This window comes from Rheinheimera aquimaris, assembly GCF_020531985.1.
Lineage (GTDB): Bacteria > Pseudomonadota > Gammaproteobacteria > Enterobacterales > Alteromonadaceae > Alishewanella > Alishewanella aquimaris.
Genome location: NZ_JAJAVQ010000001.1, coordinates 921,632 through 979,302 on the forward strand (window position 1 = coordinate 921,632; position 57,671 = coordinate 979,302).

General features: G+C 48.3%; 51 protein-coding genes, 1 tRNA gene and 1 riboswitch (2 of these 53 running past the window's edge). Of the genes, 38 read left to right on the forward strand and 14 right to left on the reverse strand.

From position 1 onward, the window contains the following. On the reverse strand, positions 1-740 hold the 5' portion of the coding sequence (locus LHL18_RS04230; RefSeq protein ID WP_134053689.1) for a CheR family methyltransferase. 94 nt of this gene lie to the left of the window's left edge; 740 of the gene's 834 nt are visible here — the first part of the coding sequence; the start codon lies at positions 738-740; its stop codon lies beyond the left edge, outside the window. Between the two features lie 16 nt (positions 741-756). Further along, the gene (locus LHL18_RS04235) at positions 757-1,686 is read right to left on the reverse strand and encodes a chemotaxis protein CheV (protein WP_226765890.1); all 930 of its coding nucleotides are present in this window, start codon (positions 1,684-1,686) and stop codon (positions 757-759) included. Positions 1,687-1,816: 130 nt separating this feature from the next. Here LHL18_RS04235 and flgA point away from each other — a divergent pair, with 130 nt between their 5' ends. From flgA to flgN, 3 genes are all read left to right on the forward strand, one after another. Next, entirely contained in the window at positions 1,817-2,521 is a 705-nt protein-coding gene (gene flgA, locus LHL18_RS04240) for a flagellar basal body P-ring formation chaperone FlgA (RefSeq protein ID WP_226765891.1), read from the forward strand. Positions 2,522-2,598: 77 nt separating this feature from the next. Further along, positions 2,599-2,919 (forward strand): flagellar biosynthesis anti-sigma factor FlgM, encoded by a 321-nt coding sequence (flgM, locus tag LHL18_RS04245; RefSeq protein WP_134053683.1) that lies wholly within the window; start codon positions 2,599-2,601, stop codon positions 2,917-2,919. Beyond that, positions 2,916-3,350 (forward strand): flagellar export chaperone FlgN, encoded by a 435-nt coding sequence (gene flgN, locus LHL18_RS04250; protein ID WP_226765892.1) that lies wholly within the window; start codon positions 2,916-2,918, stop codon positions 3,348-3,350. The genes flgM and flgN overlap by 4 nt, the downstream gene beginning before the upstream one ends. A gap of 16 nt (positions 3,351-3,366) precedes the next feature. Here the strand turns inward: flgN and LHL18_RS04255 are convergent, their stop codons facing one another. Further along, positions 3,367-3,825, reverse strand: coding sequence for an LPP20 family lipoprotein (locus LHL18_RS04255; protein WP_134053679.1), 459 nt, complete (start codon positions 3,823-3,825; stop codon positions 3,367-3,369). 129 nt (positions 3,826-3,954) lie between these two features. On the opposite strand from LHL18_RS04255, the gene LHL18_RS04260 reads away from it, so the two are divergent. The 3 genes from LHL18_RS04260 (at position 3,955) to LHL18_RS19850 (ending at position 5,695) form a co-directional block, all read left to right on the forward strand. Then, the gene (locus LHL18_RS04260; RefSeq protein WP_226765893.1) at positions 3,955-5,094 is read left to right on the forward strand and encodes a flagellar assembly protein T N-terminal domain-containing protein; all 1,140 of its coding nucleotides are present in this window, start codon (positions 3,955-3,957) and stop codon (positions 5,092-5,094) included. 47 nt (positions 5,095-5,141) lie between these two features. After that, positions 5,142-5,216, forward strand: a tRNA-Arg gene (locus LHL18_RS04265). Positions 5,217-5,398: 182 nt separating this feature from the next. Beyond that, positions 5,399-5,695 (forward strand): integrase arm-type DNA-binding domain-containing protein, encoded by a 297-nt coding sequence (locus tag LHL18_RS19850; protein ID WP_226765894.1) that lies wholly within the window; start codon positions 5,399-5,401, stop codon positions 5,693-5,695. 47 nt (positions 5,696-5,742) lie between these two features. Here the strand turns inward: LHL18_RS19850 and cobA are convergent, their stop codons facing one another. Together cobA and LHL18_RS04280 are read right to left on the reverse strand one after the other, a co-directional pair. Further along, positions 5,743-6,561, reverse strand: coding sequence for a uroporphyrinogen-III C-methyltransferase (gene cobA / locus LHL18_RS04275; RefSeq protein ID WP_226765895.1), 819 nt, complete (start codon positions 6,559-6,561; stop codon positions 5,743-5,745). Between the two features lie 2 nt (positions 6,562-6,563). Beyond that, positions 6,564-9,248 (reverse strand): nitrate reductase, encoded by a 2,685-nt coding sequence (locus tag LHL18_RS04280; RefSeq protein WP_226765896.1) that lies wholly within the window; start codon positions 9,246-9,248, stop codon positions 6,564-6,566. A gap of 336 nt (positions 9,249-9,584) precedes the next feature. Between LHL18_RS04280 and LHL18_RS04285 the strand changes: the two genes are divergently transcribed. From LHL18_RS04285 to modC, 17 genes are all read left to right on the forward strand, one after another. After that, positions 9,585-10,217: an ANTAR domain-containing response regulator gene (locus tag LHL18_RS04285; RefSeq protein ID WP_226765897.1), complete on the forward strand. Its 633-nt coding sequence runs from the start codon at positions 9,585-9,587 to the stop codon at positions 10,215-10,217. Continuing rightward, positions 10,214-11,356 (forward strand): CmpA/NrtA family ABC transporter substrate-binding protein, encoded by a 1,143-nt coding sequence (locus LHL18_RS04290; protein ID WP_226765898.1) that lies wholly within the window; start codon positions 10,214-10,216, stop codon positions 11,354-11,356. Before LHL18_RS04285 ends, LHL18_RS04290 begins: the two co-directional genes overlap by 4 nt. A gap of 295 nt (positions 11,357-11,651) precedes the next feature. Further along, positions 11,652-13,001: a CmpA/NrtA family ABC transporter substrate-binding protein gene (locus LHL18_RS04295; RefSeq protein ID WP_226765899.1), complete on the forward strand. Its 1,350-nt coding sequence runs from the start codon at positions 11,652-11,654 to the stop codon at positions 12,999-13,001. Positions 13,002-13,013: 12 nt separating this feature from the next. Continuing rightward, on the forward strand, positions 13,014-14,000 hold the full coding sequence (locus LHL18_RS04300; protein ID WP_226765900.1) for an ABC transporter permease: 987 nt from the start codon (positions 13,014-13,016) through the stop codon (positions 13,998-14,000). A gap of 38 nt (positions 14,001-14,038) precedes the next feature. Beyond that, positions 14,039-14,893 (forward strand): ABC transporter ATP-binding protein, encoded by an 855-nt coding sequence (locus tag LHL18_RS04305; RefSeq protein ID WP_226765901.1) that lies wholly within the window; start codon positions 14,039-14,041, stop codon positions 14,891-14,893. Further along, positions 14,890-16,170 (forward strand): NAD(P)/FAD-dependent oxidoreductase, encoded by a 1,281-nt coding sequence (locus LHL18_RS04310; protein ID WP_226765902.1) that lies wholly within the window; start codon positions 14,890-14,892, stop codon positions 16,168-16,170. The genes LHL18_RS04305 and LHL18_RS04310 overlap by 4 nt, the downstream gene beginning before the upstream one ends. Before the next feature lie 10 nt (positions 16,171-16,180). Then, positions 16,181-18,715, forward strand: coding sequence for a nitrite reductase large subunit NirB (gene nirB, locus LHL18_RS04315; protein ID WP_226765903.1), 2,535 nt, complete (start codon positions 16,181-16,183; stop codon positions 18,713-18,715). Next, on the forward strand, positions 18,712-19,092 hold the full coding sequence (gene nirD, locus LHL18_RS04320; RefSeq protein ID WP_226765904.1) for a nitrite reductase small subunit NirD: 381 nt from the start codon (positions 18,712-18,714) through the stop codon (positions 19,090-19,092). The genes nirB and nirD overlap by 4 nt, the downstream gene beginning before the upstream one ends. A gap of 49 nt (positions 19,093-19,141) precedes the next feature. Further along, a riboswitch (molybdenum cofactor riboswitch) is annotated at positions 19,142-19,276 on the forward strand. Next, positions 19,265-20,236: a GTP 3',8-cyclase MoaA gene (gene moaA / locus LHL18_RS04325; protein ID WP_226766005.1), complete on the forward strand. Its 972-nt coding sequence runs from the start codon at positions 19,265-19,267 to the stop codon at positions 20,234-20,236. (Overlaps the previous riboswitch by 12 nt.) 14 nt (positions 20,237-20,250) lie before the next feature. Then, the gene (mobA, locus tag LHL18_RS04330; protein WP_226765905.1) at positions 20,251-20,817 is read left to right on the forward strand and encodes a molybdenum cofactor guanylyltransferase; all 567 of its coding nucleotides are present in this window, start codon (positions 20,251-20,253) and stop codon (positions 20,815-20,817) included. Continuing rightward, the gene (locus tag LHL18_RS04335) at positions 20,804-21,343 is read left to right on the forward strand and encodes a molybdenum cofactor synthesis domain-containing protein (protein WP_226765906.1); all 540 of its coding nucleotides are present in this window, start codon (positions 20,804-20,806) and stop codon (positions 21,341-21,343) included. Before mobA ends, LHL18_RS04335 begins: the two co-directional genes overlap by 14 nt. Position 21,344: 1 nt before the next feature. Further along, complete coding sequence (moaC, locus tag LHL18_RS04340) at positions 21,345-21,851, forward strand: cyclic pyranopterin monophosphate synthase MoaC (RefSeq protein ID WP_226765907.1); 507 nt, start codon at positions 21,345-21,347, stop codon at positions 21,849-21,851. After that, complete coding sequence (locus tag LHL18_RS04345) at positions 21,848-22,099, forward strand: MoaD/ThiS family protein (RefSeq protein ID WP_226765908.1); 252 nt, start codon at positions 21,848-21,850, stop codon at positions 22,097-22,099. The genes moaC and LHL18_RS04345 overlap by 4 nt, the downstream gene beginning before the upstream one ends. Before the next feature lie 29 nt (positions 22,100-22,128). Next, the gene (gene moaE / locus LHL18_RS04350) at positions 22,129-22,578 is read left to right on the forward strand and encodes a molybdopterin synthase catalytic subunit MoaE (RefSeq protein WP_226765909.1); all 450 of its coding nucleotides are present in this window, start codon (positions 22,129-22,131) and stop codon (positions 22,576-22,578) included. A gap of 3 nt (positions 22,579-22,581) precedes the next feature. Further along, positions 22,582-23,376 carry a molybdate ABC transporter substrate-binding protein gene (gene modA / locus LHL18_RS04355; RefSeq protein ID WP_226765910.1) on the forward strand — a complete coding sequence of 265 codons (795 nt, stop codon included), beginning with the start codon at positions 22,582-22,584 and terminating at the stop codon, positions 23,374-23,376. Further along, positions 23,376-24,077: a molybdate ABC transporter permease subunit gene (gene modB, locus LHL18_RS04360; RefSeq protein WP_226765911.1), complete on the forward strand. Its 702-nt coding sequence runs from the start codon at positions 23,376-23,378 to the stop codon at positions 24,075-24,077. Before modA ends, modB begins: the two co-directional genes overlap by 1 nt. Then, entirely contained in the window at positions 24,077-25,228 is a 1,152-nt protein-coding gene (gene modC, locus LHL18_RS04365; protein WP_226765912.1) for a molybdenum ABC transporter ATP-binding protein, read from the forward strand. The genes modB and modC overlap by 1 nt, the downstream gene beginning before the upstream one ends. Positions 25,229-25,451: 223 nt before the next feature. Here the strand turns inward: modC and LHL18_RS04370 are convergent, their stop codons facing one another. The 6 genes from LHL18_RS04370 to narL form a co-directional block, all read right to left on the reverse strand. Beyond that, positions 25,452-26,249 carry a DUF2971 domain-containing protein gene (locus LHL18_RS04370; protein WP_226765913.1) on the reverse strand — a complete coding sequence of 266 codons (798 nt, stop codon included), beginning with the start codon at positions 26,247-26,249 and terminating at the stop codon, positions 25,452-25,454. A 126-nt stretch (positions 26,250-26,375) separates the two neighbouring features. Further along, a complete protein-coding gene (locus tag LHL18_RS04375; protein ID WP_226765914.1) occupies positions 26,376-29,105 on the reverse strand; it encodes a restriction endonuclease in 2,730 nt (909 codons plus the stop codon). Between the two features lie 386 nt (positions 29,106-29,491). Further along, the gene (locus LHL18_RS04380) at positions 29,492-29,896 is read right to left on the reverse strand and encodes a VOC family protein (RefSeq protein WP_226765915.1); all 405 of its coding nucleotides are present in this window, start codon (positions 29,894-29,896) and stop codon (positions 29,492-29,494) included. Between the two features lie 42 nt (positions 29,897-29,938). Then, on the reverse strand, positions 29,939-31,561 hold the full coding sequence (locus tag LHL18_RS04385; RefSeq protein WP_226765916.1) for a thiamine pyrophosphate-binding protein: 1,623 nt from the start codon (positions 31,559-31,561) through the stop codon (positions 29,939-29,941). Positions 31,562-31,674: 113 nt separating this feature from the next. Then, complete coding sequence (moeA, locus tag LHL18_RS04390; protein WP_226765917.1) at positions 31,675-32,907, reverse strand: molybdopterin molybdotransferase MoeA; 1,233 nt, start codon at positions 32,905-32,907, stop codon at positions 31,675-31,677. Next, a complete protein-coding gene (gene narL / locus LHL18_RS04395; protein ID WP_226765918.1) occupies positions 32,907-33,560 on the reverse strand; it encodes a two-component system response regulator NarL in 654 nt (217 codons plus the stop codon). The genes moeA and narL overlap by 1 nt, the downstream gene beginning before the upstream one ends. Positions 33,561-33,884: 324 nt before the next feature. Here narL and LHL18_RS04400 point away from each other — a divergent pair, with 324 nt between their 5' ends. After that, positions 33,885-35,501 carry an MFS transporter gene (locus tag LHL18_RS04400; protein ID WP_226765919.1) on the forward strand — a complete coding sequence of 539 codons (1,617 nt, stop codon included), beginning with the start codon at positions 33,885-33,887 and terminating at the stop codon, positions 35,499-35,501. Positions 35,502-35,592: 91 nt separating this feature from the next. Here the strand turns inward: LHL18_RS04400 and LHL18_RS04405 are convergent, their stop codons facing one another. Further along, complete coding sequence (locus LHL18_RS04405; protein ID WP_226765920.1) at positions 35,593-35,895, reverse strand: DUF3135 domain-containing protein; 303 nt, start codon at positions 35,893-35,895, stop codon at positions 35,593-35,595. Between the two features lie 80 nt (positions 35,896-35,975). Then, positions 35,976-37,757 (reverse strand): ATP-binding protein, encoded by a 1,782-nt coding sequence (locus tag LHL18_RS04410; protein ID WP_226765921.1) that lies wholly within the window; start codon positions 37,755-37,757, stop codon positions 35,976-35,978. A 328-nt stretch (positions 37,758-38,085) separates the two neighbouring features. Between LHL18_RS04410 and LHL18_RS04415 the strand changes: the two genes are divergently transcribed. The 10 genes from LHL18_RS04415 to LHL18_RS04460 all read left to right on the forward strand — a co-directional run bounded on the left by LHL18_RS04415 (position 38,086) and on the right by LHL18_RS04460 (position 51,825). Further along, positions 38,086-41,802 (forward strand): nitrate reductase subunit alpha, encoded by a 3,717-nt coding sequence (locus tag LHL18_RS04415; protein ID WP_226765922.1) that lies wholly within the window; start codon positions 38,086-38,088, stop codon positions 41,800-41,802. A gap of 16 nt (positions 41,803-41,818) precedes the next feature. Further along, a complete protein-coding gene (gene narH, locus LHL18_RS04420) occupies positions 41,819-43,354 on the forward strand; it encodes a nitrate reductase subunit beta (protein WP_226765923.1) in 1,536 nt (511 codons plus the stop codon). A 6-nt stretch (positions 43,355-43,360) separates the two neighbouring features. Then, entirely contained in the window at positions 43,361-44,116 is a 756-nt protein-coding gene (gene narJ / locus LHL18_RS04425; protein WP_226765924.1) for a nitrate reductase molybdenum cofactor assembly chaperone, read from the forward strand. 12 nt (positions 44,117-44,128) lie between these two features. After that, positions 44,129-44,818, forward strand: a complete 690-nt coding sequence (narI, locus tag LHL18_RS04430; RefSeq protein ID WP_226765925.1) for a respiratory nitrate reductase subunit gamma — start codon at positions 44,129-44,131, stop codon at positions 44,816-44,818. A gap of 290 nt (positions 44,819-45,108) precedes the next feature. After that, the gene (locus LHL18_RS04435; protein WP_226765926.1) at positions 45,109-45,876 is read left to right on the forward strand and encodes a peptidylprolyl isomerase; all 768 of its coding nucleotides are present in this window, start codon (positions 45,109-45,111) and stop codon (positions 45,874-45,876) included. Between the two features lie 130 nt (positions 45,877-46,006). Further along, the gene (locus LHL18_RS04440; protein ID WP_226765927.1) at positions 46,007-47,221 is read left to right on the forward strand and encodes an alginate export family protein; all 1,215 of its coding nucleotides are present in this window, start codon (positions 46,007-46,009) and stop codon (positions 47,219-47,221) included. 270 nt (positions 47,222-47,491) lie between these two features. Next, positions 47,492-47,944 carry an anaerobic ribonucleoside-triphosphate reductase activating protein gene (gene nrdG, locus LHL18_RS04445; protein ID WP_226765928.1) on the forward strand — a complete coding sequence of 151 codons (453 nt, stop codon included), beginning with the start codon at positions 47,492-47,494 and terminating at the stop codon, positions 47,942-47,944. Between the two features lie 14 nt (positions 47,945-47,958). Then, complete coding sequence (nrdD, locus tag LHL18_RS04450) at positions 47,959-49,776, forward strand: anaerobic ribonucleoside-triphosphate reductase (RefSeq protein WP_226765929.1); 1,818 nt, start codon at positions 47,959-47,961, stop codon at positions 49,774-49,776. A 138-nt stretch (positions 49,777-49,914) separates the two neighbouring features. Then, positions 49,915-51,516 (forward strand): methyl-accepting chemotaxis protein, encoded by a 1,602-nt coding sequence (locus LHL18_RS04455; RefSeq protein ID WP_226765930.1) that lies wholly within the window; start codon positions 49,915-49,917, stop codon positions 51,514-51,516. Between the two features lie 9 nt (positions 51,517-51,525). Next, complete coding sequence (locus LHL18_RS04460) at positions 51,526-51,825, forward strand: hypothetical protein (protein ID WP_226765931.1); 300 nt, start codon at positions 51,526-51,528, stop codon at positions 51,823-51,825. A 3-nt stretch (positions 51,826-51,828) separates the two neighbouring features. Here the strand turns inward: LHL18_RS04460 and LHL18_RS04465 are convergent, their stop codons facing one another. Further along, positions 51,829-52,209 (reverse strand): SirB2 family protein, encoded by a 381-nt coding sequence (locus LHL18_RS04465; protein WP_226765932.1) that lies wholly within the window; start codon positions 52,207-52,209, stop codon positions 51,829-51,831. A gap of 325 nt (positions 52,210-52,534) precedes the next feature. Here LHL18_RS04465 and LHL18_RS04470 point away from each other — a divergent pair, with 325 nt between their 5' ends. The 4 genes from LHL18_RS04470 to LHL18_RS04490 form a co-directional block, all read left to right on the forward strand. Then, positions 52,535-54,802, forward strand: coding sequence for a nitric-oxide reductase large subunit (locus tag LHL18_RS04470; RefSeq protein ID WP_226765933.1), 2,268 nt, complete (start codon positions 52,535-52,537; stop codon positions 54,800-54,802). Positions 54,803-54,884: 82 nt separating this feature from the next. Further along, positions 54,885-56,015, forward strand: coding sequence for a methyl-accepting chemotaxis protein (locus LHL18_RS19755; protein ID WP_319004160.1), 1,131 nt, complete (start codon positions 54,885-54,887; stop codon positions 56,013-56,015). Between the two features lie 192 nt (positions 56,016-56,207). Beyond that, a complete protein-coding gene (locus LHL18_RS04485; protein ID WP_226765934.1) occupies positions 56,208-56,825 on the forward strand; it encodes an MOSC domain-containing protein in 618 nt (205 codons plus the stop codon). Between the two features lie 188 nt (positions 56,826-57,013). Further along, on the forward strand, positions 57,014-57,671 hold the 5' portion of the coding sequence (locus LHL18_RS04490; RefSeq protein ID WP_226765935.1) for an HPP family protein. It continues 497 nt past the right edge of the window; 658 of the gene's 1,155 nt are visible here — the first part of the coding sequence; its start codon is at positions 57,014-57,016; the stop codon falls past the right edge of the window.

Below are 57,671 nucleotides of genomic sequence, written 5' to 3' on the forward strand. Positions count from 1 at the left end.
AAATAGCCACGTGAATTCAGCGACTGGGCAAACTGGCGGATAATTTTTGCCTTCACATCGGCGGAAAAGTAAATAAGTACGTTACGGCAAAAGATAATATCGAACTTGCCTAACAAGGTGTAGCTGTCCAGCAGGTTAAGGTGGCGAAAACTCACATTCTTACGCACCGGCTCTTTCACCCGCATCATACCTTTGCCGCTGTCTTCAAAGAACTTACTGCGCCGCTCAGGCGACAAGCCGCGCGACAGCGCCAAGCCGTCATATTCAGCCCGCTGACAATGCTCCAGCATAGTATTAGATATGTCGGTACCCAGAATGCTTACGCCAAGGCTGAACGAACCGGGACGACTTTGCTGGTATTCCAAAGCTGTCATTGCAATAGAATATGGCTCTTGTCCACTGGAGCTCGCCGCCGACCAAATTTTGACGTTGCGGCAAGTTTTTTCCATCTCGGGAAAGATTTGCTTCTTCAGTAATTCGTAGGGGTAAGTATCACGAAACCACAAGGTTTCATTTGTCGTCATCGCATCTATCACCGCCGAGCGCAGCTGCCGCTCAAACGGGCTTAGGGTTTTTGTTACCAGCTCAGACAAAGATGCAACACCGAATCTTTGCATTAGCGGTGCCAGCCGGCTTTTAACCAGATATTGCTTGTTCTCACCCAGCACGATACCGCATTGCTGTTCCAGGAAATCCCGGAACAGTATGTACTCTTTATCCTGTAAATCTTTATTCAGCACCGGCAGTCCTTAACTATCAGTCAGCATGCAACCATTTTTGTACCGACTCCGCCAGCTCGTCAGGGTTAAATTTGGCAATAAAATCATCTGCGCCGACTTTTTGTACCATTTGCTGATTAAATACCCCACTTAATGAAGTATGCAGGATCACGTGCAAACGTTTCAGCCTGGCATCCTGTTTAATTTCAGCGGTAAGGGTATAACCATCCATCTCCGGCATTTCGATATCTGAGATCAGTAAGCCGACTTTCTCTGTCACCGATTCAGCACACTCTTTTGCCACTTGCTGTAAGTAAGTCAGAGCTTCGCGACCATTGTTTACAAGGTGCATCCGCACGCCCAGCCCTTCCAGAGCCCTCTTTACCTGATTACGCGCCACAGCAGAGTCGTCTGCAATAAGGATCAACCTGTCACCCAAATCAGCAGTAATACTCTGAGTGTCGAGCGTTTTAGATATTGCGGTTGGTGATGGTGAAATCTCTTCCAGAATTTTTTCTACATCCAGAATCTCGACCAATTCTTTATCAATTTCAGTTACTGCTGTCAGGTAACTTTGTTTGCCGGTTGTGCCCTTGGGCGGCGGCATAATAGCTTCCCAGTTGATATTGATAATGCGTTCAACCGAGTTAACCAGGAACCCCTGCACTGAGCGGTTGTACTCGGCAATAATGATAAAACAGTCTTTGGTGTTATCAATGGCTTTACCGCCTGTCGCCAGGCTTAAATCAATAACAGAAATTGTCTGACCACGTATATGGGCAATACCGCGCACATATTTGTTACGTTTGGGGATCGCGGTCAACGGCGGACACTGCAATACCTCACGCACTTTAAACACATTAATGCCGTAACGCTGGCGGCCGACCAGCTTAAACAACAATAATTCCAGCCGGTTCTGCCCGACTAACTGCGTACGCTGGTTTACTGAGTCTAAAATACCGGCCATCTGCCGCTCCTCTGTAATACTATCAGGATCAATTCTTGCTTAACCCCTTATCAAATCAGGTTAAGGCGGTTAGCGTCAAAGTACCGTCATATGTTATAACCCCTAGCCAGTAAAGCATAGCCGAAACCTTATGAAAAAGTACGAAAATTTATTTAAACAGGCACTTAGTTCATTGCTGTTGTTGGCATTTGGCACAGCTGCGATGCAAGAATCTGTTTATACTCCAGGCGAACTTACCGCCCTGGCAGATCAATGGCTGACACAGCAGATTGCAGCTGAAGAAACCTCCTCCACACAAATCAATGTTAATCCACTGGATAACCGTATTGGCAGCAAAAGCTGTGCACAGCCACTGGAGTTCAGCCTGTCACAACCGCTCACGCAGCGCCAAAATACTATTCAGATCCGCTGCGCTGCGCAAATCGGCTGGCAGCTATATGTGCCTGTAAGAATTGATGAGATTGTAGAGGCGATAATATTGCAGCAAAATATTGCTTCAGGCAGCCTGATAACGGCCGATATGTTAACAACAGCACAACGCGAACGGCGCTTTATCCGTGGCAGTCTGGTAGAAAATGCAGCCAGTGTTATTGGTGCCCGTACCAAAAGAGCCCTGTCGATGGGACAAATTTTAACCTTGCAGGATCTTTGCCTTGTCTGCAAAGGAGATGTTGTTACAATATCAGTTAGTGACAATGGTCTTAGCGTTGCTGCAACCGGCGTAGCGCAGTCTGATGGTAGCCTTGGAGATACTATCAGTGTGATGAATCAGCAATCTAAACGCGCGATAAGCGCTGAAGTGATCGCTGTCAATCATGTCAGAGTAAAATTTTAAAAAATTTACTAAAGTTTTGCTGTTTAACGCCGTTAACCTGAACATAAGGAACTGTATTAAGGTGATGAGGTCCGAGCATGGCTATTAATATCAATAACTTGCAAAATACAACGCAAGTAAAAAACGACAAGGTTGAACAAAATGTTCAGCGTCAGCAGGCTGCTGTGCAACAAAACGCCACGCAAAATGCTAACCAGAAACAGGATTCGGTATCAATCACGCCGCAGGCTCAGCAGTTTTCCAAACTGACTGAAAAAGCCTCAAACAGCAGTGGTATTGATCAGGAAAAGGTCGACAAGATCAAACAAGCGATCAGTGAAGGTAAGTACAAAATTAACGTTGAACAGCTGGCACGCCGTATCGTGCAGTTTGAAAGCGAGTTATTCGGTAAAAAATGACCGCAGCCGCCGACGCCATCACCGCTTTATTAAACCAGCAACAGCAGCATCTGGATGAGCTGCTGTTGCTGTTGCGGCAAGAACTTGCCGCCCTGTCCAACCGCGACATCAATGAGCTGGAACGTATCACCAGCGCTAAAGCTGTTGTGCTACAACAACTGCAGCAAGCAGATCATCAGCTGGCGCAAGCCCCCGAGCTGGAAAGCATGAAACAGCAAGACTGGTTTAAACAGCTGGTTACTAACATCGACCAGCAATTAGAACAGTGTAAACGCCATAACGATATCAATCAGCAAACGCTGGAACAAAGCCAGCTGACACTGGCCCGCTTTAAAACTGAGCTGCTGGCCAGCAGAGGCAAATCCGGCCTTACCTATACCAATAAGGGTATGCCCACAGTAGACAATAAAGGCAAAGGCATTAAAGCTTAAGCAGCAGACATTAACCTTAGTAATACCTGACGCTTTTAATGGTTTGTTGTGGCCGCGTATTCTGATACAGATAATAAACCTGCTCGAAATCAAGCTCCAATTCGGTAACATACACATCATCAACAGCATAGGTTTTTACTACCCTGGCGCCGTTAATCACCCCTTTAACCGAAGCAGACAAGTGCTCATTCGTCAGTACCATGTCCTGCAGCTGATTGTTGGCGTCAATTTTTTGGCCATATACCATTTCTGTCAGTTCTTTATAGGCGTCGAGCTTGGACGCTTTCATGGCTTGTAACATCTTTTGCTGCTTGTCATTACTCAGCTGTGCACTGATAGGCGCATAGCCCACAGCCCGCAGCAGCGGAAACGATTCCGGCTTTACATCTGCATATTCTATATGCTTGTTATAAAGCGCAGAACAACCACTTAGCAGCACACTGCCAGCCAATGTAAGGCTTAACCACAGTTTCATATAACCTCCGTTCCATCCACCCGTTTTTATTAAAGGGGGCATCTTATACGGTATTACGTCAGCAAAATTCGGGCCAGCATTCAGGCACGCATTTTGCTTTGTTGGTGTAAGTATTTACCGGGTGAAAAAATGATGAAACGACATCTTATTATCAGTGTGCTAGGCGCAGCCCTGCTAAGCTTGCCAGGTCAGGCTGCCTGGTATGAAGCGACCGGCCAGGCTTTTATAAGCCAGGGAGATGTGGAACAGGCCAGGCAGCAGGCAATTGACGATGCCGTAAAACGTGCTGCGCTTGCCGCCGGCGCCAGTGTCCGCAGCACGCAGGTAGTATTAAATGGCGTATTACAGCAAGAGCAGCTTGGCGTCAGCAGCCAGGGCGAGATCAAACAGCTGCAGCTTATCACTGAGCAGCAACAAGACGATTTGATCACGGTAACGTTAAGGCTGGATATTGAAGCACAGGGCAGCAGCTGTGAAGGCAATATATACCGTAAACCGCTGCTACTGAGCCAGGTGCAGCTGCACGCCAGGCAAGATGCAATTTATGGCCAGTTATTTGAGCTCGGTGCCGATGTGACAAATCAGCTAAAGCTGCATATGCAGGATTACAGCCCGGCGGCACTGGTTAAACCTATGCAGCAAAGCGTGACGGCACAGCAGTTGGTGTACCCGGATACCGATCGCATGTTCCGCCAGGGTAACCAGTATATACTGCTGGCACAAATTAATGATTTATCATTGGGCCAAAGCACCAACCGCTTCTGGCAACAGTCGCAAAAAGAGCGCTTTTTCTCGCTGCAGGTAAACCTCTACGACTTGTTTGAACAACACCTGGTGTTCCAGCAGGAGTACCGCACCAGCGCCAGCTGGCCGTACGAAAGCAAAAGCACCCCGGCCAGCCACAGTCAGGCATTCTGGCAAATGCCGTACGGTCAGAAAATTGACCATCTGTTATCTGCTGTAGCAGAAGATGTGCAGCGCCAGTTACAGTGCGAGCCGTTACTCAGCAGCATACGCCAGGTAAAAGATAATCAGGTAATGCTGGAAATTGGCAAAATACACGGCTTGCAACCGGGCGACGAGTTACAGCTGTTTCAGCTGCAGCGTCACCCTACCAGCCCCGGTATCAAACGTTTGATTAAAGAAGCCGTCAGCCTGAAGGTAACGGACCTTAGCGAGCAGCACGCCTGGGCCAGCGGCAGCACTAAGCTGCTGAAACATATTCAGCAAGGCGATATTGTAAGTGTGCGGAAAATAGCCAGTTATTAAGGTTCAGGTTTCCAATCACTTACCGGTCTGTTAGAATTTCGCCGCGTTGCCCCATAGTTAAATGGATATAACGGCCCCCTCCTAAGGGGCAGTTACAGGTTCGATTCCTGTTGGGGCAGCCATTAGCCAGTTCAACCCCGTCTAAACTGGTCTGTCTCCCAACAAAAACTCAATATATATCAATACTTAGCTGTCTTTATTAGTCTTACGTGGTCTTACTTGGTCTAACGCTAGCAACGCGTTTTAGCACCACAGGAAGAACATGGAGCACGCTGTGGTTTTTCTGTGGTTCTATGGAGCCAAAATGCCTAGAAAAATCATCCCCTTAAGCGACACAATTATTCGAAACAGTAAACCACAAAAAACAACCTATGCGCTGTTTGATGGTGATGGTTTACTGCTAAGAATAACGATTCATGGAACAAAAGTCTGGTACTTCAACTACTTTCGACCACAGCAATCGAGACGGAATAACTTGAAGCTCGGGAATTACCCGGCCCTTTCATTAGCAGCAGCACGCAAAACTGTAGCAGCATATGGACTTCCCCTAATCTCATACGCACGTCAAAATGAAAATTTCAGTATTTGCGACTCTAGGTAAAGCTGGCTCTAACTCACCTGGAAAAGCCAACAAAATCTATTAGCCATTTACGCAGCCAGAGTTTTGCTGCTTTTGGGCCATACGCTCGCCGCTAAATCTATTGCCTGCGGGTGTCTGAGTACTACTTCGCCAACCATGATTAAGCAAGGAGATTTTAGAGCCATGTTCTGTGCATCAACCAATGCTGCAGAAAGCGTGCTTAGCAAACACCTTTGCTCTGGACGACTGCCATTTTCCACCAACAGCAGCGGCCAATCGGCGGCCAGGCCATGTGCTATAAGCTGCTTACAAATCTCTTCAAGCGCACGGAGCCCCATATAAAACACCAGTGTTTGACCGGGTTTGGCCAGACTGGCCCAGTCTTGCCCGGTATTGCAGTCTTTATCTACTGCACTGATAAAGCGCAATTGCTGAGCGACCCCCCGTTCCGTCAGCGGTATACCACTTGACGCTGCACAGCCTGATGCAGCACTAATACCCGGCACTATTTGCCAGCTAACACCAGCCTTACTCAGTACATCCAGCTCTTCTGCTAAGCGTCCGAAAATCGCCGGATCACCGCCTTTTAACCGCACCACCCTTAATCCCTGACGCGCCAATTTCAGTAACAAAGCACCAATTTGTGCCTGAGAGCAGCTATGTTGGCCGCGGCTTTTGCCGACATCAAATCGCTGACAATCTGCTGGGATCAAAGCCAGCACCTCAGTGCTAACCAGACGATCATAAACAACAGCATCAGCTTGCTGGATCAGGTTTAAAGCGCGCAGAGTCAGTAAATCTGCTGCCCCAGGGCCAGCGCCTACCAACGCCACTTCGCCTGATTTGCCTGAATGCCCTACGTCTGAGTTTTGATGAGTAACTAACATAGCTAAGCTCCTTCGCTGGTAAGACTAAGCTGCTGGCGCAGCAACTGATTGAGTTCCGGTAAGCAGGATCCGCAATTGGTACCACACTGAAGTAATTTACCCAGTTTGGCCGTGCTGTCTGCACCGTTAGCAATAGCCCGGCATATCGCCTTGCTGCGTACACTAAAACAGCTACAAATCAGCGCACTGTTATCTATAGCACCGCTCTGATCTGCTCGTCCGCTGAGTAATTGCAGATGATTGTCTGTGCTAAATGACGCTGAAAATTGTTGATTAAGCCAGAGCGGATCAACCTCAACTAAATCTGTTCCGGCAAAAAGCACCCATTGCAGCTGTTTGTTCTCAACTGCTGCGGCGCGATAGCCTGTTAGCGCGTCGTGCCGGCTATCACGGCACGTCACACCAGGAATAAACTGCAGTTGCTGTACCAGTTGCATTGGGTCAAGCCCCGCCATCAGGCCTACCCGGTAGCTTTGACAGTTGGCCAGCGGCATCCTGGCCAGATAATGCTGGCTGAATACGGCTTGCTGCTCAGGCGATAAGGGTTCACGGGTAAACAGCAATATCTGCCAATCGGGCGACATTCTGCGTAGCGCTACCTGGCTTAGTTTAAGTGCAGGTTGGCCGGAGATTGGGTCTGTGTGCGCGGCGAACAGCACATCGGCTCTTGCCTGACTGGCAAACTGTGCGCTCCAGTGCATTGGCACAAACGTCTCGCCACTGCGTTGGCTATCACTTATTTCAGCGCGTACCAACATCTGGCCAGAGGCATTACTAAGTTGCACAAAATCACCGGCAGCTATGCCATACAAGGCCGCATCTGCGGGGTGCAAAGTCACAAACGGTTCTGAATAGTGCTGCATTAAGCTTACTGCACGTCCGGTGCGTGTCATCGTATGCCATTGGTCACGTAAACGGCCGCTGTTTAACAACAATGGCGTCGCCGCGGATGGCAAACTAAGCGTCCTCTGATACACGGCAACAAATTGCGCTTTGCCACTAGCGGTAAAAAACTCGCCATCAGCAAATAAACGCGCTGTACCTTGTAACCTGTCCTCTGTAACCGGCCATTGCACAGGGTTGAGCTGTTGATATTGCGCAGCACTCAGATTAGCCAGAGCAGAAATATTAAAAGCACGCTGACCTTTGTTTTTATAGCCGGACAAAGCAGCATGTTCAGCAAAAATCTGGGCTGCACTGCTAAAATTAAAGCCTTGGCTGAAGCCCATAGCACGGGCGACGTCACAGATAATCTGCCAGTCGGCCTTGGCCTGCCCTGGCGCAGGGAGTAACGCACGTTGGCGCGAAATGCAGCGCTCCGAATTGGTTACCGTACCGTCTTTTTCACTCCAACCAAGTGCTGGCAGTTTAATCGTAGCGAATGCCAACGTATCTGTATGCTGATACATATCGCTTACAATCACCAGTGGACATCTGGCCAGAGCTGCTTTTATCCTGTCCGCTTGCGGCATACTCACTACCGGGTTGGTAGCCACTATCCAGACAGCCTTAACTTCGCCACGCTCAATGGCATCAAACAATTCTACGGCTTTGAAGCCAGGCTGTTGCACCAGATTGGGTGCCTGCCAGAACTCACCTACTAGGGCTTGCTGTGTTTTGTCACTGTAATCAATATGCGCGGCCAGTTGATTGGCCAAACCACCAACTTCGCGCCCCCCCATGGCATTGGGCTGACCGGTTAGCGAAAACGGGCCTGAACCAGCTTTACCTATGCGGCCGGTGGCCAGATGGCAATTAATAATGGCGTTAACTTTATCAGTGCCATCGATGGCCTGATTTACCCCCTGAGAAAACAGCGTCAGACTAAGCGGTTGCTCTGTAAACCAACGGTAAAACTGCAATATCTGCTCTACCGGCAAATCGCAACCAGTAGCCACGAGTTCCACCGTCGATGCCTGCTGTTGTGCGCTTGCCAGCGCGCTTGCAAAGCCCTCGGTGTGCAGGTTGATAAAACGATGATCAAGTTTGCCCTGTTCCGCCAAAAAACTCAGTAAGCCATTGAACAGCAGCACGTCACTGCCCGGTCGCAGCTTAAGATGTAGCTGCGCAGCCTCGCAACTTGCGCTGCGCCGCGGGTCTATTACCACCAGCCTAGCATCATCGTTTGCTTGTATTACTGCCTGGATGCGGCCAAATAACACCGGATGGTTCCAGGCCATATTCGCCCCTACCAGCACGAACAACCTTGCTTGTTCAATATCGTTATAACAGCCAGGTACCACATCAGCACCAAAGGCCCTTTTATGCCCTGCTACAGTCGATGCCATACAGAGCCGGGAGTTAGTATCGACATGCGGGCTGCCAATAAAGCCCTTCATCAGCTTGTTGGCAACATAGTAATCTTCGGTTAGCAACTGACCTGATAAATACATCGCCACTGCACCGGCACCATGTTGCGCTATTATCTGCTGCAACCCTTCAGCCACAGCATTGATAGCTGTTGGCCAATCGCAATTTTCGCCATTAAGCTGCGGCACTAATAAGCGTCCTTTGTCGCCCAGGGTTTGCGCCAGAGCGCTGCCTTTTACACACAGCCTGCCGAAATTGGCCGGATGCGTGCTATCACCCGCAACGGTCACACCCTTAGCAGTTTCACTGGCGCAGATGCCACAGCCAACGCCACAATAAGGGCACGTAGTTAAGGTACGGGTTAAGATGTCGTTCATATGCTATGACCATCTCCGGATAACAGACGAAAAAAAAGCGCCCGCTGTATCAGCCGGAAAACCGGAGACACAGCGAGCGCCATTGCTCGTGAAGCTGTTGTTTTATTATTACATCTTAGTACAGTAAAGGTTTTGCAAGCTCAATGCCAATTAACAATTTCATTTATATTCAATCAGATATATAAACCTCATCGCTGCACCACTTGGTTTTCACGCTTTAGCACAGTGCAACTTGCACCAAATAAAGGCATTTCATCACTGTTAAGCCAACCGTAAACACTGCCATTACGCCGCCAGCCCAGCCACGGCGTGAAACCGGGTGCAGTGGAACAGCTTTTGCTTCAGCATGCTTACTTCAAAATAAAAGCAGATAGCAGTACCGTGGATAAAAAGCCGTTATCAGTGATGCTGGTAGATGATGAAACCGAGCGGGCTCTGCTGGTAGAGCAAGCTTTGGCGCAGCATGGATATCAGGTGGTATGTCAGCTGAGCAGCACAGCTTCACTGCGCTATCACGTTGAACGCGTACAGCCCGACATCATCATTATTGATATGGACTCACCCGATCGCGATACGCTGGAACATATGACAGTGATTAGCCAGCATAACCCCCGGCCTATCGTGTTTTTTGCCAACCACGATGATAATCCTGACAGCATTAAACTGGCTATACAGGCCGGTGTCAGCGCCTATATTGTCGATGGTTTAACAGCAAAACGGGTAAAACCCATTATCGACGTTGCCGTGGCCCGGTTTAACGAGTTCCAGCAATTGCGTCACCAACTGCACAACAGTCAAAGCCAGTTAGCGGAGCAACAACTGATTGATAAAGCCAAGCGTCTGCTGATTAAAAAGCAGCAAATGGACGAAGCCAAAGCTTTTAGTACGCTGCGCAAGCTGGCAATGGACCGGCAACAAAAAATGGCTGATGTCGCCAAAGATGTGATCACTATTCTGGAGGCACTATGACCATGCTGTATCAACCAGAGCTACGCAGTTTAACCTTAGGTTTCGTGCCATTGCTGGACGCTGCTCCCTTAATAGTGGCAAAAGAGTCAGGGCTGTTTAGCGTACAAGGCCTGGATGTAACTTTGCAACGCGAAGCGACCTGGGCCAGTATCCGAGATAAAGTCGCCTTTGGTCTGCTGGACGGCGCGCAGATGATAGCCCCCTTGCCGCTGGCATCCAGCCTGGGTTTAGGCGCAGCTGAAGTGCCGATGACCACATCATTGGTTCTGAGCACTGGTGGCAATGCCATCACGCTGTCCAACCGCTTATTGCAGCAACTGGATCTGGACCCTGCACTACTGCCCTGCCCACTGGCCAGCGGCACAGCACTTCAGCAATATTTACAGCAACGCCCACAGCAACAACCGTTGCGGCTGGCCACCGTTTCACCTTACTCCTGTCATCATTATCAACTGCATTATTGGTTAAATGTGGCGGGGATCAGCAATCGTCAGGTCGAAGTAATTGGCATGGCACCGTCTGCCATGATCGCGCAATTAGCCAGCGGCGCAATCGATGGCTTTTGTGTTGGCGAACCCTGGAGCAGCCTGGCACAGCTAAATGGCCAGGGAACTCTGGTTACAAGTTGCGATCAGCTATGGCATAACTGGCAGGAAAAAGTGTTTGCGGTAAGCCAGCAGTTTGCCGACAGTAAACCGCAGTGTTATCTGGCGTTGGTCTCTGCTTTATTGCAAGCCTGCCACTGGCTAAAAGACATCCAAACCGATAGTGATAAAATTGAGCAACTATGGCAATGGTTGGCACAAAGCCAGTATTTATCTCTGGCTGACACAGGCTTGAAGAGCAGCAGCCTTTTTAATCCAAAAGTTCCACAAGCGTTTTTCGGCACCGAGTTAAATATGCCCTGGCGCTCGCAGGCTGCTTTTACACTTTTGCAAATGCGCAACCTGCAACAATGGCAAGGGCCGCTTAATCAGCCAGTATTGCAGCAAGTATACCGGCCAGATCTGTTTCGCCAGGTTGCAACCAGCCTTGGGTTTAACGCTCCGGCAGCAGACTGGCGGTTGGAAGGTAGTACAGGTATGCAAGGCGAAGGTAGCGGCTTTATCGACGGCATGATGTTTGGGATGCAGTTATAGCCTCCCCCTTTGTGCTCAGAGCCATACTGGTGCAAATTGCACCGTTATTGTGCCGTTGCACGGCTCTTGCCACTAGCACAACAACACTAAACAACTGAAAATAAACACATTTCAAAACTGGCACACTAACTGCTTTGTATTGACAGCAGGTTGCAAAGAGGCAACTGAAATACAAAACCAGCTAACAAGCTAATGGCAAAGGCGCCATCTGGCTGTATCCGCAACAGGGTGCAGCCAGATGGCGTTTTTTTTCGCCCTGCTTTTATAAAGCGTTTAATAACAAAGGACAGCATAGATGACACAGCCGAAACGTAACACATACCGCCTGCTGTTGGCCCTCGGCTTAAGCCTTAGCCTGCAAGCATGGGCTGCACCGGAAAAGCCGGATTTAAAACTTGGCTTTATCAAACTGACCGATATGGCACCGTTAGCGGTAGCCTTGGAACGTGGTTACTTTGAAGATGAAGGTTTGTATGTACAACTGGAGGCTCAGGCCAACTGGAAAGTGCTACTGGATCGGGTTATCGACGGTCAGCTGGATGGCGCCCATATGCTGGCTGGCCAGGCATTAGGTGCCAGTATCGGCATCGGCACCCAGGCCGCGATGCAAACGGCTTTTGTCATGGACTTAAACGGCAATGCCTGTACCGTTAGCAACGCGGTTTGGCAGCACATAGCCAGCTCTGTAGCACGCAACAACGAGGGCAAACCGCAATATCCGATTAGCGCAGATGAACTGCAGCCTGCACTGACAGCAAAAACCAAGCAAGGTAAAAAACTGCAATTTGGTATGGTATTTCCGGTATCGAGCCATAATTACGAATTGCGCTACTGGCTGGCCGCAGGAGGCATACACCCGGGTTATTACGCCCCCCAAACCGGCGACAATAGCGGTCAGCTAAAAGCCGATGTATTGCTTTCGGTTACCCCACCACCGCAAATGCCTGCCACCATGGAAGCCGGCACCATAGATGGTTACTGTGTCGGCGAGCCCTGGAACCAACAGGCGGTATTACGGGATCTGGGTGTGCCTTTGGTCACCAACTACGATATTCACACTAACCTGGCGGAGAAAATCTTCGGCGTCAGCCAAAACTGGGCAGAGCGTTACCCGCAAACGCATTTTCATCTGATTAAAGCGCTGATCCGTGCGGGTCATTGGCTGGATGCAAATAACAACGCTAACCGTGCTGCTGCCGCCAAACTTATCTCGCAACCGTATTATGTCGGTGCTGATGAAAAAGTTATCGCCAACAGCATGAGCGGCGTATTTGCCTATGCCCGTGACGATGTACGCCCCACACCGGATTTCAATGTGTTCTTCCGCTACCACGCCACCTATCCCTACTACTCAGATGCCATCTGGTACTTAAGCCAGATGCGGCGCTGGGGCCAGATTAGTGAAGCCAAACCGGACAGCTGGTATCAGGACATTGCCAGGCAAGTTTTCCAACCGGCGCTGTACCAGCAGGCAGCCAAAGCTCTGATTGCTGAAGGCAAGCTGTCGGCTGCTGATTTTCCGGACTTTGCTAACGAAAGCGGTTACCGGTCAATTGATGCTACCCGCTTTATCGATGGTAAAAAGTTCGATGCCACCGCACCCAACGCCTACCTGCAGCAATTTGCCATTGGCTTAAAAGATTAAAGGAGCCCGACAATGAGCACTATTCCAACGCAATGGTCACGGGTGCGACGCTATCTGCCTGCTCAGCAGCAGCTGAATAACTGGTTAAAACAAAGTTTTGTATCGGCCACTGGCGTCGCCGTGTTTGTCCTGCTGTGGCATATACTGGCCAGTCAAATCATTACCTCCCTTGGCAGTTTTCCCGGCCCAGTGCAGGCAGCACAGCAATGGTCTGTTTTGATTGCCGAGCATAAAGCGGAAAAAGCCCGTGAAACAGCGTTTTATCAGCGTCAACAGCAGCGTAATGCCGCCACCCTGGCAGCCAATCCGGATGCGGTGGTTAGTGTGCGTCCCTATAATGGCAGGCCAACCTTCTTCAGCCAGATTGTAACCAGCCTGTACACCGTACTAACCGGTTTTGTGCTGGCATCCTTAGTGGCGATCCCGGCCGGTATCGTCATCGGGCTAAGCCCCAGGCTATACAGCGCTTTTAACCCGCTCATTCAGTTATTTAAGCCGGTGTCGCCACTTGCCTGGCTGCCCTTGGTGACCATCCTGGTCAGTGCCTTATATCAAAGCGACACGCCCTTGTTTGCGCGCTCATTTTTAGTATCGGTCTTTACTGTATCGCTATGTTCCTTATGGCCTACTTTGCTTAACACCATAGTCGGCGTCAGTAATATCTCACCCGATTTGCAAAACGTAAGCCGGGTATTGCAGCTGAACTGGCTAACCCATGTGCGGCGCATTGTGCTGCCCTCCGCAGTACCGATGATCTTTACCGGCCTGCGTTTATCGCTCGGCATTGCCTGGATGGTACTGATTGCCGCCGAGATGCTGGCGCAAAACCCCGGTCTTGGCAAATTTGTCTGGGATGAATTTCAAAACGGCTCGTCCGACTCACTCAGTCGCATCTGCGTTGCGGTACTGGTTATTGGCTTAATCGGCTATGCGCTGGACAGGCTGATGCTGCAACTGCAGCAACGTGTTAACTGGGATAAAAGCGCCACGCTTAGATAACAGCTAAGGCAACAGCCGCGATTTAGAGGAAAAACACCATGCCAAAATCCCATCTGGAACTTAGTCAGCTCGGCATCAGCTTCCCTACACCAAAGGGGGCCTTTGTCGCGCTGCAAAACGTCAATCTGGATATCGCCAAAGGCGAATTTATCAGTCTGATTGGCCACTCTGGTTGCGGCAAATCCACGGTTCTAAATCTGGTTGCCGGCCTGCTGCAGGCAAGCTCAGGTGGCGTTATTTTGAACCAGAAAGAAATCAATGCCCCAGGGCCAGAGCGTGCGGTGGTGTTTCAAAACCATTCACTACTCCCCTGGCTAAGTGTGTACCAAAACGTAGAACTGGCGGTTAAACAAGTGTTTCGCAGCCAGAAAACTAAGCAAGAAATGCGTGATTGGATAGAGCATAACCTGGCGCTGGTACAAATGAGCCATGCCCGCGATAAGCGCCCGGCAGAGATATCCGGCGGTATGAAACAGCGTGTTGGTATAGCCCGGGCGTTAGCCATGCAGCCACAGGTGCTGTTAATGGACGAGCCGTTCGGTGCGTTAGATGCGCTAACCCGTGCGCATCTGCAGGACTCGTTGATGGAAATACAGGCCAGGCTAAACAACACGGTTATTATGATCACGCACGATGTCGATGAAGCCGTGCTGTTATCCGACCGTATCGTGATGATGACTAATGGCCCGGCCGCTACCATAGGTGAAGTACTACAGATTGAACTGCCAAGGCCGCGCAATCGCATCGCACTGGCGGATTGCCCGACCTACAACCACTACCGTCATCAGGTACTCAGCTTTTTGTATGAAAAGCAGCGCAAAGTTGAAGTGTTACCCAATGCAGGATCAATAAAAGCCACTGCCGTTGCCAAAACTGCGGAGAAACGGGCATGACAGAAGCAGAGCTGATTATCATTGGTAACGGCATGGCTTGTCAGCGCCTGCTGGCCGAGCTGGTGCAACTACCAAACCGACCCGCTAGCATAGTGGTATTTGGTGCTGAAGCTAAACCCGCTTACAACCGCGTGCTGTTATCCAGCCTGCTCAGCAATGAGCTGTCCGATAGCGCAGCTGAGCTGGCAAGCACCAACTGGTATGCCGAACATGGTATAGAGCTGATTTGCGACGATGAGGTGGTGCTCATTGATCGTGAGCGTAAGTTGGTCGTCAGCCGTCACGGCCGCTACCGCCGCTATCAGCAGCTGGTGTTGGCCTGTGGTGCACAGCCGTTAACACCGGCTTATGCCAAAGATAGCTGTGGCAATTTATCGCCGGGTATTTGTCATTTTCGTAACTGGCAGGATCTGGCTACACTGCGTCTGGCCGGTCAGCAACACCATCATGCCGTCGTGGTCGGTGGTGGTTTTCTCGGTCTGGAAGCCGCAGAGGGTCTGCGCAAACTCGGTATGCAGGTTAGTCTGTTGCAGCGCGGCGCTTATCTGTTAAACCGCCAGCTCGATGCCGCCGCAGCAGGCTTATTGCAACAACAACTGTTCGACCGCGGACTCAACATTCTCACCCACAGTGAAATTGACCAACTTAACTATAAGCGCGGCCAGCTACAGTCAGTTACGTTAACCAGCAAGCAGCGGATAAAAGCCGATCTTGTGGTGCTGGCATTGGGCATTACCCCGAATATCAGCCTGGCGCAGGAAGCCGGTTTAAAAGTTAACCGCGGCATAGTGGTTAACCAGCAATTGCAAAGTTCAGACAACAGCGTTTATGCACTGGGCGAATGTATAGAGCTTAACGGCGAAACCTTTGGCTTAGTGGCGCCGGTTAATCAGCAGGCAATACAGCTGGCGCGGACGCTATGCGGCGAGATCGCCCTTTATCACAGCGAAAAAACCGCAACACAGCTGAAAATCAGCGGCATTGCGCTAAGTTCCTGTGGTGATATCGCTGCACTGTGTGCCAGTAGCAACAGTTTTGATGCCTGTACTGAGTATCTGGATAGCGAACTTGCGCAGTATCGCCGGCTGTGGTGGCGCGGCCCCTGTTTAGTTGGAGCTGTGCTGTACGGCGATACCCGCCTTAGTCAGCAATTAAGCCAGCTGATTAACCTACAACAACCTTATCACGGCTGTCGCAGCAGCTTAGTGCTCGGCCAGGCCGACACTATAGCGCCAGAGCCGTTAGCGCTTAGCAACCCTAAACAAGATGCCGCTTAGGAGCCCGATAATGACAACAAACAAGACTAAACAACTGCTGGTTATTGGCAACGGTATGGTTGGCCAGCATTTTATTGAGCAGTGGCTGGCATTACAGCAACACAGCAGCGACTGGCAGCTTACGGTATTTGCCGGTGAGGATAGACCCGCTTATGACAGAGTACATTTATCCGATTACTTCAGTGATGGCGATGCCGATAAACTGCAGCTTGTAGCAGATAGCTACTACCCGGATAACAAGGTTCAGTTGAAGCTGAATGAGCCGGTACTGGCAATAGACCGCGACAGCAAAACGGTCAGCACTGCCAAAGCCAGCTACCCGTATGACAAGCTGGTATTGGCAACGGGTTCTTATCCTTTCGTACCGCCAATCCCTGGCAATGACCAGCCGCACTGTCTGGTGTATCGCACCATTGCAGATCTTGAGGCCATTAGCGCCAGTAGTGATGGCGCACGGGTCGGTGTGGTAATAGGTGGCGGCTTATTAGGGCTTGAAGCAGCCAATGCCCTGAAGCTGCAAGGCCTGGAGGCGCATGTAGTGGAATTTGCGCCACAGCTGATGCCGGTGCAATTAGATAAAGACGGTGGCGAGCTGCTGCGCAGCAAAATTGAGCAATTAGGCGTCAGCGTACATACCGACAAAGCCACCAGTAGCATCACTGCCGGCAGCGAGCAGCGCCTGCAGCTTAATTTTGCCGATGGCAGCGTGCTGCAAACCGATTTAATCGTGTTCTCAGCCGGGATCCGGCCACAAGACGCACTGGGCAAAGACGCGGGCTTAGAGTTTGGCGCGCACGGCGGCATTGCTATCAATCACCAGTGCCAAACCAGCGACAGTAATATTTATGCCATTGGCGAGTGTGCGCTTTACCAGGGCCAACTGTTTGGCTTAGTCGCTCCGGGCTACCAGATGGCGCGCACTGCTGCGGCAGTATTAAACGGAGATGACAGCCACAGCTTTACCGGCGCCGATATGTCAACCAAGCTAAAACTGCTGGGTGTTGATGTTGGCTCTATCGGCGATGCGCATGGCCGCACACCGGGCAGTATCAGCCTGCGCTATCGCAATGACTTACTCGGTGAATACCGTAAATTAGTGTTAAGCCCTGACGGCAAACAGCTGCTGGGCGCGGTGCTGGTCGGTGATAACAGCTATTACGATACGCTGTTGCAATATGCGCTGAATGGCATTGCACTGCCCGCAGATCCGCAAAGCCTGATCCTGCCACAAAGCAGTGACAAGCCCCTGCTCGGCCCCGCTGCCCTGCCCGCCACTGCCACGCTGTGCTCTTGTCATAATGTCAGTAAAGGCGCTATTTGTGCGGCACTGGATAACGGCGTGCAAGATTTAGCCGGCATTAAAAGCTGTACTAAAGCCGCCACCGGCTGCGGTGGCTGCGCGGCGCTGCTTAAAAGCGTAGTTGAACACGAACTCAGTGCCCGCGGAGTGGCGATAAGCACTGATCTATGCGAGCACTTTAGCTACAGCCGTCAGCAGTTGTACCATCTGGTGCGGGTTGATGGCATTAAAACCTTTAACGAATTAATTAGCCGCCACGGTCGCGGCCATGGCTGTGAAATTTGCAAACCAGCGGTGGCCTCTATTCTGGCCAGTTGCTGGAACGAGCCGGTGTTGGCCAAGCCACATGTGGCGCTGCAAGACACTAACGATACGTTTTTAGCTAATATGCAAAAAAACGGTACTTACTCGGTCGTGCCACGCATACCGGGCGGCGAGATCACACCGGCTATGCTGATTAGCATCGGCAAAGTGGCGGAGCAGTATCAGCTGTATACCAAGATCACCGGCGGCCAGCGCATCGATTTATTTGGCGCCACTTTGGATCAACTGCCATTGATTTGGCAGCAGCTGATTGACGCGGGTTTTGAAACCGGCCATGCCTACGGCAAGTCACTGCGTACAGTAAAATCCTGTGTTGGCAGTACCTGGTGCCGATATGGTGTTCAGGACAGTGTCAGCATGGCGATATTACTGGAGAACCGCTACAAAGGCGTGCGCGCGCCACACAAGATTAAAATGGCGGTATCCGGCTGCACCCGCGAATGCGCTGAAGCCCAGAGTAAAGATGTCGGCGTTATTGCTACCGAAAATGGCTGGAACCTGTATGTCTGCGGTAACGGCGGTATGAAACCACGTCATGCCGACTTATTTGCCACTGATTTAACCAACGCACAACTGCTTAGCTATATCGACCGGCTGCTGATGTTTTATATCAAAACCGCCGACCGTCTGCAGCGCACCGCTACCTGGATGAATAACCTCGAAGGCGGCCTGGATTATCTGCGCGATGTCATTATTTACGACAGCCTTGGCCTTGGCGCAGAGCTTGAAGCGCAAATGCAGCTGCTGATCGAAAACTATCAATGCGAATGGCGAACCGCGCTGAATGATCCACAGCAGCGTGCCCGTTTTAACAGCTATGTTAACGCTGCGGCGCCGGCCCGTAGCGAGTTTGGTTTTGTATCGGAGCGCGGCCAACTTATTCCCGTCCGCCAGGTTAACAGCAAGGAAACAACCCTATGAGTCAGCTAGCTTATGTAACCGACACTTACAATGCAGCACACAGTAATGGAATAGTCTTGTGCCAGCAAACGGACTTAGTGCCGTTTTCCGGTGTCGCCGCCCGCTTTGGCCAGCTTGCAATAGCACTTTTTTACCTGCCAGGCACAGATATCGAGTTATATGCGGTCAGCCACATCGACCCGGTATCGCAGGCACCGATAATCGCCCATGGCTTGGTTGGCGAAAGCAACGGTGAGTTTTATGTCGCGGCCCCGCTGCATAAACAGCAGTACCGGCTTAGTGATGGTCTTTGCTTAAGTGATAGCTCTTTGAAACTGCGAGTTTTTACCGTGAAGCTTCAGCAAGATCAAGTGTGGCTACTACCCCCAATGGAGTAGCCAAACGCCCCTTAATGGCAATAACAAAATTGTCGCCAAGCTTTTAAGCTTGTGTACAGAACACCGAGCTACCGGCTCTAACGCATAAAATGCTATGAACGGTATGCCGTGGCAATAACGCCACCGGGTAAGTCTGGAAACGGTCTTACCTCCCGACCTGGAAAGGTGAATGATGTTAACTGACGCCTATTCGCGCCGATTTAATTACGTGCGGCTCTCAGTCACGGAAAGCTGTAATTTCCGTTGTACCTACTGTCTGCCAGATGGCACTGACTGTCACTCCCGCAGCGGCGAGCTTACTCTGGCAGAAATTCGCCGTTTGATCATTGCCTTTGCCAAACTGGGCGCAAAAAAGGTACGCATTACCGGTGGCGAACCTTCTCTACGCAAAGACTTAACGGAAATTATTGCCACCTGCAAAGCGGTACCGGGTATTGAAAAGGTCGCACTCACTACCAACGGCTATCGCTTAAAACGCGATGCACAGGCGTGGCAGGAAGCCGGTTTAGACGCCGTGAATGTCAGTGTCGATAGTTTAGATGCCGATACCTTTCACCTGGTTACTGGCCAGGACAAACTTGCCGATATTTTAGCTGGTATACATTACGCAAAAGCCATTGGCATAAAACAAGTCAAAATAAACACCGTACTGTTAAAGCAACACAACGCACTGGCGTTACCGGACTTCTTAAATTTTGTAAAGCAACAGGACATTGCACTGCGCTTTATCGAATTAATGCGCACCGGTGACAATGCTAATTTTTATCAACACCAACACTTAAGCGGTGCCAGTATTCAGCAGCAATTGTTAGCCGACGGTTGGCAGTTAAACCCCAAAGCCCGTACTGATGGCCCGGCGCTTGAGTATTCTCACAGCGACTATCAAGGAAAAATTGGCCTGATCATGCCCTATAGCAAAGATTTTTGCGCTGATTGCAACCGGCTTCGGGTATCCAGTAGCGGCCAACTGTATCTGTGCCTGTTTACCGATACTTATCAGGACTTACGTAGCTTGCTGCAAACTGATGACAGCGCAACCTTAATGCGCTTTTTACAGCAATCGGTGCAAGGCAAAGCTTTCAGCCACCAGTTGACACAGGATTACAGCGGCAGCACCCGGCATTTAGCCCAAATCGGTGGATAAAAGAGGTGGATGAGATGAGCAGTGCAACACCCTTTAGCGCACTAATTTTAGCCGGTGGAAAATCCAGCCGCATGGGCCGGGATAAAGCTCTACTTCAACTTAATGGCCAGAGTCTACTGGCGCATATGCAGCAATTGGCGCTGGAAAGCGGCGCGGCGGAAGTGCTGATAAGCCGCAACCTGCCGGGTTTTATTTCTGATCAGTTGCCTGAGCAAGGGCCTTTAGCCGGTATATTGGCAGCGCTGCAACACTGTAACGGCTCGCAGTTATTGGTATTGCCCATTGATACCCCGCTATTAACAGTGACCAGAGTGCAGCAACTGCTGCAACACGCCAATGGCAAAGCCTGCTATTTTAGCCATAGCCCGCTGCCTTGCGTATTACCGGTAAGCCCGGCGCTTAACTGCCTGATAAGTGCGCAGCTGCGCAGTGGCCAGCGTTCGGTTAAAGCCCTGCTGACACAACTAAATGCCGTTAGTTTAACGGCGCCAGTAATTGAACTTCTCAATACCAATACGCCAGACGATTGGCAGCAATATCTTTTATTAGTTAACAGCGGGAGCTTGTATGCCAAAGCCTGATTTAAACCGGTTTTATCCGCTAAACATTGCCGTACTTACTGTGTCAGACAGTCGCAGCTGCGATAACGACAGCAGTGGAGACTTACTTAGCGATTCATTGGTGCAGGCAGGCCATAAGCTAGCCGCCAGATCGCTGCTGCCAAACAATAAATATACTCTGCGCGCACTGTTGAGCCATTGGATAGCCAGTAGCAATATTCAGATTATTCTGATTAACGGCGGTACGGGTTATGCCAAAGGTAACTGCACCATCGAAGCCATAACCCCGCTGCTGGATCTGCAGGTGCCGGGATTTGGCGAGCTGTTTCGTCAACTTTCATTTAGCCAGTTAGGCTCTGCGGCCATGCAATCTGCCGCAGTGTCTGGTATCGCAAACGACACCCTGCTATTTGCGATGCCAGGCTCGGGTAGCGCCTGTACCCTGGCGATGCAGCAACTCATTTTGCCGCAACTAGACGCACAAACGGGTCCCTGCAACTTTGTCGCTCATATAAAAAATAGCCCAAGCAAAAGCTGTGGAGGTTGATATGACAGCAGCAAACCGTGCTACACATTCTGATCTTACACATTTAGACGACAGTGGTGCCGCCACCATGGTGGATGTTGCTGATAAAGCCCATACCAGCCGTTTGGCACGCGCCAGTGCCTTGCTGCAAACTACGCCAGACGTCATCACATTAATTAAGCAGGCTCAGCTTAAAAAGGGCGATGTGCTGGCCACCGCCCGTATTGCCGGCATTATGGCAGCGAAGAAAACCAGCGAGCTAATCCCGCTGTGCCATAGCTTAATGCTGAGCAAAGTTACGGTAGAGTTCACTTTAAACGCTGAACAAGGCCTGGTTTGTATCGAAACCTGTTGCCGTGTAACCGGGCAAACCGGCGTTGAAATGGAAGCCTTGACCGCAGCTTCGGTTGCCGCACTGACCATTTACGATATGTGCAAAGCTGTCGACAAATCAATGTCGATCCTAAAGGTACAATTGCTAGAAAAGACCGGCGGTAAGTCCGGACATTATGTTGTGGAGGCCAAATGATTAAAATTCTGTTTTTCGCCGCGCTGCGCGAGCGGCTTGACTGCGAGCAATACCTGCTGAGCTGCGATGACAAAATATTGCAGGTTGCCGACATACTGCAGCAACTGCAAAGCCGCTGCCACAACTGGCAACTAGAGCTTAGCCGCAATGATTTGCTCTGCGCTGTTAATCAGCAATTGGTGCCGTTAACGGCCAGTGTACAGGACGGTGATGAGCTGGCATTTTTCCCGCCGGTAACGGGCGGTTAAGAGATAGTGGCTAACGGATGGAGAATGACATGAGCATCTTTGTTGCGGTGCAAAGCGACGACTTTTGCGTCGCCAGCGAATACGACGAGCTGCGCCAGCAGGCCAACTGCGGCGCTATTGTCACCTTTAGCGGCCTGGTACGTGAGCTTAGCAACAACATACTGCACAACATGACGCTGGAGCACTACCCCGGCATGACAGAACAAGCCCTTATTGCAATCGCAGAACAGGCAAAGCAACGCTGGCAGCTTGGCGCTGTGCGCATTGTTCACCGGGTAGGCACGCTTAAACCACAGCAACAAATTGTGTTTGTCGGAATTGCCAGTGCCCACCGCGCAGCGGCCTTTGCTGCCTGTGAGTTCATTATGGATTACCTGAAAAACCAAGCGCCATTCTGGAAAAAAGAGCATACCGCGCAAGGTGATTACTGGGTGGCAGCCAAGGTCAGCGACCAGCAAGCTCTGGCGCGCTGGGAGTAACTGATGCGCCATCTATTCTTTGCTGTTTGCTTGCTTTTCACCTTAAGCAGTTATGCCGGAGACAAGCTAACCATAGCAGCCGCTTCCGACCTGCGCTATGCCATGGCTGACATCGTTAGCCTGTTTCAACAGCAGAATCAGCTTGATGTCAGGGTAATTTATGGCGCCAGCGGCAAACTCAGCACTCAGATCCGCCATGGCGCGCCCTATGATATGTTTTTCTCCGCTGATATCAGCTTTGCCGGACAGCTATATCAGGACGGCCTCGCTGCCGCTGCGCCACAGCCTTATGCGCTGGGGCATTTAGTGCTGTGGAGCCCAAAACAGAATATGGCCGGCATTAAGCTAGAACAGCTGGCAGAACTGGATTTTGCCCGCCTCGCCATCGCCCAGCCAGCCCATGCGCCTTATGGCCAGCGCGCTAAACAAGCCTTGCAGGCTGCCGGTGTCTGGCAAAAGGTAGAGCCGAAAATCGTCTATGGTGAAAATATCGCCCAAACTGCGCAACTGGCGCAAAGTGGCGGCGCCGATATCGCCATTATTGCGCTGTCGCTGGCCCGCTTTCCTGAGCTGGCAGGCCAGGGCTACCAGCCTATTAATACTGAGCTGCACCAACCGCTGCTGCAGGCCTATGTCATTACCCGCCACGGCGCAGCTAACACGGCTGCGCGGCAGTTCAGCGCCTTTATGACAACACCACAAGCGCTAAGCATTATGCAGCACTATGGTTTTGAACAAGGGCGTTTTGAACAGCCGGGCTTTGAACAGCCGGGATTCGAAAAGCCGGAGGCGAACTGATGGCAGAACTATTCGCCACACTCAGCCCGCAAGACTGGCAAGCGATTAGGCTCACCCTAAAGCTATGCTTATACACCACCGTGATTTTATTGCTACTAGGCACACCGCTGGCCTGGTGGCTGTCACTTAGCGACAGCAAATTGCGCACGGCTATTCAGGCAATAGTGGCACTGCCATTGGTACTTCCGCCAACAGTACTGGGGTTTTATTTATTGCTGCTACTTGGCCCGCATGGCGCAGTCGGCAGCACTTTGGAGCAACTGGGCTTTAATCATCTGGCATTTAGCTTTAGTGGCATTTTAATCGGCTCCGTTGTGTATTCACTGCCCTTTACCGTACAACCGCTTATGGACAGCTTTCGCCGTATGGGGCCAAGACCGCTGGAAGTGGCGGCCACTTTAGGTGCCTGCAAGCTCGATCAGCTGTTTAGCGTGGTACTGCCATTGTGTCGTGGCGGCTTTATCATTGCTGCCACATTAACCTTTGCCCATACGCTGGGTGAATTTGGCGTGATACTGATGCTCGGTGGCAGTATTCCCGGCGAAACTCAGGTGCTGTCAGTACTGATCTACGATCACACCGAGGCGATGAATTACGCTCAGGCGCAGCAGCTATCGCTTGGGTTATTAGTCAGCGCTTTTGTTGTGCTGTTTATTGTCTATGGTTTAAACCGGCGCAATCAGCGCGAGGCGGTGCTGTGATGAGCCTGTTTCAAATCACAGCGCGCCAGGGCAAACACTGGCTGGCGGTCACCGAGCAGAATTGCCCACGCCAGACAACTACCGGTTTAACCCTAAAGTTAACTATGCAGCGGGGTGATTTTTGTCTGCAGATAGATAACTGCCTGCCGCTACGAGGTGTGACCGCGTTATTTGGCCGCTCAGGCTGTGGTAAAACTACACTACTGCGCGCTATAGCTGGCCTTGATCGCCATACCGGTGCTGAAGTGCAATGTGGCGCTACAATATGGCAGCAAGACGGCCGTTTTGTGCCAGTACATCAGCGCCGCATTGGTATGGTGTTTCAGGAAAGCAGCTTATTAGCGCACCTGACGGTTGAACAAAACCTGCTATATGGCTTTAAACGGCTGGCAAAACACGCTGCTATACAGCTTAAACCTGAGCAGGTTATCCAGATGCTGGAGCTGACTCCGTTATTGCAACAAGTGCCATCGCAATTATCCGGTGGCCAGCGTCAGCGCGTCGCACTCGGCCGGGCGTTACTTAGCCAACCACAGTTACTGTTGCTGGATGAACCGCTGGCTTCGCTGGATCAGCAAAGCCGCTGCGAGATTTTGCCGTTCTTACAAAGCATCGCCTGCCAGACCGGCATTCCTATGTTACTGGTAAGCCATCAACTGGATGACGTTGTTAAACTGGCCGATAATCTGGTACTCATGCAGGATGGTCGAATTCACAGCCAGGGCCCGCTGCAACAGCAATTACTACAACCACAACTAGCAGCTATCGGCGCTATGTCGATGCTAGATGCCAAAAGCCATGGGTGTAATAATCATCTGCTGAAGCTCAGTATTGGTCAGCAGCAGTTGCAACTCCCAGCACCGCAACATTGCGACAGCGCAAACTACTCCCCCACGTCATACCGTTTACGTATTCAGGCGCGCGATGTAGCGCTAAGCCTAACACCACTTAACGACAGCTCGGTCAGCAATCAGCTGCAGGTAAGTATCAGCGGCTTTAACAGTGCGCCGCACCCGGCAGAAACGCTGGTACAGCTAACACTGGAAGGACAGCCGCTGCAGGCACTGCTAACCAAACATTCAGTTGAAAGATTGGGATTACAGGTTGGTCAGCAGGTATATGCGCAGATTAAGGCAGTGGCGTTGGATTAAATGCGGAATTGGGATTTGAGGTTAAAGTGAGCGAGTCAGATTGACAGCCAGGAGTAAAACCTGCGACTAATACTTTGCTCACCGGAAAATCAGGAACTCAGCAAACAATTTTAGGTTAAAACAATATTTTATTATTAACAGATCTTTCTGCCAAATAAAGGTACAAAACTTTAGTAGAGCACAAAACCGTCAAAAGGAAGAATACTCTTCAAAATTTATTTCATCAATTCCTAACCACGATCTCCTCTTCATAAAAATTATGATTATGATAAACCATTTTTGACAGAGTCACATTCAGCGATTTCGCCATGTTATTGGCATGCCAGTAAGGAATTTTTTCATGATCACCCCGTTGGAATTTGGCGCCTAAAATAACTTTCTTTGGAATCAAAAATTCTGGCATATCAATTATTTTCCCCTTCCCTGATTTCAAAGGTTCTATTAATCTAAATTCATTTTCATACGCCCACTCAAACTGCTTTGTTGTTAGCACTCTGCGAACAATTTGATTAGGGCAGAAGATAAGCTCCTCTAAGGAAAAAGCTGGCAGTTCTGTTGTATAATTCACCTTAAATAAATCATTGGAGTTTTCAACAACTTCATATTCAACACAAAATCCAGTATGATTATCTCCATAATGAGCCCACATAAGAGGATTTGTGATTAAAGACGAAAAAAAGCAAACAACCGAGTTGTTATTAACAATGAGGTCTTCGATTAAATCTAGGAAAGAAAATAAGTTTCTCAATGTAGATCCAACATTCTTCCTTTCATCAATTCGCAAAACCTCTTTTAATGCCGCCCTAGCGATATGTGATACATATGAACTATCAGAATTAGAATACAAGAAATCAAACGATTCTTTTATTGCTTCAATTTTAAAATTTACCTCATCATTTATTATTTTAATCCTACAGTCATAAAGATCATTAAACATCGATGGAGATGATGCCCATAGCTTTCCACATCGGATAGTTTCAAATCTTTTCTCTATTGATTTTTCAAACCTATAAACTTTCAAAATCAATCCTTTATAGTGGTTAGCACTATCATCTATAATTCACAATAAAATGTTTTATAAAATAAATTTTCACACAATTTATCATTGTTATTTAGTTAAAATATAATCTATCCCTTAAATTGGGTTTTATTTCGGGCGGCCAGGTGGCGTAGGAATACTTGACAATTCCATGCCCTCTTTCACCCACGATGACCACTGTTTTAGTATTCCACCATTTCTTTTATTAGAACCTTCTGACCAGTTTAACTTATACTCGTCAGAAATTTTGGCAGCTATTTCTTTGGGGTTCATATCTGGATTTTCCTGAGCCAATTCTATACATCTTAATAAAGATTTCTCATTTTTTGCTGCCGCCCAAATTGCTTCCTTAACACCACCAGACTTCAATATTGACTCTGCATTCTGGTAAACAAGATCATTCTTAACAGTCACGAGTTCAAACCTCTTTAAAACCGAAAGTTCATTCCTTCCAACTTCTTGGACTACTACACCTGCATTAGTGATATCAATTAGTGCTGAATAAGTAGCATATGGAGAAACAGAAACAGAGAAAACTTTACCGCGTTGATTACCTCGGCGTACTAAACCGTCTCTATCTAATACCGGAGAACCAGTGTCTTGAACAATAAAGAAATTTCCAGCTCGCAACAAATACCCACTGTAAATCAAATAGTTTGTTAACCTGTTAGCGTAAATATTTCTAGTATTCTCACCAAATTTAGCTTTCGGCATACAATCACTAAATGTTTCGCGCACAGCATCTGCAGATATTGTCTTTCCTGAATGATTTTTAAAAATGGCTAATTTTAAAGCATGTTTACCCAACGTTTCGCGAAGAAGATTTAATATAGATACTTCATCATTTGCACCGAGCTTTTTACTGACCTTAAAAGAAGTACCATCCCGTTCTGCCAAGCCCAGCATAACGAGATCAGCACCGATATTCCATATCGTTCTTTCATTAAGGCCAACAAGAGATCCCAAATTTAAAGAGTCTGTGAACTCACTAACTTTAAGTCTTGTGCACAGATTAATCAAAGAAGAAGGATCTGATGTCGGTATGTAATTATAGGGAACTACTGGAACTCTCCCGGTCAAAAGATAATCTTTGAAAATATCCCAGTACACATTCAGCCGGTCACCACTTTTTATAACCAATCTTTTATGTACAAGATTATTTAAAACAGTTGTACCAGAGGTTTCGATAATTTCACTCCAATCAGCAGGAGCGTTCTGGGCAATAAGTTTCAAACACATTAGCTCTTGCTGAGAAAGATTATTCAAGTCTGCCTGAAACAGTCGCCCAACATCCAAATCTAACAGCAAAGAATCGGCTTTTTCTCCCTTCTTTATACCTTCATATAAATTAATGCATAACTTTTTCAGTAACCATGGATATCCTTGGCTAACCTCAGAAATTTGATGCCTTATTTCAGCCGATACCTTCTGATTAATTTCCTTCTCAAACTTTGTTATTGAACTTGAAATCTCTCCACTTTCAAAAACATCTAACCTATACTCCCGCCTGTGATCCGCTAATTCATGCCATAAATGATATGCTGGATGGTCTTGTTGAGTAGTACTATCTGTCTTCCATGCAAATCCTAACACTAAATTTTTTTGGCTACTTGTAACATCAAGCATCAAATCTTTAGCTGCATTAAATACACCAAATAGCTCTGGTTTTGAGTAAAGCTCTTCAAATTGATCAAAAACCAAACAAATCACTTGTTCTTTATGCTCCAATGAATCTAAATAAAATTGAATACTACTAGAATTCAAAGGGGAGCTTGGATCACTTAGGCTAAGCTCAATTTTATCACCAAAACCATTCCTTTGTGCCTCTCTCAAAGATGCAAGAAATGAAGCTAGGATATAAGAAGGTTCTCTCGCACCTCGTATATCGACGGCATAAACGAAGTACTTATTTTTATAACGTATATTTTTTGATCTATCTCTTAGCTTTGCTATTAAAGAACTCTTCCCAAGCCCCGAATTCCCAGTTATAGCAAAGATCCTTGTTCCCGAGTTCTCTTTTGCTGAACTTAAAAACTTCAATATTTCCTTCTGGGTAGCATCTCGTCCGACAAAATCTTTGGGTCTCGCGGGACGGTAATCATCCCAAGATTCACCAATCTGGACTTGAACAACAGATGGCAATCTAGAAGAAAAAGTGCCAACGATTATTTTCTCATTGGCAATACCAACTCTAAGATCATAATCTGCAACTGTCGTCTCTAAAGTAGCCAGATTTTGAATGGTATCTTCATCACGAATTTGCTTACCACTTGAAGCGCTATAAATCAAAACTCCATGAGGAGCTCCACCCTTGAGTGTATAGACACACCAGTACATTCCGAATTGAGATAATAGAAGTGTCCAGTCTCCAAGCTCTTCAGTATTGCCAATAAATTCTTCCGCAGCTAAATTTGGAGGCTCGCAAATAATTAAAGAGCTCTTCAGCGCTTCAATAATAACTGATGGGGAATAGAAGCTTAACCTTTCAGACTTTTCCTGGGGTTTCGCTCTCCAATTTTCAACAAATCCTTTAGCATCCTTAGTGAAGTCAGACGTAGTGATTATCCATCCTTCCGAATATTCCTCAATATCTACAGTACCCCAGAGTTGTCGCAAGACAGGTGCCGATATAGGTTCTTTTTGGGCTTTACATTCAACATAAATCTTTTTTCCATTTACTTTATGCTTACATAAAAGATCTAGTTCGGCACCAACCACTCGTATTTCTTCGATAACGTCATAGTTCTGCGACAGTAGCAGCTTTTTCGCTAATTTTTCTAGGAGATCCCCTTTAGCTTTATTACTACTACCTTTTTCACATGCAACTTCAATTTTCATTTTCTATCCTGTGAAGACAACTCACTTGACTAAGCAGCCCTAAGGTTCAGTTTTTTATTTTTTGATGTACCTTACCACTACAAAATAAATATGTGAGTTTACCTAAAATCAGCTATTACATTTACCGAAAAAACACACTGGGTCAAGCATTTAAATGACATGTGCGGTATGGCTGGATAACGCTACTTAGCAATGATGGTTAAGCAGAGTGGTGCTTAGCGATGTATTGAAGAGTAGTTAGTTTGCCGGCGGTAACATTAAAGCCGGCAGTTTCTGCTTATCGCGCTTTACGAACAGTATCAGTAAGCGCACATTGGTCTCGTTATTGATAAAACTGCTGCTGTAGTTTCCCAAAAAGATTACATACTCGCTCTGCGCATTATCCGCTAGTCCGCGATTTCGTCATAGCCTGCGCCAACAAACTGTACAAAACAGAAACCGTGGCCAAATGGGTCTGCCATCGGCGCCAGCTTGCCCCACTTTTGCGTCATGATTGATTTCTCCAGCCGGGCACCGGCGCTAATAGCCTGTTGAACACTGGCATCAATATCTTCTACCACAAAATCCAGATGAACCGGTGTCCAATGGCGATGGTAGTCGCGCAATTGTGGCGATGACTCGACCGCAGCAGTTCCGGCGGCTTTGGCAAGTAAATAAATAGGCGACGAACTGCCAAGCATTTCTACGCCAACAGTACCGAAACGACGGCCGACCTGCAGCCCCATGGCAGTGATGTAGAAATTGATTGCAGCATCTAAATCTTCGACATCAATATTTACGAGCATATTCATAACTTTTCTACCTTAATTACCTGGCACCTAATTAAAGTAGGCTTAACAGCGGCACCTGTCATTCTGACCTGCTGCTTTAAAGCCAGCAGCAAAATTATTTAACCTACTCGTGCGGCTCCCGGGCGGCAGCATTACTTCTATCAGGCTAAAACTTTCGCTATTATCAAGTGCCTGCTGCAGCACCTGTTCAAAATCATCCAAATTACTTACCTGCGTGCCGTTTCCGCCCATGCTACGCGCCAGCTCTGCATAATGCCAACTGGTTAAATTGGTGCAATTCAGCCCCGGCGCAAAGGCCTCTATCATGTCCCAGCGCTGGTTGTTAAACACAATAATCACCGGCGCAAAGCCATAGCGGGTAAAGTGACCCAGCTCAAGCCCGGTCATTAAAAACGCGCCGTCGCCAACCAACACGACAGGACGTAAGCCAGTTACCGCCTGCACGCCAAAAGCCGCCGGCACGGCATAGCCCATAGAGGCATAGAATGCCGGTGCCAGCATCAAGCTGGGATTGGCATGTAAGGATGCAAACAAGCAATCACCTATATCCGAGATAAGCGGCACTGTTTGTTTACCTGCAGCCAGCACTAGGTCCAATCGCTGCACAACACTGGTTGCATTGAGCGATTTATCGGGTGTTACATTTGATGCAGCAGGCAGGCTGCAGTGCGCATATCGCACAGTAGTGTGTTTTTGTAAGGCAGCCAGCAAAGGTTTTAGCGCTAGTTGATGATAAGTAGCGGGTCCTAACTTCAGCTGGTTTTGTTCGATACATACCACTTTGTGCGGTGGAAATAACTCACTGTGTGCGGCAAAATTACTGTCCGTTTTAATTACTCCTACCTGCAGAATTAAATCAGCGTCACGTAAAAGCTGCGTCGGGCGAATATCGGTTTTATCCAGAAAGATACCTGCATATAACGGATGCTGCTGATTAAAGCTGGCCCGGCCCATTAATGTACTGACAAAAGGAATGTTCAGTTTTTCTGCCAGCGCCTCAAGCTCTGCTACCGCATCAAAGCGGCGAACATCTACTCCGGCCAGTATGACCGGTTGCTTTGCCTGTGCTAAACGGGCTGCTAAATCTGTTGCTGCCAGTTCAAGTTCATCCTGAGAACTGGCCTCCTGCAATTCGGCGCTCCCAAGCGATGTCTGCATTTGCACCGCATCTCTGGGTATTTCAAGCAATACCGGCCGGCTTTGCTGTTTAGCCGTTAATAAGGCCGCATGAATATCGGCGCCTGCGCTTTGGGCATTATCCAGCCGGAACTGGGCCGCGGTGATCTCGCGGTAAATGTCTCGTTGTGAGTCAACCGTTTTGGCTTGATGATGAATTTGTAAACCACGATCGATTTCGGTTTGGCTGGGAAAACCGGCAATAACCACCAAAGGTACATGCTCTACATAGGCCTGCGCCACCGCATTGACAGCATTTAGCGCACCAGCGCCGTAAGTTAAGATCACCACTGCCGGATTGTTACTTATCCGGGCAGCCGCATCTGCGGCAAATACCACTGAGGGCTCATGGCTTAAATAATATAGTGGCAGCATATTACGTTGCTGCAGCTGTTCAAATAGCGGCAATACAAAATCGCCGGGGATACCAAACAGCTGTTTAACACCAAATAGGTCCAGCTCGTGCAATAAGGCATCGACTAATAACATACACTGCTCCCGTTAAACTTAACGTTTAGCAGTGTGCTGATCGAGGGGGTTAACGATGTTGATGCAGATCAAAACTGCGCCGGTTTACACCAGCGCAAAGGTGGTAGTTCGAACTAACAAACCAAATTTGAAAATGGCAATATTGTTACTCTCTCACCAGCTGCAACGCTTACAGCATCACGCTCAAGCACGATGTAACAATTAGCATTGGCAACAGAGCTGAGCATACCCGAGCTTTGAGCACCCAGGGTTTTAACCTTCAAACCATATTCATCCTGCCAGTACCAACCTCGTTGATAATCTGCACGTCCGGCTTGCTTTTTCAACGGCACAGTACACTCGGCAATGAACTTTATAGGTCGCTCAGTTAGCGTTTCACCGCTTAGCTGGCGTAATACCGGCTGTACAAGTTGCTCCAGTGTTACCACCGCGGCGACCGGGTTACCCGGTAAACCAAAAAACCAGCAGTTTTCAAGCTTACCAAAAGCAAAAGGTTTACCTGGCTTTATTGCCACCTGCCAAAAGTTTATCTGGCCAAGCTTTTGTAGAATTTGCCTGGTGTAATCGGCATCTCCCACCGATACTCCGGCACTGGTGATCAATACATCAGCCTGTTGCATCGCTTGTAGAAAAGCCTGTTCAATAACATCAGGATCATCCGGTAATAACCCTAAATCAATCACCTCAATGCCTAAGCGCTGTAACATAGCTGAGATGACATAGCGATTGCTGTCATAAATATGACCTGCCGCTAACGGCTTGCCAGGCGGCACTAACTCGTCACCACTGGAAAACACGGCCACTTTCAGCTTTCGCCACACCGTAACTGTCGCAATGCCTAAAGATGCCAGCAAGCCAATATCTACCGGACGCAGTTTGTGTCCGGCGGCAAAAACCTGCGCTCCCAGCGCAATATCTTCACCGGCACGTCGCACATGTTCACCGGTATCAGGTTGCAACTTGCACAATATCTGCTGCTGACCATTGTGCTGTGTTACTGTAACTTGCTCCTGCATCACCACCGTATCCAGGTCAGCCGGTAAAACGGCCCCTGTGGTAATACGCACACAACCGCCAACTGGCACTGCATCGCTATAGGCATGGCCGGCCAGCGCGGCGCCGACAACGGTTAGCGCCTGTTGTGGTTTAACCTCTGCTGCACGCAGCGCATAACCATCCATAGCGGCATTATCATATCCGGGCACGTTAATATGCGAGATAACAGCTTGTGCCAGCACACAGTCCAAAGCATCATTTAGCCGTATGTCTACGCATTGTGACAACGGCTGCACCTCGTCAAGCATCTGAGCGATCGCTTGCTCAACTGCCAGCATTCCTGCAGCCATCAAACCTTACCCCCTTGCTGGTTCACCATCCAAACAGCAGCTTCAACCCGTGAGCGTAAACCTAGCTTTTTCAATAAATGTTTCACATGTACTTTGACGGTACCGTCAGAAATATTCAGCTCGCGCGCGATCAACTTGTTACTCAATCCTTTGGCAATAAAACTTAAAATTTCATGCTCACGATTGGTCAGGCTATTTAATTCAGCAGGGGTTTTTACTGTCGGGCGACGCAACGCTGTTGCCAGTACCTGTGTCACCGCTTCGCTAAGTACCATTTTGCCAGACAAGGCGCGCTTAATGTGTTCCAGTAGTATTTCAGGATCACTGTCTTTTAACAGGTAACCATCTGCACCATTACTAATCGCATTAACCACATCTTCATCGGCATCCGAAACCGTGAGCATTACAATACGCGACGTCACCCCCTCATCACGGAGCTTTTTTAGCGTTGCGATACCGTCCATACCCTGCATATTCAGATCCAGTATAATCAGATCCGGATCCAACTCTGTTGCCAGAGGTATGGCCTCAGCACCACTGCTCGCTTCAGCTATTACTTCCAGATCATCTTCCAGAGCCAGTAACTGTTTCAATCCTTTACGCAGCAATGGATGATCATCTATCAGCATGACACTGGATTTTTGCTCTGACATATCGGGCTCCCAAACTATTATTCCGAAGAAGTACTGCTATTAGCATATAACAAGGCCGTGTCGTTTTTGATATAAATCAGTTAATTGCCAAATTACTTAGTCACAATAGGCCGCAATGTTCAAACATTACCCTGCCACAACATAACTATAACATCATGATATTAAATGATTATTTTTTATTGTATTCAGATAAATACTCCTTTGGGGGTAACCCCAACTATCCACAGGACGCGAACTAGCTAACACCGAAGATACATTGTTAGCTAATTGATTGCCCTGCATAGTTTCCACAGTACCAACTATGGTCTCTATCAGGAGTACGCTATGTCAGATCTCAAACATTGGCGACCAGAAGACGATACCTTCTGGTTGCAATGCGGCAAAAAAATCGCCAATCGTAATCTATGGATATCCATTCCAAGCTTATTATGCGGCTTCGGAGTTTGGATGCTTTGGAGCATTGTCACTGTACAAATGCTTAACGTCGGTTATCCGTTCAGCACAGCTGAGTTGTTTACGCTAACCGCCATCGCAGGTTTAACCGGGGCTACGCTGCGTATTCCCTCCAGCTTTTTCGTTCGCTTATGCGGTGGCCGTTATACATTGTTTTTAACCACTAGCTTATTAATGATACCTGCTGTTGGCACAGGTTTGGCGCTGCAAAGTATTGACACACCACTTTGGGTGTTCCAGTTAATGGCACTGCTATCCGGTATCGGCGGGGGTAACTTTGCCTCATCCATGTCTAACATCAGTTTCTTTTTTCCGAAAAAACAACAAGGTTTGGCTTTGGGGTTAAATGCTGGCCTCGGTAATTTTGGTGTCACCACGGTACAAATACTTGTGCCTATTTTTATGTCATATGGTGTTTTTACACTATTCGGCGGCGGCGACCCTATGGTTCTGACGAAAGCCAGCGGTACCGTTACTGGCACTATTCCAGCCGGTACGGATACCTGGATCCAAAACGCCGGGTTTTCCTGGTTGATCTCACTGATACCGCTGGCATTATTGCTTTGGTTTGGAACTAACAATATTCATACCGAAGAAGTTACACCTAAATTACCTTCTGCAATAAAATCATTCAGTATCATCCTGGCCATGCTTGGCATAGGTTTTATTACCTCAGTTGTCGGTTTATGGCTCATTTTACCCGAATCAGCTAATGGCTCTGGTTTTGGTATTCCCAAAGAAATTGTGCTGCTGGCAGTATTATTTGCCACTGTATTTCTGTTGAAATTGCTGCCAGGCGCCATTCGTACCAGCCTGGATCGCCAGTATCAGATTTTTAATAACAAACACACCTGGGTGATGAGTGTGTTGTATGTAATGACCTTCGGCTCTTTTATCGGTTTTGCCGCCGCCTTTCCATTATCAATAAAAGTGATCTTCGGCTACAGCCATACCATGGTTGACGGTTTAATGACTCATACCACACCTAATCCGAATGGCCCAAGTGCCCTGACCTATGCCTGGATAGCGCCTTTTATCGGTGCGTTAATCCGCCCCGTCGGCGGCTGGATTGCTGATAAGCTCGGTGGCGCTTTTGTCACGCAGTTATGCTCCGTCGTCATGGTTTTGTGCGCTCTGGGTGCCGGTTATTACATGCAACTGGCCTATCAGAGTGCAACGCCTGAGCAATATTTTGTACCGTTTTTCCTGATTTTCTTAGGGCTGTTTGCTGCCAGCGGCATTGGTAATGGTTCCACTTTCCGCACAATTGCAGTGGTTTTCCCGAAAGAACAGGCAGGCCCGGTGTTAGGCTGGACATCAGCTGTTGCAGCCTACGGTGCATTCTACATTCCGCAGGTGCTGGGTGAACAAATAAAAGCGGCAACACCTGAATATGCGATGGTAGGCTTCGCCATATTTTATGCGTTATGTTTGTTGATTAACTGGTTTTTCTACCTGCGTAAGAACGGTGAGTTTTATAATCCATAAAACAGAAAAATCAAGGCGCGGATATCGCGCCTTGATTGTTTTTATCTCACTGTAACAGTGATAAATCTATATGTCTCTTTGCGACACTACCTTATGATTTCGCTAGTTTATCTATGGTGTCGCAGCTTGCTTGAAGCTGCAGTACGCACTGTTTCAACCGATCGACATTCCGTGCTAACTGTTGTTGTATAAACAGTTGTTTTTCTTCTGGTGAAGCTATCAAATTCAGTCGCTGCTCAACGGTAAACTGATACTGTAAAAACGCCAACTTATTGCCGGTATTATCTTGTTTAGCAATAAGCAGCTGCCGTAACTGCTCTACTTTTTCCGGTTCTTGCTGACATAATCGCACCAGCGCTTCAAAGTCATCGAAATACTCTTCAACAGCAAGCATAAATATTCAGCCCAAATGTAGTCAAATACCGTCCGAGCCTGCGTTATTGCAGATCTGATTACCATACCCATAAAGAGGTATCAGGCACTATGCTTCTGACGCAGATAGTCGGGCATAAAGCGAAAATATACGCCTGTCCCGCCTTCGGCCCTGGCGATAATCTGGATATTTCCATCTAAGTGTTTACTGCGTTCTTGCATGATTGCTAAACCGTAATGATTCAGTTTTTCTGCCGCCTGAGGTATACCAACACCATTATCTTCTACCGCTAAATGTACGCCCTGCTCATCTTGCTGCAGACTGATCATGATTTCAGATCCCTGGCTATGGTGAACGGCGTTTTGCGAGGCCTCGCGGATAATTTGCAGTAAATGAATTTCTTCATGCGGTGCTAAAGGTATATCTGTCAATTGGTAATTCAACAAAATTTGCATACCCGATTGCTCGCTCAACTGTTTTACTGTTGTTTGCAGCGCACTAAGCAAGCCGGTACCGTCAACTTTTAAACGAAAAGTTGTCAGCAATTCCCGTAACTGACGATAGGCAGCATCAAGCCCTCGCTTCAACTCACCTGACACGTCATCAATTGTTCCTTTATCATCTTTTTGTATCGCTTTATTTAGCCGGGTAACTTGTATTTTCAGATAAGAAAGCGCCTGCGCCAGCGAGTCATGTAATTCACGGGCAATCACTGTTCGCTCCTGCATCAACGCAAGACGACGCATTTGATATTCTTCTGACTTTAAACTTAATGCCAGCGCCAGCTGATCTGCCACAGAAGACAATAATTCAGATTGCCATGCATTGACTTTCTCGTCTGGCCTTAGCCGTACCACCAATACGCCATACTTTTTTCTGTCACGTTGCAACAGAAAGTTGAATTGCTGTGAGATGCAATCACTACGAATTTCAGTGGTTAAACATTCAGCACAATTTTGTTCAACACAAGGGTCATTATCTGATGAAGGAACCAACTGCATATAGGGTTTAGAGCCTTCCTCTGTAAACAAACATAACTCGATATCGTCCAGTTTAACCACAGTTTTCAGCTCAGAGACTATCTCGTGAAAATCGGTATATTCAGGCACATGCTCACTGATACGCCGTGCAGTATTGTAAAGAAATCGCAGGGTTGTGTTTTTATGCTGTAACGCTTCGGTTTGCTGCTCTACTCTCTGCTCCAAATTGCCATACATGTAAGATATGGAATCATTCATTTTATTAAAACTATGGGCCAACGTACCCAACTCGTCTTGATTTTCTACACTGAGCCTATGGGTAAAATCCCCCATCGCGACCCGCTTTGCTCCTTGGGTCAGAGCTTCCAGCGGCTGTTGCACCATTACTTTTAACCAGTAGATCACTATTGCCGACAGTATTACCGTCGTCAGCAATGCAGCCAGTTGCAGGGTACGAAAACTGCGCACTTTTTGCTCAGCATCGTGCTGAATATAGGCTACCAGTTGCTCCAGTTGCAGAATTTGCTGATTCAATGCCAACTCTATTTGCTCAGGTGACGCAGAGCCGTCGGTAATTTGCCTCTGCAAGCTATTCCAGTGTTTCTTTGCAGTATCAAATTGTGACACTACAACGTCATTGTGCATAAACCGCTTAAACACAGGATGTTGCCAGCTTTGCTCAAACTGGGCTTTTGCAGCCGTTAATTTTTCTTCGTCCCCATGTTGGGCCAACCAAGCTAAGCGGTAACTTTGCATCCGTAATGAACCTGCAACATTTACTGCATATGCATCATTATCTGTTTTATCCGATAGCCAGTACGATGCCAGCATAGTGCCAATAGCTAAGGTAACGATGCAGGCCAGTGCAATATTAATCCGGGTAACAATAGAAAATTGTCGCATACGCTCTCCGCTTATCTACATCTAAAGCATAACCCTTTACGTCAGTGCCTGCCGCATAAAAAAACAGCAGCACAATTGAGCTACCCCCTTTTTTCTATTGCTGTAAGCCAAGCTTACTCTTCATCAAGTCAGGAGGTAGAAGATGCCGTATTGTCGGCCATTTCGTCGCTACCCACACTACCCATTAATAGGTATTTCTGTTTTTTATCAGCAATTTAGCGCTCTGGTTAGCATGATCTAAATCAAGCATCATCGTCCTGTTGTTTCTATAGTGTGCATATCAGAAAAGCAATATCTCTGTTCACGCAAGACAGACCAGGAGTAAATCATGAGTCATCTGCTCGACAAACTGCGGTTTTTTAACACGCGCAAAGCCCCGTTCGCCGACGGTCACGGCGTAACCACCAACGAAGACAGAACCTGGGAGCAAGGTTATCGTCAACGCTGGCAGCACGACAAAATAGTGCGCTCAACTCATGGCGTAAACTGCACCGGCTCGTGCAGTTGGAAAATTTATGTTAAAGATGGTCTGGTAACCTGGGAAACCCAACAAACTGATTATCCGCGCACCCGCCCAGACTTACCGAACCACGAGCCGCGTGGCTGCCCGCGTGGTGCCAGTTATTCCTGGTACATCTACAGCGCCAACCGCTTGAAGTACCCTAAAGTTCGCCAACAACTGATGAAACTATGGCGTGAAGCCAAAGCTGAGCATAGAGATCCAGTAAAAGCCTGGGAGTCTATTGTCACTAACCCGGAAAAGGCGAAAAGCTATAAAGAGCGTCGCGGTTTGGGTGGCTTTGTCAGAGCCAGTTGGGAGGAAGTGAACGAGCTGATTGCTGCATCAAACGTTTACACTACCAAAACCTATGGCCCGGATCGGGTAACCGGCTTCTCGCCAATTCCGGCGATGTCGATGGTGTCTTACGCTGCCGGCGCGCGCTACTTATCCTTAATTGGCGGCAACTGTTTAAGCTTCTATGACTGGTATTGCGACTTACCGCCAGCCTCACCGCAAGTGTGGGGTGAGCAAACCGACGTACCGGAATCGGCAGACTGGTATAACTCTAACTACATTATTGTTTGGGGCTCAAACGTACCGCAAACCCGCACGCCCGACGCACACTTTTTAACCGAAGTACGTTACAAAGGCACTAAAACCTGTGTTATCACCTCGGATTACTCAGAAGCGTCTAAATTTGGCGACACCTGGCTGGCCCCACGCCAAGGTACAGATGCCGCACTGGCGATGGCATTTGGCCACGTTATCTTAAAAGAATTCCATGTTGATAACCCAAGCGCGTATTTTACCGACTATGTAAAACGCACCACTGACATGCCAATGCTGGTCATGCTGGAACAGCAAAACGGCAAACTTACTCAGGGTCGCTTCCTGCGCGCCGCCGATCTGGTTAATAACCTGGGTGAAGATAACAACCCGGACTGGAAAACCATTGCCATCAACAGCGACGGCCGTTTAACCAGCCCGAACGGCGCCATTGGTTACCGCTGGGGCCAGGCAGGCAAGTGGAACCTGGAGCAAAAAGACAAAGACGGCGACATCGATCTGCAGCTGACACTAAAAGACAGCTACGATGAGCTGGCTGATGTGGCCTTCCCATACTTTGGTGGCGCGCCACACGAGTACAAGTACTTTCAGCACACCGCACATGACGAAGTACAGATGCGCAAGATCCCAGCAAAAAAAGTCGAACTTGCCGACGGCAGCACCGCACTGGTTGCTACCGTGTTTGACCTCATGCTGGCGCATTATGGTGTAGATAACGGTATCAATGACTCCAACCGCGCCAAATCGTACGATGACAATGTGCCATATACACCAGGCTGGCAACAGCCGATTACCGGCGTTAACCCGGAAGATGTGATTCGTGTTGCCCGTGAGTTTGCCCGCAATGCCGATAAAACCCGCGGCCGCTCTATGGTAATTGTCGGCGCAGCATTAAACCACTGGTATCACATGGACATGAACTACCGTGGTTTGATCAATATGCTGATGATGTGTGGCTGTATTGGTCAGAGCGGCGGTGGCTGGGCGCATTACGTTGGTCAGGAAAAACTGCGACCACAAACCGGTTGGACGCCGCTGGCGTTTGCGCTTGACTGGCAGCGGCCGCCGCGTCATATGAACGGTACCTCTTTCTTCTACAACCATTCCAGCCAATGGCGTTATGAAAAACTGGACATGGCCGAGGTAGTCTCACCACTGGCCAATAAAGAAAAATGGTCAGGCAGTATTATCGACTTTAACAGCCGGGCGGAACGGATGGGCTGGTTGCCTTCTGCACCACAGTTAGGCACGAACCCGCTCAAGCTGGCGGCACAAGCCAAAACAGCAGGCCTTGACGTTAAAGACTATGTGCTGCAGCAGTTAAAAGATCGAAACATAAAGTTTGCCTGCGAGCAGCCGGAAGATCCGAAAAACTTCCCACGCAATATGTTTGTCTGGCGATCTAATCTGCTCGGCTCAAGCGGTAAAGGTCATGAATACATGCTGCGCCACTTCCTTGGCACTAAGCATGGCTTATTGGGCAAAGATCTGGGTGAGTTTGGCGGTAAAAAACCTGAAGATGTTGAATGGACAGATAAGCCGGCTGAGGGCAAAGTCGACCTGTGGGTGACATTAGATTTTCGTATGTCCACCACCTGCTTGTACTCAGATATCGTATTACCTACCGCAACCTGGTATGAAAAAGACGATATGAATACCTCGGATATGCATCCGTTTATTCACCCGTTAACTGCCGCAATCGACCCGGTCTGGGAAGCCCGCAGCGACTGGGAAATTTTTAAAGGTATCGCCAAAGCGTTCTCGAAAGCTGCCGTTGGTCATCTGGGCGTGGAAACCGATGTTGTCACTATCCCCATGCATCATGACACTCCTGCTGAGTTAGCTCAGCCTTATGGTGTTAAAGCCTGGTGGAAAGGTGAATGCGACGCCATTCCTGGCGTTACAATGCCACACATCAATATTGTTGAGCGCGATTACCCTAATACTTATGCCCGCTTTACATCAATTGGCCCGTTACTGGAGAAAATTGGTAACGGCGGTAAAGGCATCAGTTGGGACACTAAAGAGGAAGTTAACTTCCTGAAAAAGCTCAACCGTGTACATACCGCCGAAGGTGCCAACAAAGGCATGGCAAAAATTGACAGCGCCATTGATGCTGCCGAGATGATTTTATCCTTAGCGCCAGAAACTAATGGTCATGTTGCGGTAAAAGCCTGGGATGCTTTGGGCAAAATAACCGGTCGAGATCATACCCATCTGGCACGGCCAAAAGAAGAAGAAAAGATCCGCTTTAACGATATTGTAGCGCAGCCACGCAAGATCATCAGTTCACCAACCTGGTCAGGGCTGGAAGATGAACATGTGTCCTACAACGCTGGCTACACCAACGTTCACGAGCTGATCCCATGGCGCACCATTACCGGCCGTCAGCAGTTCTATCAGGACCATGAGTGGATGCGCGATTTTGGTGAACAGCAATGTAGCTACAAACCGCCAATCAACCTGAAAACTGTACAGCCTGTGCTGAACAAGAAGCCTAATGGTAACAAAGAGGTCGTACTGAACTGGATCACACCGCACCAGAAATGGGGTATCCACAGTACTTACTCAGACAACCTGTTGATGCTGACGTTGTCACGCGGTGGCCCGATTGTCTGGCTTAGTGAAACCGACGCTGCCGCTGCTGGCATTGAAGATAATGACTGGATTGAAATCTTCAACGTCAACGGTGCTATCGCCGCACGGGCCGTGGTATCGCAACGGGTACCCGAAGGCATGAGCATGATGTATCACGCACAGGAACGTATTGTGAACGTACCCGGCAGCGAACTCACCGGCACCCGTGGTGGTATTCATAACTCGGTAACCCGCGCCGTAATGAAGCCAACCCACATGATAGGTGGTTACGCTCAGCAGGCCTATGGCTTTAACTACTACGGTACCGTCGGCTGCAACCGTGACGAATTCGTCGTGGTGCGCAAGATGAGCAAAGTCGACTGGCTGGATACTAAATAAGGTTGGAGTGAGTAACATGAAAGTAAGAGCCCAAATTGGCATGGTGCTGAATTTAGACAAGTGCATAGGTTGCCACACTTGCTCCATCACTTGTAAAAATGTCTGGACCTCACGTGAAGGTGTTGAGTACGCCTGGTTTAACAACGTCGAAACCAAACCTGGTATTGGTTTTCCGAAAGAATGGGAAAACCAGCAAAAATGGAATGGCGGCTGGGTACGCAATAAAAGCGGTAAACTGGAGCTGAAAATTGGTGGCAAACGGCGCATTCTGGCGAATATATTCGCCAACCCGGATTTGCCGGAAATCGACGACTATTACGAGCCGTTCGATTTTGACTATCAACATTTACACAATGCAGGCGACAGCAAACATCAACCTGTCGCGCGGCCACGCTCGCTGATCAGCGGCCAACGCATGGAAAAAATCGAGTGGGGTCCAAACTGGGAAGAGATCCTCGGTACCGAGTTTGCCAAACGTAAAAAAGATAAAAACTTTGACGAGGTCGTGCAAAAAGACATCTACGGTCAGTTTGAAAAGACTTTTATGATGTACCTGCCACGGCTATGTGAGCACTGCCTGAACCCTGCTTGCGTTGCAGCATGTCCGTCTGGTGCCATATACAAACGCGAAGAAGACGGCATTGTGCTAATCGATCAGGACAAATGTCGCGGTTGGCGTATGTGCGTATCAGCTTGCCCGTACAAAAAGATCTACTACAACTGGAAAACCGGTAAATCAGAAAAATGTACCTTCTGCTTCCCGCGCATTGAAGCTGGCCAACCGACAGTATGCTCTGAAACCTGCGTTGGTCGGATCCGGTACTTAGGCGTGCTGCTGTATGACGCCGACAAAATTGAAGTGGCGGCCAATACTCCCAACGAGAAAGACCTGTACCAGGCACAGTTGGATATCTTCCTCGATCCAAACGATCCGGTAGTGATTGCCGCGGCCCGTGCTGAAGGTATCAGTGACAATTGGATTAAAGCCGCCCAGCGCTCACCGGTTTACATGATGGCGATGGACTGGAAAGTCGCACTACCGCTACACCCGGAATACCGCACCTTACCCATGGTTTGGTACGTGCCACCACTGTCACCTATTCAAAGCGCAGTGCAGGCAGGCCATGTCGGCATGAATGGCGAAATTCCGGATCTGAAGTCATTACGGATTCCGCTGCGGTATCTGGCCAATATGCTTACTGCCGGCGATGAAGCACCGGTGGTGCGGGCATTGGAGCGGATGATTGCGATGCGCGCCTTCAAGCGTGCGCAGCAGGTCGATGGCATTGAGGATGTTGACGTGCTCAAGCAAGTGGGCTTAACGCCGGTGCAGGTTGAAGAAATGTACCGTTATATGGCTCTGGCGAACTATGAAGATCGCTTTGTTATTCCAACCAGCCACCGCGCCTATGCCGAAAACGCTTACGACTTAAAGTCGAGCTGTGGTTTTAGCTTTGGTAATGGCTGTGGCGATGGTAATAACGGCGTAAACCTGTTTGGCACTAAAGCCAAAGGCGTGCGTCAGGTTATCCCGGTTGATATTCAGGAGTAAATAACTATGCAGATCCTACAACTGTTATCACTGTTACTGGACTATCCACTCCAGCCCATGGTGGACGGCAAAGATGATCTGCTATCGGTAGTGGCCAACGCCACTATCGATGCAGACCAGAAACAGCAACTGACTGAGTTTATTCAGTCTCGCACCGCCGGAGCCCTGATGGACTGGCAATCGGAATACGATGGTCTGTTTGAACGCGGCCGGTCGCTTTCACTACTGATATTTGAACATATACATGGTGAGTCGCGTGACCGCGGCCAGGCTATGGTCAACTTACTGGCGCAATATCGTGAAGCCGGTTTGGATATCGGCGTGAAAGAGCTGCCAGACTATTTGCCACTGTATCTGGAGTTTTTATCCACTCAGGGTACGCAAAATGCGCAAATTGGCCTCGAAGAAATCTCCCCGGTGCTGGCAGTACTGCTGTGTCGCCTAGAACAGCGGCAATCAGACTATGCCAGTATTTTCTCCACTCTGCTGTCGTTATCAAAAGCAGAGGTCGATTTGACCGACATTAAACAGCAAATCGCTAATGAACAGCGCGACGACACGCCCAAAGCGTTAGACAAAGTATGGGAAGAGGAAATGGTCAGCTTTATAGGCAATGAACAGACCAACGCAGCCTGTGGCACCGGCAATAAGCCGGCAGAAGGCCAACGTCGAGATCAGTATATTCCGTTAAGTACTGAGCTGTTAGGCAGCCCGGCAACGGAACAAACCTTATACCAAGTTGCGGCTGAAAAGCGCGCCTAAAGGAGTTTTAACATGGCACACTTAAATATGTTTGCCTTTGGCATTTATCCCTATATTGCCATCGCCATTATGGTGATAGGTAGCTGGATCCGCTATGACAGAGAGCAGTACACCTGGAAAACCAGCTCCAGTCAGTTGCTGGAAAAAAAGCAGTTACGCCTTGGCAGTATCCCGTTTCATATTGGCATTCTGGGTATTTTCCTTGGTCATTTCTTTGGCTTATTAATGCCAAAAGAAATCTGGCATCTGCTGGGCATCACCGCCCAAATGAAGCAAATGATTGCTGTTGGAGCCGGTGGTTTGTTTGGTCTGATTTGCTTTTTTGGACTAACCGTGTTGATCAAACGGCGATTAGGTAACCCGCGTATCCGTGCGACCAGCAATACCATGGACATCGTAATCTTGTTGCTATTATATGCACAATTGATACTAGGCTTACTGTCCATCACTGTATCGCTGGGGCACATGGATGGCGCTGAGATGCTAAAACTAATGGCCTGGGCGCAAAACACCGTTACTTTTAACAGCGTCGCCGCAGTTGAAGCCATAAGCAACGTACACTGGATATTCAAAATGCATGTATTTTTGGGTATGACGCTGTTTGTGGTATTCCCGTTCAGCCGCTTGGTACATATGTTAAGCGTGCCGGTGCAGTATGTGCGCCGTCAGCACCAGATTGTACGTCAGCGTTTTGTGCGATAGCCACGTTTGACCCTAACGGTTGAAATACTCGCCATGCTCGCCACAGCAACTCGCCCTGCTGCCTACGGCAGGGTTCAGACACTCTGTGACTGCGCTAACGAGGTTCCAACCTGGGCCAGACAAGATCGGATGACCAGCAAGGCAGCGTGCCTATATTGCTAAACAAAGCGTCTCCGGCATGGATGCCGGAGAGGAGCCTCCAGGGACGGATTTACGGCGTCTTTGTGTGCAATATCGGCTAAAAGCTGTCTTGCGGCAAGTTACACCTAACCCGGTAACAGAGGTTTAAAATGATACAAGTCAACAATACCAGTATCAGCGAAGCAGCCATCATGGCTGAGATGCAATATCACCCCTCCAACAATAAACGTTCTGCCATGCTAAAGGCCGCTGAGTCACTGATAATTGGCGAACTGCTGCGCCAACGCGCCAAAGCATTGGGGCTAAGCGTAAAAAGTGAAGCCAACCACGCCTCTGACGATAACTTCCTCGATGCATTAATTCAGACAGAAGTTGCAATACCACAAGCCAGCTCACAAGAGTGTGAACAATATTACGCGTTAAATCCGCAGCGCTTTGCCAGTTCGCCACTGTTAGAAGTCAGCCACATATTACTCGGAGCAGCGCCAGACGATGATATCGCACGGGTTGAAGCAAAAGCTCTGGCTGAACAGTTAATAACACAATTGCAGCAAGGCGCGTTGTTATCTGAATTGGCACGACAATATTCGGCTTGCCCATCCAAAGAAACCGGCGGAAGCCTTGGCCAAATCAGCCGCGGACAGACCGTACCCGAATTTGAACGGCAGATATTTAGTGCTGCAGAGGGCTTGCTAGTGCAGCCCGTTGAAAGCCGTTATGGTTATCACATCGTCTATATTGCCCGCAAAGTAGCGGGAAAACAGTTACCCTTTAGTGTGGTTCAGCAAAAAATTGCCGACTATCTAAACGAAAAAGTGCGGCGCAAAGCTGTCGCACAATATATTCACCGCTTAATTGTCGATGCTCAAATAGACGGCTACGATTTTAACTTATCTGACTCTCCACTCATGCAGTAACCCTTGTTGGTGTAGCTGGTAACACTTGGTTGCCGGCTATACCAACAGTTAGGTAACCCCTTAACCTAATTATAAAAAAATCAGTTTCAGGCTAGGATCTGTGCATCAACCTGCAGTCTGGAGCGTCATCATGAAAACATCTGTTTCTGCCCTGCCCTTTGCCATTACTCTGGCATGTTCTGTTACGGCTATTTCTGCACCGGCCTATGCCAGCATCAACGAGCAGTTCAGCTCGGCCATTAAGCAAAGCGAGGTCTCGGCACAGTTTCGTTACCGTCTGGAACATGTTGAACAAGACAACACCCTGGACAATGCAATAGCCTCCACTTTGCGCAGCCGTTTAACCGTAACAACCGGTAAGTTCGATAACTTCAGCGCAGTGGTGCAACTGGATAATGTTAGCTTGTTTGGCAATGATAACTACAACAGCACCTACAACGGCAAAACCAACTACAGCGTAGTGGCCGATCCGAAAGGTACCGATATCAATCAGGCGTTACTCAGCTATCAGAATAAACAAGGAACCAGCTTCAGCGCCGGTCGCCAATTGGTCAACCATGCCAATCAGCGTTTTCTCGGTGGCGTTGGCTGGCGACAGAATGAACAAACATTAGATGGTTATCGTCTGCAACAAAGCGTTGGTAGCGAACTTACACTAGAACTTGGCCACTACTACAACGTAAACCGCATCTTTGGCCCCAAAGGGACCGCCGCCGATCAGCACGGCAGTTTCAACACCTTTACTGCACATTGGCAAGCTAACGCTGATCATAAATTTCTGGCTTTTGGTTACGACTTTGAATTTGATAATTGGACCAGCCGCAGCAGCCGAACCCTGGGCATCGATTATCAGGGCAAACTTGCTGTACTACCGCAGTTAAGCTGGCATTTATCACTGGCTCAGCAAGACGATGCACACAACGCAACACAAGCGTTTAGCCACAACTATCACCGTATCAGTCTGAACTGGGCACTGCCTGGTGTTACCGTGCAGGCTGGGCAAGAGCGCTTAGCCGGTGATGGCCAAACTGCGTTTCAAACACCCCTGGCAACATTACACGCCTTTTCTGGCTTTGCTGATATGTTCTTAAATACACCTGACAACGGATTACGCGATAACTGGATGCAGCTAAATACCAAAGTAAAAGACGTTGGCCTGATGCTGGGGTATCACCAATTCGACAGTGATACCGGCAATGCCAAATACGGTGACGAATGGAACGCAGCGGCCAGCTACAGCCTGAATGCCCAACTATCAGGCGTGTTCAAACTGGCCCACTACAATGCTGACAGCTTTGCTGTCGATACCACTAAAATCTGGTTAATGCTGGTTTATCAGTTGTAGCCTTTCCTGGAAAATCCACGTTTGCCAATATAATTGTTGGCTCCTCTGCGCCGCCCCTGGTTTTCAGCGGGCGGTTTTTTTATTTGGATTAAATACGCTCCACTACTCCCGAAGGGGTAACAACCCCAGTGCTGGTGCGTATTACCGCTGTCCTCACGTTAGTCGCGCTGGCAAAACTTGATCCAGATCAAACTTTTCATTTCAGAAGACATTAAGCTAAAACACAACATATAGTATTAAATAAATAATAAATCACTATATAGAGGGGTTATGCTGAGATTCACCGACGAGCAAATAGTATTTCAGGAAGTGCCGGGGGAAGTCTCGCTGGCGTTTACAATTGCCGGTTGTCCATTGGGTTGTAAAGGCTGTCACAGCAGCTACAGCTGGCGGCCAGAGCAAGGAACACAACTTAGCACAGACTACTTTCAGTATCGGCTGGCATCCTATGTAGGCCTTATCAGCTGCGTGCTATTTCTGGGGGGTGAGTGGCAGCAGAGTAGCTTATTACAAATGCTTGTTATTGCGCGTAATGCCGGGCTCAACACTTGCTTATATACCGGCTTAGATGACGTTACCAATGCACTGAAACAACAGCTTACCTACCTGAAAACCGGGCGTTGGCAGTCGGAACGTGGCGGCCTTAACAACCCCAACACTAACCAGGTTTTCACCGATTTACGTACCGGCCAATGTTTGAACCATTTATTTCTCGGACAATAACAGAGGGACACCTTATGCAAGCGCTGAACTTTTATCAATTGCAACAAAAACTCGGTTTTATCAGCAACTATCTGCAAGCACAAAATGCCGCTGACGGCTCAAAACTGGACGCCAACGCCAATGTGACACAAAAAAACATCGCTACATTGGAAGCTGAGTTGATGAAAGACCAGTTTATTCAGGTCAACCGCGCTCTGGTAAGCAATAAAATCAGTGAATTGTTCGGAGCAGAACTGGCAGCAGAATATCTGCGCCAGATTACTGATCACGAGATTTATGTGCATGACGAAACCAGCCTAAAACCCTATTGCGTGTCAGTAACCATGTATCCGTTCTTACGAGATGGTTTAACTAAACTTGGCGGCGAATCCAGAGCACCTAAACATTTAGAGTCATTTTGCGGTTGTTTTGTAAACTTTGTTTTCGCCGTATCCAGTCAGTTTGCCGGTGCTGTCGCAACAGTTGAGTTTCTAACCTATTTTGATTATTTCGCCCGTAAAGACTATGGCGACAACTATCTTAAAACGCATCGCAAACAAATTGAAAATCATCTGCAACATGTGGTGTATGCCCTAAATCAGCCCGCTGCCGCACGTGGTTATCAAAGTGTGTTCTGGAATATCTCCGTATACGATCAGCATTACTTTAACAGTATGTTTGGTGACTTTGTTTTTCCCGATTTTGTAAAGCCAGAGTGGTACTCTGTATCAGCGTTACAGCAATTCTTCTTAAACTGGTTTAATAAAGAACGCGAAAAAACCGTGTTGACCTTTCCTGTTGTTACAGTCGCTATGTTGACCGAAAAGGGTCAGTGTAAAGACAGTGACTTCGCCAATGATATTGCGCAAGAGATGGCTCAAGGAAACTCGTTCTTTATCTATCAGTCAGACAATGCCGACTCGTTAGCCAGTTGCTGTCGCTTGCGCAGTGAAATCAGTGACAATACTTTTTCATACTCATTGGGGGCGGGCGGTGTTGCTACCGGCTCTATTAACGTTATGACTATTAATATGAACCGCTTGGTCCAGGATGGCAGAGATCTGGCTACTGAAGTGGCGAAAATTCACCGTTACCAGGTGGCCTACCGAAAACTGATGGAGGAATACAAAGCTGCGGGTTTATTAACTGTGTATGATGCAGGTTTTATCAGCCTTGATAAGCAGTTTTTGACTATCGGTATAAATGGCATGGTCGAGGCGGCTGAATCTCAGGGCTTAATTGCCGGCAACAATGCACAGTACATTCAGTTTGTACAACAACATCTGAAAACGATATTTGATGCCAACAAAGCCGCTAAAGCCGAGTATGGTTATATGTTTAATACTGAGTTTGTGCCGGCAGAGAATCTGGGTGTTAAGAATGCGAAATGGGATCGTGAGGACGGCTATCTGGTCTCACGCGATTGCTATAACTCTTACTTTTATGTTGTTGAAGATGAACTCACCAACACTCTGGACAAATTTCAGTTGCACGGCAGGAAGCTGCTTGATTACTTAGACGGCGGTTCAGCCTTGCACTTGAACCTGGAGGAAAAACTCGATAAAGCCGGATATGTTAACTTGCTAAATATTGCCGCCAATACGGGTTGCAACTACTTCTGTGTCAACGTCAAAATTACCATCTGTAATCAGTGTGAAGCTATTGATAAGCGCACATTATGTGCTTGTCCGGCATGCGGTAGTAGCGATATAGATTACGGCACCCGGGTGATTGGCTACTTAAAACGCGTTTCTGCCTTTAGCCGTGGCCGACGCATCGAACACAGTTTACGGCATTATGAGCGTGAGTCGGGAAGTGTTAATACGCTGCACGATTACAAACAGCACGCCTGATACAGCTTAATGCTTATTTACTAAACATACTGTCGTACCGCCTAAGTGGTACGACTCTACCCTCCAAGCAGAATTTACCTATACAGCGACCTTGTTACACTGCTCATATAACATACAGATTGTACAAGACGTAAAACAATGCTGAAAAAGAATGCCGTTACACAACGCAATATTCCCGTACCCGCCGATTGCAATATCTTATCAACAACCGATCTCAAAGGCAGAATCACTTCTGTTAATCAACAATTTATTGATATCAGTGGTTACACTGAAGATGAGCTGATAGGTCATGGTCATAATATCTTGCGCCATCCAGATATGCCCGCTGCAGCTTTCGAACATTTGTGGCAAACCGTGCAAGCAGGACAATCCTGGCGCGGCGTTGTTAAAAACCGTTGTAAAAACGGAGACCATTACTGGGTGGATGCCTTTGTTTCCCCAATTTACGACGATGGTAAGATTGTCGAATATCAGTCAGTACGCAGACAACCAAGCAAGGAACAAATTAACCGGGCAGAAGCGCTTTATACTCAGTTACAACAGGGTAAGACACCCAGTACACAGGCTCATGACCTAAGCACAAGTTTAGTAAAACTGAACGTTATCCCGGCAGCCATTGCTGTCGCGTTGAGTTTAACACTAGCCTTATCGCAAACCGTTATTATCTGGATGTTGATTGCCAGTGCACTGTTATCACTTTTTGCACAATTATGGTTGCTAAAACCCTTTAGTGAGGCCAAAAGCAGTACAAAAGAAACACTGACAGATCAGATCTTGCAATACATTTACTGCGGCAGCAGGCATCCTTCAACGCCAATAACGTTTAACCTGCAAAAATTAAAAGGTGAACAAGCAGCATTGACAGGACGCATGTGTTTTGTCGCGGATCAACTGCAAAACAGTAGTCATCAGGTCAGCACTTATATGAAACAACTGGACGATAATATCCAGGCACAATTTAGTGAAACTGAACAAGTGGCAACCGCCATGCACCAAATGACAGCGTCCATTACAGACGTTGCCGCCAATGCTCAAATCAATGCGGATACCGGTATCGAACTACAAAGCGGCTTTGATAATTGTCTGCAAATCAGCACACAAAGCCACAACCTGATTACCCGGCTGCAGCACAGTCTGATACAGGCAGATAGCAAACTGAATGAATTAGCCGATAACAGCCAGCGCATTACTGGGGTGTTAGATGTCATCACTGCACTTGCAGATCAAACAAACTTGCTTGCACTGAATGCCGCAATAGAAGCCGCGCGCGCCGGAGACGCTGGCCGCGGCTTCTCGGTGGTTGCTGCGGAAGTTCGGGAATTGGCTAACCGTACACAACAATCTGTAAGTGAAATTGAAAAAATCGTCACAGGAATTAAACACAGCAGTCAGCAAACGATTGACGCTATGACACAGGGAAAAAAGCTCGGTGATGACTGTGTCACACAAACCGACATGTTAGCAAACGCAGTAACTCAGCTTTCAGAGCGTACTCAGCATAGCATTGATGCCAGCAGATTAATTGCAGTTGCCGTACAGCAACAAAGTACCGTCGCTGAAGCAATAAATTGCAGCATGCATCAAATCAGCGAACTGGCCGCAAACAACCATGTGGTTAGTCAGACTTGTCAGCATCACGCAAAACATTTGCATCGAACCGGACATGACTTTGGGTTACTGACCAATTATTTCTGGCGCAAACTCTCTGTTGTTGCTACGCCTCACGACTCGACACATTAGGAGACAATAGTGGCAAGAAAACCCGATTTATCAACTGCAATGTTGCAGTTGATAGCTGATGTAAAGCAGCAAATGCCGCTATACGAACCTGCCACTTTTGTTTGCGGCACCAACACCGATTGCATAGGTTGCCCGAAGAAAATGCTGGAAATGGTTGATTCAGAACTGAGCTTTTGGGAGCACGCCATAAAACAAGGAAGAACGCCTAAATTTGATGAGTTGCGCCAGTTTGGCAAACTGTGTCAGAGCGTACGGCGCATGTTAATTCGCAACAACCTGATGCCGGACATAAAGCCTGACACCAGATAAAAATTAGCTAAACAACATCGGCTTATTTATCGCCAGATACAGAATGCCACTGAGCTGTAGTAAAGCCAGCCCAGCCCAGCAGACTCTCCGTTTTACCGGTAGTGACAGTTTGAATGCTCTGATCCCGGTCAGGATATAGCCTAGCAGCAGCACAATTTTCACACCCAGCCAGGCATGAATGAATGGCTGCCAGGGACCTATTGCCAGTAAGGTAAAGGCGAACGTCAATAGCAGGGTATCATTGATATGCGGCAAATACCTTGCGGGGCTAAATCGCCAGCCAGGCATACCTGACATGTCCAGTAGCAGCCGACCAGTAAATAAGGTAACACTGAGATAGGCACAAAACATATGCAGTTGTTTTACCTGTATGTAGTACTCCATAGCTGTTCTCAACTCTGTTCATTTCTGTTGGTTCAAGAGCCAGCTTAAATCAGCCCAACCTTTCTGCCTATATCGCCAAAGAGGTATAAAACACCTTTAGCAGCGAGACAAAAGGTGTTTTATACCCAACGGGTACATTTAACCCGAAAACATCATGGTAATAACCACCATCTCACTAGCACAAAATAAAATAATTAAATTAAAAACAATAACTTAAATTATGGCGCGATTCTTGTGATATCTGCACAGGCGGCAACGCCCATTTGATAAAAACAGGAGTGAACTATGACACCTTGGCGCACAAACAATAACATTAGGGGGCATTATGGCCGGATATCGTAAACTCTGGTGGCTGCTAATCTGCATTTTAGCCATCACTTTCTCAGTACTGGGTTACTTCGGAGCCGAAGTGTACCGCTCGGCGCCGCCGATCCCGGCAAAGGTAGTCGACCAGCAAGGTAAAGTGCTGATGACAAAAGACAGCATTTTAAACGGCCAAACAGCGTGGCAGTCGGTTGGCGGTATGCAATTAGGTTCAATCTGGGGGCACGGAGCTTATCAGGCTCCGGATTGGACCGCTGACTGGCTGCATCGCGAGTTGATGGCTTGGTTGGATTTGGCTGCACAGGATGAGTTTGGCACCCGCTATGCGTCGTTAACTGCCAGTCAGCAAAACGCGCTGCAATTTGCGTTAAAGCAGGCGTATCGCACGAACAGCTACGATAAAACCACTGACACCTTGACACTTAGCGATCGCAGAGTGCAGGCCATAATGCAAACTGCTGAGCATTATATAAGTCTGTTTGGTGACGACATGGCACTAAGCCAAACCCGAGCGAATTACGCCATGAAAAACAATACTTTGCCCTCGCTGCAAAGGCGACAGCAATTAACACAGTTTTTCTTCTGGACGGCCTGGGCCGCCAGTACCGAGCGTACGCCTGATGGTGCAACCTATACCAATAATTGGCCACACGAACCACTGATTGATAACCGCCCTACAGCAGAAAACCTGATTTGGTCTCTGGTGAGTATCATCTTATTGATTGCTGGTGTCGGCGGCTTAATTTGGGGCTGGGCATTTTTACGCAAACATGATGAGGAAGAACCAGCGGCTCCGAAGCTGGACCCGATTGCGAGGCTTAAACTTACACCATCGCAAAAAGCACTGGGTAAATATATTCTGGTGGTCGTGGCATTGTTTACACTACAGGTATTCTTAGGCGGTTTTACTGCGCACTACACGGTAGAAGGTGCCGGTTTTTACGGCCTTAACACCACAGAATGGTTGCCCTACAGCCTGGCCCGCACCTGGCATATTCAGGCTGCCATGTTTTGGATAGCCACCGGTTTTCTGGCTGCCGGGTTATTTTTAGCCCCGATTATTAACGGCGGTAAAGATCCTAAGTTCCAAAAGCTGGGGGTCGATGTGCTGTTTTGGGCACTGGTGGTATTGGTGGCAGGCTCCTTTGCCGGTAACTACTTTGCCATCATGCAGATCATGCCTGAACATCTAAGCTTCTGGTTTGGCCATCAGGGTTATGAGTACATTGATATTGGTCGTTTCTGGCAAATTATTAAGTACGTTGGCGTATTGTTCTGGTTAGTGTTGATGCTGCGTGCCGTGGTACCTGCCTTTAAAGCACCGGGTGATAAAAACCTGCTGGCACTATTTGCGGCATCGGTTATTTGCGTCGGTTTATTCTACGGCGCCGGTTTATTCTATGGCGAGCGCACGCATTTATCGGTAATGGAATACTGGCGCTGGTGGGTCGTACATCTGTGGGTAGAAGGCTTCTTTGAGGTGTTCGCCACCGTATCACTGGCTTTTATCTTCCATAGTATGGGGCTGGTGTCGCGCACTGTTGCAACCAGTGCCAGTCTTGCGTCAGCGTCTTTATTTATGCTGGGCGGCATTCCGGGGACCTTCCATCACCTGTATTTTGCCGGCACCACCACACCGGTAATGGCGGTAGGCGCTACCTTTAGTGCGCTGGAAGTGGTACCGCTTGTTGTGCTGGGCTATGAAGCCTGGGAAAACTGGCGCTTAAAAAACAAAGCACCGTGGATGGCAGATATTAAATGGCCACTGCTGTTTTTCGTTGCGGTAGCGTTTTGGAATATGCTTGGTGCCGGGGTGTTTGGCTTTATGATAAACCCTCCTATCGCTCTGTATTACCTGCAAGGCTTAAATACCACACCAACCCATGCGCATGCTGCGTTATTCGGTGTATATGGTTTCCTGGCTCTGGGTTTCTGCCTGCTTATCCTGCGTTATATCCGGCCGCAGTTGGTGTTCGATGAGAAGCTGATGAAAACGGCATTCTGGTGGATGAATGGTGGTCTGATGCTGATGCTGTTCAGCAGCCTGCTACCGATTGGCTTTATCCAGTTTTATGCCAGCGCCACGGAGGGGTTATGGTATGCCCGCAGCGAAGCCTTTATGCAAAGCGATATATTGCACACACTGCGTTGGGTTCGCACCATAGGTGATGTGATCTTTATCATCGGCGCCTTAGCAGTAAGTTGGCAGGTAGTAAAAGGCGTGTTTGATAGCAAGGCGGCTGAACAGCCACTGCAACAGATAAACTAACATTTCTGTTAGTTGAAGACACCGCCACTATGCTGCGGTGTCTTCTACCTGAACCACGATACTTAGCCGACGCTTAGTGTAAATGGCGATCTTCAGCAGTGAGAAAGAGGCAATCCCTATGATTTTCGGCAAAGACAAATTAAAACTGCAACAACTTGAGCAGACATGTACGCGACTTATGGATGAGAACCAACAGCTAAAAACTCAACTTGCACAAAACAAAGAGTTTGAGCTAACACGCCAACAAGAATCCGCTAAAATTCATGATGAGCTAACCACCATGCGTGGTGTTTCAGCCAACTTTGCTTTTTTCAGTGATTCGCTAAATGACGTACAAACATCATTTAGCGAACTGGCCGCTAACCTGACACAACAAATTGCCTGCGTAGCTGACGTATCAGAGCGCTCTTCGCACAGTGGCACAGCCCTACAGCAAATGGCCGCAAACTTACAGCAAATGTTTGAAACCATCACAACCTCTGCCAATAGTATTGAGAACCTGCATCACCGTGCTACGGAAATCAGTAGTATTGTTGAGCTTATTCGTGAAGTCGCTGAGCAAACCAATTTGCTGGCTTTAAATGCGGCTATTGAAGCAGCCCGCGCCGGGGATGCCGGGCGCGGATTTGCAGTCGTTGCTGACGAAGTACGTAATTTAGCCCAGCGCACCGGGCGGGCAACCACTGACATCACCCATTTGGTACAAACGATTCAAAGCGAAACGGAAACAGCACGCATGACCATGCATGACGGCGCGAAAAAATCTGCCCTGTTTTCTCAGCAAAGTCAGGCCACCGTCAGCGATATGAAACACTTGCAAAAATCAGCTCAGCAAATGCAACAAAGAGTTACCTGGGCAGCACAGCTAGCTAACATTGAAATGGCCAATCTACAGGAACTGGGCGTAAAAATGGCAGTTTATAAGGTATTTCTTGGTATATCTGAAATTAACGCTGAGCAATTACCTGACGAAACCGAATGTTTATTAGGTCAGTGGTATTACGATGGGGAGGGTAAAGTACGGTTTGCTAAGCTGCCTGGCTACGATGAGCTGGAAAGACCACATCAGGCAGTACACGCCTTTGCTAAAAAAGCCGTCAGCCTGTATCACAGTGGCGATGTGGAGTCTGCGTTGTCTGCGCTAACTGCGATGGAAGATGCTAACCGCACGGTAATGCGCGGTATTTCGTCAATGCTAAGCAAAGCCAACTAACTTCTTTACACAAGCCGCCCCCAAACGCGGCTTAAACTTTAGATACCGTTTATGCCAAATACTAAGCTAAATCAGACACCTAACATTTATTAACCGGGCGAAGTGAAACAGGATGCACAACAGATGATTACCTCAGTAAAAATTGTCTCAATTAAAACAGGAGGTTTGCAACCACTCGGCACGGAGGAGGTAATGAGCGGCATTCATAAAGAGCCGGTGAAGCAAGCCTGGTTGGGTTTCAATGGTTTTGAAGGAGACTATCAGGCTGATAAGCTGCATCATGGCGGCCCGGAAAAAGCTGTGCATCACTACCCAGCCAGCCATTATGCGTACTGGCAACAAACGCTTGGCTCTTTACCCGACTTTCGCAATAGCAGCGGCTTTGGTGAAAATTTAACTACTGATCCCCTGACAGAGCAGGATGTTTGTATTGGTGATATCTGGCAATTAGATCAGGCTATTGTAGAGGTATCACAGGCACGACAACCCTGTTGGAAACTCAATTTACGTTTTGCCCGGCAGGGCATGGCCAGAATGGTACAAGATAGCCGCCGCACCGGCTGGTATTACCGGGTGCTTACCCCTGGCATGGTTGCAACTGGCTTTAATATGACACTACTGGAGCGCCCTTATCCGGATTGGTCAGTAGCGCACTTGTTGGATGTCATTTACGGTTCCGACGGCAGCATAAAGGCGCTAGAACAGATGGCCACAATTAACGCACTGAGTGAATCTTGGCGTAAGCTGGCGAAACAGCGCTTAAAATCAGGTCAGATAGAAGACTGGTGCAAACGCCTGGGTGAGATGTAACCTTTTCAAACTGGATGATGGCAGCTTAATTTATGTGCCTGAAAACCAATAACGATAACTTATAAGATGAAACTCTAAACACCGCTCCGTTCAGCGGTGTTTTTTTATAAACGATCTGCTTATACTTGCCCTCTTTTGGTGCACCCAGTGGTTATCTCTTGTCAACCCCGATAAAAAATCTATTTAGTATGTTATTGGCGCAACTTGGTCTGATTAAACGCGACAGCCAGCGCTTATCTGCCATTCCGCTAACTGAACGGCTAAAGGTTGCACTGGCAGCTTTTATTGCCTTATTTATTGTAACCTACACCAGCATGCAGTTAGCCGATATGGCGAGCACAGCTGTGTTATTAGCCTCTATGGGGGCATCATCGGTCTTGTTATTTGGTTTACCCAATAGCCCGCTAGCCAAACCCTGGTCATTTGTCGGCGGCCATCTGATTTCTGCCACCGTTGGTTTGCTGTGTTCACACCTGTTTACTGACCTTGCACTGACGGCTGCAGTGACCATAGGCTGTGTGCTGTTTGTCATGTACCTGTTTGAATGCATGCATCCACCTGGAGGTGCTACCGCACTGGTACCGGTTATTGCTTCTTCAAACACCGTTTTGGGCTACGACTTTTTACTATACCCGGTAGCACTTAACGTCTTTGTGATGTTAGCAGTCGCGCTGCTATTGCAAAAATTCTGGTTAAAGCATGGCATGCAAAAGCCCTCACAGCAGTATGACCCCATTCATTTGCATCATGATAAATCACCACTAAACCGGTTGGGGTTGCAAACAGAAGATCTGTTAAGTGCTTTAAACAGTTTTGATACGGTAATTGATATCAGCGAACAGGATC

What these genes read in the sequence shown, in the direction of transcription:
- nirB (WP_226765903.1), top strand. Translation starts at nt 16,181, where the DNA reads ATGACAACAAACAAGACTAAACAACTGCTGGTTATTGGCAACGGTATG.
- narH (WP_226765923.1), top strand. Translation starts at nt 41,819, where the DNA reads ATGAAAGTAAGAGCCCAAATTGGCATGGTGCTGAATTTAGACAAGTGC.
- LHL18_RS19850 (WP_226765894.1), top strand. Translation starts at nt 5,399, where the DNA reads ATGCCTAGAAAAATCATCCCCTTAAGCGACACAATTATTCGAAACAGT.
- LHL18_RS04385 (WP_226765916.1), bottom strand. Translation starts at nt 31,561, where the DNA reads ATGTTATTAGTCGATGCCTTATTGCACGAGCTGGACCTATTTGGTGTT.
- flgN (WP_226765892.1), top strand. Translation starts at nt 2,916, where the DNA reads ATGACCGCAGCCGCCGACGCCATCACCGCTTTATTAAACCAGCAACAG.
- LHL18_RS04485 (WP_226765934.1), top strand. Translation starts at nt 56,208, where the DNA reads ATGAGCGGCATTCATAAAGAGCCGGTGAAGCAAGCCTGGTTGGGTTTC.
- LHL18_RS19755 (WP_319004160.1), top strand. Translation starts at nt 54,885, where the DNA reads ATGGCGATCTTCAGCAGTGAGAAAGAGGCAATCCCTATGATTTTCGGC.
- LHL18_RS04435 (WP_226765926.1), top strand. Translation starts at nt 45,109, where the DNA reads ATGATACAAGTCAACAATACCAGTATCAGCGAAGCAGCCATCATGGCT.
- LHL18_RS04375 (WP_226765914.1), bottom strand. Translation starts at nt 29,105, where the DNA reads ATGAAAATTGAAGTTGCATGTGAAAAAGGTAGTAGTAATAAAGCTAAA.
- moaC (WP_226765907.1), top strand. Translation starts at nt 21,345, where the DNA reads ATGACAGCAGCAAACCGTGCTACACATTCTGATCTTACACATTTAGAC.
- LHL18_RS04455 (WP_226765930.1), top strand. Translation starts at nt 49,915, where the DNA reads ATGCTGAAAAAGAATGCCGTTACACAACGCAATATTCCCGTACCCGCC.
- modC (WP_226765912.1), top strand. Translation starts at nt 24,077, where the DNA reads ATGAGCCTGTTTCAAATCACAGCGCGCCAGGGCAAACACTGGCTGGCG.
- LHL18_RS04235 (WP_226765890.1), bottom strand. Translation starts at nt 1,686, where the DNA reads ATGGCCGGTATTTTAGACTCAGTAAACCAGCGTACGCAGTTAGTCGGG.
- LHL18_RS04405 (WP_226765920.1), bottom strand. Translation starts at nt 35,895, where the DNA reads ATGCTTGCTGTTGAAGAGTATTTCGATGACTTTGAAGCGCTGGTGCGA.
- flgM (WP_134053683.1), top strand. Translation starts at nt 2,599, where the DNA reads ATGGCTATTAATATCAATAACTTGCAAAATACAACGCAAGTAAAAAAC.
- moaE (WP_226765909.1), top strand. Translation starts at nt 22,129, where the DNA reads ATGAGCATCTTTGTTGCGGTGCAAAGCGACGACTTTTGCGTCGCCAGC.
- narJ (WP_226765924.1), top strand. Translation starts at nt 43,361, where the DNA reads ATGCAGATCCTACAACTGTTATCACTGTTACTGGACTATCCACTCCAG.
- LHL18_RS04290 (WP_226765898.1), top strand. Translation starts at nt 10,214, where the DNA reads ATGACCATGCTGTATCAACCAGAGCTACGCAGTTTAACCTTAGGTTTC.
- LHL18_RS04255 (WP_134053679.1), bottom strand. Translation starts at nt 3,825, where the DNA reads ATGAAACTGTGGTTAAGCCTTACATTGGCTGGCAGTGTGCTGCTAAGT.
- flgA (WP_226765891.1), top strand. Translation starts at nt 1,817, where the DNA reads ATGAAAAAGTACGAAAATTTATTTAAACAGGCACTTAGTTCATTGCTG.
- LHL18_RS04295 (WP_226765899.1), top strand. Translation starts at nt 11,652, where the DNA reads ATGACACAGCCGAAACGTAACACATACCGCCTGCTGTTGGCCCTCGGC.
- cobA (WP_226765895.1), bottom strand. Translation starts at nt 6,561, where the DNA reads ATGTTAGTTACTCATCAAAACTCAGACGTAGGGCATTCAGGCAAATCA.
- modB (WP_226765911.1), top strand. Translation starts at nt 23,376, where the DNA reads ATGGCAGAACTATTCGCCACACTCAGCCCGCAAGACTGGCAAGCGATT.
- modA (WP_226765910.1), top strand. Translation starts at nt 22,582, where the DNA reads ATGCGCCATCTATTCTTTGCTGTTTGCTTGCTTTTCACCTTAAGCAGT.
- mobA (WP_226765905.1), top strand. Translation starts at nt 20,251, where the DNA reads ATGAGCAGTGCAACACCCTTTAGCGCACTAATTTTAGCCGGTGGAAAA.
- LHL18_RS04300 (WP_226765900.1), top strand. Translation starts at nt 13,014, where the DNA reads ATGAGCACTATTCCAACGCAATGGTCACGGGTGCGACGCTATCTGCCT.
- LHL18_RS04345 (WP_226765908.1), top strand. Translation starts at nt 21,848, where the DNA reads ATGATTAAAATTCTGTTTTTCGCCGCGCTGCGCGAGCGGCTTGACTGC.
- LHL18_RS04305 (WP_226765901.1), top strand. Translation starts at nt 14,039, where the DNA reads ATGCCAAAATCCCATCTGGAACTTAGTCAGCTCGGCATCAGCTTCCCT.
- narI (WP_226765925.1), top strand. Translation starts at nt 44,129, where the DNA reads ATGGCACACTTAAATATGTTTGCCTTTGGCATTTATCCCTATATTGCC.
- LHL18_RS04415 (WP_226765922.1), top strand. Translation starts at nt 38,086, where the DNA reads ATGAGTCATCTGCTCGACAAACTGCGGTTTTTTAACACGCGCAAAGCC.
- narL (WP_226765918.1), bottom strand. Translation starts at nt 33,560, where the DNA reads ATGTCAGAGCAAAAATCCAGTGTCATGCTGATAGATGATCATCCATTG.
- LHL18_RS04465 (WP_226765932.1), bottom strand. Translation starts at nt 52,209, where the DNA reads ATGGAGTACTACATACAGGTAAAACAACTGCATATGTTTTGTGCCTAT.
- LHL18_RS04260 (WP_226765893.1), top strand. Translation starts at nt 3,955, where the DNA reads ATGATGAAACGACATCTTATTATCAGTGTGCTAGGCGCAGCCCTGCTA.
- LHL18_RS04335 (WP_226765906.1), top strand. Translation starts at nt 20,804, where the DNA reads ATGCCAAAGCCTGATTTAAACCGGTTTTATCCGCTAAACATTGCCGTA.
- moaA (WP_226766005.1), top strand. Translation starts at nt 19,265, where the DNA reads ATGTTAACTGACGCCTATTCGCGCCGATTTAATTACGTGCGGCTCTCA.
- LHL18_RS04410 (WP_226765921.1), bottom strand. Translation starts at nt 37,757, where the DNA reads ATGCGACAATTTTCTATTGTTACCCGGATTAATATTGCACTGGCCTGC.
- nrdG (WP_226765928.1), top strand. Translation starts at nt 47,492, where the DNA reads ATGCTGAGATTCACCGACGAGCAAATAGTATTTCAGGAAGTGCCGGGG.
- LHL18_RS04400 (WP_226765919.1), top strand. Translation starts at nt 33,885, where the DNA reads ATGTCAGATCTCAAACATTGGCGACCAGAAGACGATACCTTCTGGTTG.
- LHL18_RS04280 (WP_226765896.1), bottom strand. Translation starts at nt 9,248, where the DNA reads ATGAACGACATCTTAACCCGTACCTTAACTACGTGCCCTTATTGTGGC.
- LHL18_RS04470 (WP_226765933.1), top strand. Translation starts at nt 52,535, where the DNA reads ATGGCCGGATATCGTAAACTCTGGTGGCTGCTAATCTGCATTTTAGCC.
- nrdD (WP_226765929.1), top strand. Translation starts at nt 47,959, where the DNA reads ATGCAAGCGCTGAACTTTTATCAATTGCAACAAAAACTCGGTTTTATC.
- LHL18_RS04310 (WP_226765902.1), top strand. Translation starts at nt 14,890, where the DNA reads ATGACAGAAGCAGAGCTGATTATCATTGGTAACGGCATGGCTTGTCAG.
- LHL18_RS04380 (WP_226765915.1), bottom strand. Translation starts at nt 29,896, where the DNA reads ATGAATATGCTCGTAAATATTGATGTCGAAGATTTAGATGCTGCAATC.
- nirD (WP_226765904.1), top strand. Translation starts at nt 18,712, where the DNA reads ATGAGTCAGCTAGCTTATGTAACCGACACTTACAATGCAGCACACAGT.
- moeA (WP_226765917.1), bottom strand. Translation starts at nt 32,907, where the DNA reads ATGGCTGCAGGAATGCTGGCAGTTGAGCAAGCGATCGCTCAGATGCTT.
- LHL18_RS04440 (WP_226765927.1), top strand. Translation starts at nt 46,007, where the DNA reads ATGAAAACATCTGTTTCTGCCCTGCCCTTTGCCATTACTCTGGCATGT.